Source organism: Abiotrophia sp., assembly GCF_057275535.1.
The window spans coordinates 115,344-173,014 of the sequence record NZ_DBHIRJ010000001.1 but is presented as its reverse complement, the minus strand read 5'-3'; the positions used below and the strand labels follow the sequence as shown (position 1 = coordinate 173,014).

Here is a 57,671-nt window from a genome sequence, read left to right as displayed (position 1 = left end):
GCCCGAGTCTTGGTACTAGACCTAGAGGCCAGCTACCAAGGCCTAGTGGACCAAGAAAGCACTAGTCTGGATGCCAGCCAGCTCTTTGTAGAGCTTAAGGCCTTACTAGATCAAGGCCAGGAGGAAGCTCAGTTAGAGTCCTGCCTAGCCACTAGCTATGACCTGCTAGAAAGTATGCGGGCAGAGTTTGAAGCTAGTGATTTAGGTAATGCTAGTAATGATTGGTGGACAGCCTGCCTAGTCAAGGGCAGCCCCCGCTATTTGACCGTCATGGCCCAAGTGGCGACTTTAGGCCAGCAGCTAGAGGACTGGCTGAAAACCGCCAAACTAACCGCCAAACAAAAACGGATCTACCGCCATCTGGCAACGACCTGTCGACTACTAGCCAAGCAGTCAGAGGGGAGCTATGTCCGACTTCAAGGCCAGGTCAGCAATGGCCAAATCTACCAATTAGCCCTTAGCCGGGTGCCTTTAATTATGAGAAACAAGCACTTGCCTCAGCTAAGCCAGTACCAGCAGATTGCTTTCTTGTCGGACGGACAGTATGACCAGCCTTTAGGCTATGGCCTGGCACGCTTCTGGCAAGTGGGGGCCACTTATTTAAGCCTACCTGAGCAAAGTCAAGCCAGCAGTCTGACCCTCCAGGTGCCATTAGCTTATGCCCAGTCAGGTCAGGGTTATGAAGAAGCCGAGCAATTGCTGGCCTTTATCAAGGATCAGCTGGCCGAGAAGGGTGCTAGCCATGTCCTTATTCTTGCCAATAACAAGGCCCAAGCCCAGACATACTACCGTCTCCTATGGGAAAGTTCCCTGCTGGAAGAGGGCTACCTGATTTATAGTCAGGGACAAAATGGCAGCCTTAAGAAGATTAAGCGCCGGGCCGAAGCCGATGACAAGGCCATTGTCATTGTGCCAAGACGCCTCTTCCTAGAGGAGTCCTTCAGTCTGTCAGTCGATCAGCTCTTAGTGGTCTTAGACCGTCTACCATTTGACTCCTTGACCAATGAGCGGACCTTAGGCCAAGGCCAGGTGCTTGGCTTATCAGATAACCAGGCCTTTGATCAACTGACCCTACCGCAAATGATTTTCCGTCTTAAGAAATTGTTGGCTCAAGTCGCTAGCTCTAATTGCAAGGCGGACTACTATCTCCTAGATGAACGCGTTTGGACTCGTTATTATAGCCCTAAGGTTGAGGAATACTTGGCGCCCGCCATTGACCTGGTTCCCATCTTACCCAGTCACTAATCCAGCCTAGTCAGCTAGCCAAAAATTCATGCAATTTTGGAGAAATTATGGTATGATAGTACAGATAAGTGGCGACAGGAGGAGTCAAGTATGTTAAACCGTAAAGTGGTCTCAGGACTGACGCTCTTTTTCCTCATCATCTTTCTCATCTTTGCTTGGGTTTTCTATTCAAGCCAAGCCAAATCGCATCAAGCTCAACAGGAAGCCGTGCGACTGATTGAGACGGACTACACTGTCAAAGACGTCAAAAAGTTCTACTGGACGACCATCTCTGAGGCTTACTTTGCCTTGGATTTTGTGGATGACAGTGGCCAAGAACGTTATGCGATTGTGAAACGTGAGGGTGGGACCGTTAATTACTACACGCCAAGTCAAATTATCTCAGAAGAGGATGCCAAGGCCATTGCCTTAGCAGACAATGAGAATTATAAGATTATGCAGGCGCGTTTGGGCATGATTAAAGACACGCCCGTCTGGGAAATCACCATCAAGAATGATAATAATACCTTGACCTATTACTACCTCAATGCGCAGGATGGGTCCTGGTTACAAAAAATCGAAAATATTTAAGACAAGACTATGGAGGCAGGCAGAATGCAGACAATTACCATGCGTCAAGCAGCAGATTATATCGATCAAACGGTCATCATCAAGGCATGGGTGACTAACAAACGGAGCAGTGGGAAGATTGCCTTCTTACAATTGCGTGATGGCTCCGCTTATTTCCAAGCCATTGTGGTCAAGGCCGATGTCAGCGAAGAAACCTTCGCTTTGGCTAAGGGGCTTAACCAAGAAACCAGTGTGAAGGTAGTCGGTAAGATTCAAGCAGACACTCGTTCAGCTTTAGGCTATGAGCTTTTGGTTCAAGACATTGAAGTCATTGGTGAAAGTCATGACTACCCAATCACACCAAAAGAACACGGGACTGACTTCTTGATGGACCACCGCCACCTCTGGCTTCGTTCATCTAAGCAACATGCCATTATGCAAATCCGTAACGAAATTATCCGGGCAACCTACGAGTTCATGAACCAAGAAGGCTTGATTAAGGTGGACCCACCAATCTTGACGGGTTCTGCGCCAGAAGGGACTACTGAGCTCTTCCACACCAAGTACTTTGATGAAGATGCCTTCCTTTCCCAGTCTGGTCAGCTCTATTTAGAAGCAGCGGCTATGGCTTTCGGTAAGGTCTTCTCCTTCGGGCCAACCTTCCGGGCTGAAAAATCTAAGACCCGTCGTCACTTGATCGAATTCTGGATGATGGAAGTAGAATTGGCCTTCGTTGAACACGAGGAAAACTTGCAATTCCAAGAACGTTATGTGGCTCACCTGGTTCGCAATGTCATTGACCACTGTGGTCTGGCACTTAAGACCTTGAACCGTGATGTGGCAGTCTTGGAACAATACACCAAATTACCTTATCCACGTATTAGCTATACGGATGCCATCAAGCTCTTGAACGACAATGGCTTTGATGATATCCAATGGGGCGATGACTTTGGTTCACCACATGAAACCTTCATTGCCAGCCAATATGATCGTCCAATCTTCATCGTCAACTATCCTAAGGCCATTAAGCCATTCTACATGCGCCTTAATGAAGAAGACCCACGCACTGTTCTATGTGCGGATATGATTGCACCAGAAGGTTATGGTGAAATCATTGGGGGTTCTGAACGGATTGTGGACTTTGAGACCTTAGATGAAAATATTAAGGCCTACAACTTAGATCCATCTGCATATGCTTGGTACCTTGACCTTCGTAAGTATGGCGCTGTGCCACACTCTGGTTTTGGTCTTGGTTTGGAGCGGGCAGTGGCTTGGTTATCAGGGATTGAACATATCCGTGAAACCTCACCATTCCCACGTTTGCTCAACCGTATTTACCCATAAGCAAAAATTCCCATTATATCATATATGATATAATGGGAATTTTTTTCTGCTTAGAAAAACCACCTAGCACTACTTACTTGGCTAGGTGGTTAGAGGAGGACGAAAGCTTTAGAAGCTTAAGGGTTGAAGGAAACATGGACGTGGTCGTAGTGGTTGGCTGTGTCTCCACCGCGGTCTGGCATTAGGTTCCAGGTATTAGCTGGCCCATAGTAACTATCGTAGTTAGCGTAGAAACGTTGTTTCCAGATAACGTAGTTGATGTCATTGCTTTCCATGTCGGACGTAGCGTAGTTGGCGATTTGGTCACCTAGCTCGGTATTGTCGTTGACTACGAAGTCAACGGCTAAGCCCTTACCGTGGTCATCGTTAGAGCCTGGACGGTAGAGGCTGAAGTTGGTAACACCAAACCTGTCTGCTACTTCTTCCTTATATTCAGCTGCTTTTGGCTGCAAGCCTTGGTTGGCTGGGTTGGCAGCCGCCCGGGCAGCATAGTCAGTTGCAGCTGGCTGCTCTTGAGTCGTTTGGTCTTGGACAGGTTGGGTCTGAGCTGGTTGCTCTTGACTTGTCTGGTCTTGAGCTGCTTGCTCCTGACTAGTTTGCTCTTGAACTGTTGGGTTTGCCTCAGCTTGCTGACTAGGACTTTGTGAGCTTTCTTGGCCATCTGTTGGAGTATTGGTTTGATTTACTTCTGTAGGATTTGCAGGCGCAGCGTCAGTCGCGTCTTTTTCTGGCTGGTTAGCCTGAGTAGGTGTTTGAGAACGCGCTTCTTCTTGAACAGTTGGTAAACCTGATTCCTTGACATCGTCGCCGATGACAGGGGCTTGATCGGCATTAGCTTTATTTTGAGGCTGAGCCGGACTTTCTGGTTTAGCAGGTGTTTGAGGTGTCGCCGGTTTGTCAAGATTGGTTGGCTTGACTTGGTTATTTGGCGTTTGAGGGCTAGTAGCTGTCGGTTGAGCTGGCCTAACAGCCTCTGGCTGGCCAGGAATTTGGGTGACCGGAGACAAGTCTTGGCTGGCAGCTTCCTGATTTTGGACAGGACTTTCATCAACAAGAGCTTGTACTTGCGGGTTAGTTGGGGCAGTCGCCTGGTTTTGTTTAAAATCTACTTGGCTAGTTTGGCCATCAATTGTGATGGTATTTTGAGTCAAGTCAGCCCGAACACTAGGACTTTCCTGACCTTGGTCTGGGGCTTGGATTTCTAGACTGGTTACTTTGCGGTTACCATCTAAGTTAGCCGTTAAGACAGTACCTGGGAAAATCAAATCAGCGTCTGCGATTTCATTAATAGAAACCAAAACTTGAAGGTCAATTTCAAGGGCTTCTGCGATGGCTGAGAGGGTGTCGCCATATTGAACTGTATAGCTGAGCTTGTCAGCTTGTTTGGAAATATCTTCTTTAATTTGGCTGACCGTCCGAGGCGTCCATTGGGAGGCTTCTTGGGCCTGAGCTGGAGTCAAGGGGAGTGCGAGTAAAGCCGCTGCTGATGTTAAGAGCAGTGTTCTTTTAAGTGTTAATTTCATAATCACGCTTCCTTTGCTTGTTGATGAGACCATCATAGCATAGAAGTTAGACTAAAAGGCCCATTTTATGGAGACTTAACTCAATCATAGGACATCTGTAATCTCTTTTTTCACATGGGACTGTGCTAGGACAAAGCTGTAATATATGAAATAGCAAAGTTCTCAAACTAGCTTAGTCAAGGGCTTAAATTTTAGTCTATTTTCCTGGCTTAGGGCTTGATTTTTCCTAGCTTTTATCGTATATTTAGAGACGTGGTCGTTTGTTGCTTTATCGATGTTCGGCTACTTATAACACCCCGGCTCAGTTTAACGAATCACCAACGTTTTACTTAGCTTGTGGGATACTATATCGGAAAGAGGTGAAACTGAGATGGCATTATCAAAAGAGCGTAAAAATGAAATCATTAAAGCTTATGCTACTCACGAAGGGGACACTGGTTCTCCAGAAGTACAAGTTGCGGTTTTAACTGAAGATATCAATATCTTAACTGACCACATCCGTACTCATAAGAAAGACTATCATTCCTACCGCGGTTTGATGAAGAAAGTTGGGCGTCGTCGCCACTTGCTTTCTTACCTGCGTGAGAAAGATATTCAACGTTACCGTGAATTAATCCAACGTTTAGGTTTACGTCGTTAATTTTGGTAGCAGGGCGGCTACGGCCGCCTTCTTTTTTTAGAGCTTTACCATGGAATATGTGCTAACCAAATAAGAGCCGGGCAGGGTGGCTTGGCCAGTTCTTATTTGATTAGTCATGTTCCATATCAAGGGAGCAATCCCAATTTATAAGGAGGACATTCCATGTCAAACAAACATGTATTTTCTACAACTTTAGCGGGCCGTCCGCTATCTGTGGAAATTGGCGAATTAGCCAAACAAGCTAACGGCGCTGTCTTGGTTCGCTACGGCGACACCGTGGTTTTATCTGCAGCCGTTGCTTCTAAGAAAGCCGGGACCGGTGACTTCTTCCCGCTAACTGTTCACTACATCGAGAAGATGTATGCAGTCGGTAAAGTCCCAGGGGGCTTCATCAAACGTGAAGGCCGTCCATCTGAAGCGGCAACTTTGACTAGCCGTTTGATCGACCGACCATTACGTCCAATGTTCCCAGAAGGCGTTCGTAATGAAATTCAAATTACCAACACCGTTTTATCAGTTGACCAAGACTGTACCCCAGAAATGGCCGCTATGTTAGGGGCTTCCCTGGCCTTGGCTGTGTCAGATATTCCTTTTGACGGGCCTGTTGCCGGTGTTAACGTAGGGCGCGTCAATGGGGAGATTGTCATCAACCCAACGGTTGCCCAAGCAGAATTATCTGACATCGAATTAACGGTTGCCGGTACGGCGACTGCCATCAACATGGTGGAATCTTCTGCCAAAGAAGTATCAGAAGCCGATATGTTAGAAGCCTTACTCAAAGGTCATGCGGCTATCAAGGAATTGGTAGCCTTCCAAAATGAAATCGTCGCTCAAATCGGTAAAGAGAAATTCGAGTTTACCTTGGCAGAAGTGGCGCCAGAAGTGGCGGCTCAAGTAGGGGAACGCTACAAGTCTCGCATGATTCAAGCCATCCAAACCCAAGAGAAGAAAGCGCGTGAAGCAACGGTTGACGCCGTTATGGAAGAAGCAACTGAATTCTTTGCAGCAGTTTACGCTGACCGTGATGACTACGATCAACTTATGAAAGACGTATCCACTGCCTTACACGACTTAGAGAAGGACGAAGTTCGTCGTCTCATCACCAAGGAACGTGTTCGTCCAGACGGTCGTCGTATCGATGAAATCCGTCCATTGAGCTCTTCTGTGGCCCTCTTGCCACGCGTTCATGGTTCAGGTCTCTTCACTCGCGGTCAAACCCAAGTCTTGACTGCTGCTACCTTGGCACCGCTCGGTGAGCACCAAGTAATCGACGGTTTAGGTATTGAAGAAGGCAAACGTTTCATCCACCATTACAACTTCCCTAACTTCTCTGTCGGCGAAACAGGTCGTGTGGGCAGCCCAGGCCGTCGTGAAATTGGTCACGGTGCCTTAGGTGAACGCGCCCTCAAACAAGTGATTCCTGCGCCAGAAGATTTCCCATACACCATTCGTTTGGTATCTGAAGTCTTGGAATCTAACGGTTCTTCTTCGCAAGCAAGTATCTGTGCCGGCACTTTGGCCCTCATGGATGCAGGTGTGCCAATTAAGGCGCCAGTTGCAGGGATTGCCATGGGCTTGGTCATGGAAGGGGAAGACTACACAGTCTTAACTGATATTCAAGGTCTTGAAGACCACCTAGGCGATATGGACTTCAAGGTAGCCGGGACAGCTGCCGGGATTACGGCCTTGCAAATGGATATCAAGATTCAAGGGATTACTGAAGCTATCTTAACCGAAGCTTTGACGCAAGCTAAGAAGGCCCGTTTGGAAATCTTGGATGAATTGGTCTCTACCTTACCAGAAGCGCGTAAGGAATTGAGCCCATACGCACCTAAGATTGATATCATCCAAATCAACCCAGATAAAATTAAGGTGGTCATCGGTCGTGGTGGGGAAACCATTAACGGCATTATTGACGCAACTGGCGTTAAGATTGATATCGACCAAACGGGTAATGTCTCCATTGCGTCTAGCGACCAAGTTATGATTAACAAGGCGCGTCAAATGATTGAAGACTTAGTTCGAGAAGTTGAAGTAGGCCAAGTCTACACTGGTAAAGTTAAGCGCATTGAGAAATTCGGTGCCTTCGTAGAAGTCTTACCAGGCAAAGACGGTTTGGTTCATATTTCTGAATTGGAACACCGCCGTGTGGCACAAGTCGAAGACGTGCTCAAGATTGGCGATCTTGTAGAAGTCAAAGTCATCGAAATCGACAACCAAGGCCGAATTAACTTGTCCCGTAAGGTTCTCTTACCTAAAGACTAATTCACTATCATCACTCAGGCTAGGAAGATTTTCCTAGCCTTTTTTGTATGCTTATCACTTTGCTGCAAGCAAACACGAACGTTAAGTTGACAAATGATAACAAAGTTCGAATAGGACTTTTATTTGCTAGCTAGGAATCCTATAATAAGGGTAGATAGGACTTAAGAAGCTTTGCCTAGAGAAAGGGTGTTAGTGTGGTAAAAGTAGCAGTCATTATGGGGTCCAAGTCAGATTACGCCACCATGGTCGAAACCTGTCAACTATTGGATCAATTCGGGATTCCTTATGATAAGAAGGTCGTAAGTGCCCATCGGACACCAGATTTGCTGGTTAGCTTTGCTAAAGGAGCAAGACAAGCTGGCTATTCATTGATTATCGCTGCAGCAGGAGGTGCTGCCCACTTACCGGGAATGGTTGCGTCTATGACAACCTTGCCGGTTATTGGTGTACCGATTAAGTCCTCGACTCTAAGCGGCCTTGATTCCCTCTATTCCATCGTCCAAATGCCCTATGGCGTGCCCGTCAACACCATGGCCATTGGGGTGGCCGGGGCAAAAAATGCTGCCGTCAGTGCCTTGGCTATGTTAGGCATGACGGATCCAAGCTATGCCCAAGTTTATCAAGATTTTAAGTTAGAACAAGAACGCCTAGTATTGGAAGAGATGACACTATGAAGATAATTTTACCCGGCCAAACCATTGGCATTATTGGAGGCGGTCAGCTAGGTCGCATGCTGGCTATGAGCGCTAAGGAAATGGGCTATAAGATCGCCATTCTGGACCCAAGCAAAGATGCTTGTGCCCGTCACTTTGCTGACACCTTCATCCATGCAGATTTTGATAACCGTAATGGATTAGAGCGCCTCTGCCATATCTCGGATGTCGTGACTTTTGAGTTTGAGAATATTGACAGTGACCTCCTGGCTGAACTAGAAAAAGACTACCATATTGTGCAGAGCGCTAGCCTACTCAAGACTGCGCAACATCGCTTGCTAGAGAAGGAATTTGCCCGTTCCTTGGGCATCGAAACAGTTGATTACCAGTATGTGGATCAAGATACGACTGGTGTTCAAGTAGACGGCACCTACCTCATGAAGACGGTGCGTTTTGGTTATGATGGCAAGGGCCAAAGTCAGATTACAGAGGCCAGTCAGGTCCAACCCTACACCTTGCTAGAACGTCTGGTGCCACTGGATAAGGAAATTTCTGTGGTGGCCTACAAGGATCGGACGGGCATTGGTATCGTGGCGGTCGTTGAAAATGAGCATCGCCATAACATTCTCTACCGGTCCATTGTACCGACAACGGCAAGTTCAGAACAAGAAGCGCAAGCCATTGATTACACCCGTCGCATTCTAGAAGCCGCTGATTATTATGGCGTCTTAACAGTTGAATTCTTCATTTCCCAGGGGCGCGTTATCTTTAATGAAATGGCGCCACGGGTCCATAATTCGGGCCATATCACCATGCAGTCTGCCAATAAGTCCCAGTTTAGAGTCCATATTGAAGCTATTTGTGGACTAGAAGTTGGGCCAATTCAGAACCAAGCGACTACCCTCTATAACATCCTTGGCCAAGACCTGGATTACTTCCTCAAGCTGATTCAGCAAGGGCCAGCCCACCTACATCTCTATGAGAAGGAACCGCGTCAGGACCGCAAGATTGGCCATATTAATTTCCCAGGACATATTAGATTGGAGGAACCCTTCATTGGATAAGCGAATTTTTGTTGAAAAACGTGAGCAGTATAGACAGGAAGCTAGCCAACTCATGGATAAGCTGAATAGTGAGTACGGCTTAGGCTTAGAGGACTTACATGTCTATGTCATTTATGATATTTATGGCATCGACTCCGTCACTTATGAGCAAGCCAAGTCTTCCGTCTTCTCCGAAGTCATGATTGACCAAGTCTATGAAGATATAGACCTAGTGCCAGGCCACTACTTAGCTTATGAAGTCTTACCAGCCCAATATGATCAACGTGCAGACTCTGCCATGCAGGCGATTGCCCTCCTTAATCAAGAAGCCAAAGTCTTGGTTCGTAGCGGTAAACTGGTTACCTTTGACAAGGCTTTGAGTCCTCAAGCCTTAGCTCAAGTAGAGAAGTATTTGGTTAACCCAATTGAAGCGCGCGTTAAGGATTTGTCAGTATTGGAATTCTCGCTTGACTCTGAACCTAAACCACTTAAGGATTTAAGCGGCTTTGGCAACTTTGGCGACCAAGAGCTATTGGCACTTAAGGCTGACTTGTCTTTGGCCATGAACTTAGAGGATTTACGCTTTATTCAGGACTATTTTGTCAGTGAAAAACGGGATCCAACTGAGACGGAAATTTATGTCTTGGACTGCTACTGGAGCGACCACTGCCGTCACACCACCTTTGAAACAGTCTTAGATCAAGTCATCATTAATTCTGATAAGTTCCAAGTACAAATGCAGGAAGCCTTTGATTACTATGTAAAAATTCGCGGCGAGCTAGGGATCACCAAGCCTATGACCTTAATGGATATGGCTAGCATCATGGGCAAGTACCATGTTCGAGTTCTGAAAGACCAAGCCATTGAAGTCAGTGAAGAAATCAATGCCTGCTCCTTCTTCGTGACCGTCAATAATCAAGGGGAGGAAGAAGAATGGCTGGTTCAATTTAAGAACGAAACCCACAACCATCCGTCTGAAATTGAGCCTTTCGGGGGCGCTTCAACCTGTATTGGGGGGGCCATCCGCGATCCTCTATCAGGTCGTTCCTATGTCTATCAAGCCATGCGGGTCTCCGGTAGTGGCAATATCTTGCAAAAACGGGAAGAAACCCTAGAAGGTAAGCTGCCTCAGGTGACCATTTCGACTGGAACAGCCCACGGTAATTCCTCCTATGGTAACCAAATCGGACTGGCTACTACCTTTGTCCGCGAGCTCTATGATGATTCTTATGTAGCCAAACATATGGAAGTAGGGGCTGTGGTCGGGGCGGTCAAGGTGGGGAACTACCAACGCCAAAGCCTAGTTCCTGGCGATATTGTGGTCATGATTGGGGGCCGCACGGGGCGCGATGGTATCCAAGGGGCTAGCGGCTCTTCCGTCGAACATACCAGTGATTCCCTAGAGACCGCAGCTAGCCAAGTACAAAAAGGGAATGCTCCTGAAGAACGTAAATTACAACGCCTCTTCCGCCGTCCAGAGTTAACCCGATTAATTAAGAAATGTAACGACTTTGGTGCCGGTGGGGTCTGTGTAGCCATTGGTGAATTGGCCGAAGGGATTGAAATTCATTTGGATAAGGTTCTGACCAAGTATCAAGGGCTAAATCCAACTGAATTAGCCATTAGTGAGTCCCAAGAACGTATGGCAGTAGCCATTGACCCAGCAGACTATCAAGCCTTTGTTGACATGTGTCGTGCTGAAAATATTGAATATGCCCATGTTGCCACTATAACAGACCGTCGTCGCCTGGAAATGTTCTATGGCCAAGAGAAGGTCGTAGACATGGGAGCTGATTTCCTGGCAACGGCTGGGGTTCGCCAACATACCAAGGCACGCCTAGTCGATAATGCGGGCGCTAATCCCTTCCTAGCTAAGCAAGTGAGCAAGGAAGCCATCTTAGCTGAATTAGCTAGTTTGAATGTGACTTGTCAAAAGGGCTTGGCCCAACAATTTGATGCTTCGATTGGTAATAGCACGGTCTTGATGCCATTTGCCGGTAAGCACCAACTAACGCCTGTTCAAGCCAGTGTCCAAGCACTGCCAACTCTACATTCAACTAGCGACACAGCCACCATCCTCACCTATGGTTTCATCCCTAAAATTTCTCACTACTCCCCATTCTTATCGGCTATCTATGCCGTACTAGAATCAGTTGCCAAGGTCTATGCCGTCGGTGGGACCAAGGAATCTCTCTACTTCTCCTTCCAGGAATACTTTGAAAAATTAGGCCAAGACCCGGCTAAGTGGGGCAAGGTGACGCAAGCTCTATTAGGTTCTTTAGTAGCCCAAGAAGCTATCGGACGCCCAAGTATTGGGGGTAAGGACTCCATGTCGGGGACCTTCCATGACTTGAATGTCGTGGAAACCTTGATTTCCTTTGCTTGTGCACCGGTCAAAATTGCCGACGTCATCACGCCAGAACTCAAGTCAGTGGGTAACAAACTTTATCATGTGCCAGTCATTCGTGATGACCAGGGTTATCCAGACTTGGTAGCCACGATGGCAAACTATGAGAAAGTTCACGCCCTCATTCAAGAGGGAAGCGTGGTCTCCGCCTATGTCCAAGAAGAGGGTAGTCTAACTGCTTCCCTGGTTAAGATGGCCTTGGGAGCTGGCTTGGGCTTTGAGATTGAGTCTGCCAATGCGCTTAACTTTGATGTAGCTTCCCTAGTTATTGAGAGCACGCGAGAACTGGAAGACTTCACCTACCTAGGCCAGGTTCAAGCAGAGGGTCACTACCAAGTAAATGGTTTGGCCTTCAGCCAGGATCAACTTTACCAAGCCTACACTCAAACACTAGAAGACATCTATCCTCTCTACCAAAACCAAGAGGCAGGCGCGACCGAGAACTTGACGCAAGAGGCAGACCAAGTCTATGCCTATCCAGAATATGTGGAACAGGTCCAAGTGGTTATTCCAGTCTTTCCGGGTACCAACTGTGAATACGATAGTGAGCGGGCCTTCATAGAAGTGGGGGCCAATGCCCAGTCAGTGGTTATTCGTAACCAAAGACCTGGCGATATTGAAGCCTCTGTCAAAGACTTTGTCGCAGCTGTCAAAGCTAGCCACATTATTTTCTTCCCAGGTGGATTCTCAAGTGGGGACGAGCCAGATGGTTCAGCTAAATTTATTGTTAACTTCCTCAAACATCCTGAAGTAACAGCTGCCATCCATGCTCATCTGGCTGACAAGAAGTTAATCCTGGGTATCTGTAATGGATTCCAAGCCCTTATTAAGTCAGGTCTCTTGCCATATGGTCAAATCAAAGACCTAACACCTAGCGACTTGACCCTCTATCGCAACGATTCCTACCGTCATATTTCAACTACAGCCGTGACCCGTGTGGCCTCTACTCGTTCGCCTTGGACCCAAGGCTTCCAAGTAGGCCAATTGCACGAAGTGGCCTTTAGTCATGGGGAAGGGAAACTGGTTGGCGAGTCCTTAGAAGCCTTCAAAGATTTGGTAGCCTTCCAATATTGTGACTATGAAGGTCAAGCAACGCTCAACGGACGCTTTAACCCTAATGGGTCTCAGCTAGCCGTCGAAGGCCTAGTCAGCCCTGATGGTCTGATTCTGGGTAAGATGGGTCACAGCGAACGTTATCATCAAGGACTTTATAAGACCAACACAATTCCAGGTCAGCAATCCATCTTTGCAAATGGGGTTCGCTACTTTAAGGGAGGAAAATAAACCATGAAACTCTTATACGAAGGTAAAGCTAAACAACTCTTTGATACCGGTAATCCTGAAGAAGTCTATGTTCACTATAAGAATAGTGCCACTGCCTTTAACGGGGTTAAGAAGGAAGAATTTGATGACAAGGGTAAACTCAACAATGCCATTACCAGCTTGATTTTTACCTATCTAGCAGAGCAAGGCATCCCAACTCATTTTATTAAGCAAGTCAATGAAACCGACCAAGTCTGCCGCCATGTGACCATTATTCCCTTAGAAGTGATTACCCGTAATATCGTGGCGGGCTCCATGGCTAAGAAATATGGGTTAGAAGAAGGGCGCCAATTAGCTAAACCAGTCTTTGAATTGAGTTATAAGAATGATGCGCTAGGCGACCCCCTTATCAATGATGACCATGCAGTGGCTTTGGAACTAGTGACGGAAGCGGAACTAGCGCAAATCAAGGACTTAACCGCTCGTATTAACCGGGCCCTACAAGACTTGTTCCTAGCTGCCAACTTAATTTTGGTGGACTTCAAGATTGAGTTTGGTAAGACGAGCGACGGACAGATTATACTAGCCGATGAGATTTCACCTGATACTTGTCGACTCTGGGACAAGGACACCCGAGACAAGTTAGATAAGGACCGCTTTAGACGCGATCTAGGTGATGTCATGGCAGCCTACAAGGAAGTATTAGGGAGATTAGAAAATGCGCGGAATTAATGAAGAATGTGGGGTGTTCGGGATTTGGAACCATCCCGAAGCTAGCCATGTGACCTACTTTGGTCTCCATAGTCTCCAACACCGTGGCCAGGAAGGGGCTGGGATTGTAGCCGGATCTAGTAAGGGTTTGGATAATCATCGGGGCCATGGTTTAGTCAGTGAGGTCTTTCGTGATGACAGCATTTTGGATCGCTTGTCAGGTGATCGGGCCATTGGCCATGTCCGTTATTCTACTTCTGGTACCAATCATATTGAAAATGTGCAACCCTTTCTCTTTCATTTCTATGATATGGATTTGGGGATTTGCCATAATGGGAACTTGGTCAATGCCCGTGCATTACGCAAGCGCCTTGAAGAGCGAGGAGCCATTTTCCATTCTTCCTCTGATACGGAAGTCTTGGTTCACCTCATTCGCCACAGCCAAGCGGAGACCTTCGAAGGTAAACTTCAAGAGGGGCTCAATCAACTCCGTGGTGGTTTTACCTATCTAATTGTCACCAAGGATGCCCTCTATGGAGCGGTGGACCAACATGCCTTGCGTCCTCTAGTAATCGGAAAGATGAAAAATGGGGCCTATGTTGCCGCCAGTGAAACCTGCGCCATTGATGTGGTCGGGGCAGAGTTCGTCTGCAATATTATGGCGGGCCAATATGTTGTCATCAACGACCAGGGCATTCGGATTGAAGCCTATGCGGCACCTCAATCGCCTGCTGTTACGGCCATGGAATATGTCTATTTTGCTCGTCCTGACTCAGTCATTGCCGGCCAGAATGTCCATGCCACTCGGAAACGTGCCGGCCGCCGCCTAGCTCAAGAAGCCCCAGCCCAAGCCGACATGGTCATTGGGGTGCCTAATTCATCACTCTCAGCCGCTACCGGCTATGCTGAAGTATCCGGACTGCCTTATGAAATGGGCTTGATTAAGAACCAATATGTAGCCCGGACCTTTATTCAACCTACTCAAGAATTGCGGGAGCAAGGGGTTCGTATGAAACTTTCTGCCGTCAAATCCATTGTGGGTGGCAAGCGAGTCGTCATGGTAGATGATTCCATCGTGCGGGGAACCACCTCGCGACGGATTGTCCAATTACTTAAGGAGGCCGGTGCCAAAGAAGTTCATGTGCGGATTGCGGCACCACCTATTCTCTTCCCATCCTTCTACGGCATCGACATGTCGACTTCTGGGGAATTGATTTGTGCCAACCATAGTTTGGAGGAAGTGTGCCAGCTCATTAATGCAGATAGCTTGGCCTTTCTCAGTGAAGAAGGGCTCAAAGATGCTATTGGCCTAGAGGCTGAAGGTCCTAACAAGGGCCTCTGCATGGACTGCTTCTCTGCCGACTATGTAGCCGGTCTACACGATTATGAGCAGCAATTTTATGACTCACTGACCCCTATCCAACAAGCCTATTTAGCCAAAAAGGAGGCCCAACATGAGTAAACACTATGCAGCCAGTGGCGTGAGCCTTGAAGCCGGTTATGAATCTGTCGAACGTATTAAGAAACATGTGGCTAGAACCAAAAATTTGGGCATGCTAGCCTCTATCGGGAGTTTTGGCGGCTGCTTTGATTTGAGCGCCTATCAGTTCAAAAATCCCGTCTTAGTAAGTGGGACCGATGGCGTGGGGACCAAGCTCAAGCTGGCCTTTGAGCTGGATATCCATAATACCATTGGGATTGATGTGGTGGCTATGTGTGTTAACGATATCTTGGCCCAAGGTGCTAAGCCACTCTTCTTCTTAGATTATCTTGCGGTAGGTAAGAACTATCCGGAGCAAATTGAAGCCATTGTCAGTGGCGTAGCTGATGGCTGTGTTCAAGCTGGCTGTGCCATTGTAGGTGGCGAGACAGCAGAGATGGCGGGCTTCTATGAAGACGGCGAGTATGACATTGCGGGTTTCTGTGTGGGGGCCCAAGAGAAGGAACTCTTGCTTTCTCCTGACAATACTCGAGCTGGTCAAGTTGTGGTTGGTCTTCCTTCAAGTGGTGTCCATTCAAATGGTTTTTCACTTGTTCGTAAGATTATTAGCGATCATGATTTAGACCTCAAGTCAGCCTTTGGCAACTCGACCTTAGGTGAGATCCTCCTGACGCCTACGCGCATCTATGCCAAGGAAGTGGAAGCCGTTATGGCCCAAGTCAAAGTGGCCGGTATCGCTCATATTACGGGAGGTGGTTTCCATGAGAATCTACCTCGTTGCTTGGCAGCCGGACTGGGTATGAGCCTTGATAGCAAGGCCTATCAAGTGCCAGAAATCTTCCACTATTTGAGTCAAGTAGGACAGGTAGACTGGGAGGAAATGTACCATGTATTTAATATGGGGGTTGGTCTAGCCTTTGTAGTAGAGCCTGAAGATGTTAAAACCGTCTTGGACCTCCTGCCGGATGCCTTTGTTTTAGGCCAAGTAACTGACCAAGAAGGGATTGTTATCTCATGACCCAAGCCAAAAAACGCGTTGCGATCTTTGCCTCAGGGACCGGGTCTAATTTTCAAGCGCTAGCCGACGACGACCGATTGAAAGAAATCATGACTATCAGCAAATTAGTCTGTGATAAGCCTGGCGCGCCAGTTGTGGCCAAGGCCCAAAGCCGTGGCATCGACTGCTTTGTCTTTAGTCCTAAGGATTATGCCAACAAGGCTCAGTTTGAAGCAGCCATTCTAGAGGCTATTGAGCCAGTTGACTTGATTATTTTGGCAGGTTATATGCGGATTGTCTCTCCTTACCTATTAGAGCATTACAAGGGGCCCATGATTAACTTACATCCTTCCTTGTTGCCAAAATACAAGGGAGTAGACGCCATTGGCCAGGCCTATCGGGCAGGCGATAGTGAAATTGGTATTAGTGTCCACTATGTCAATGAAGAGTTAGACAGTGGCCAGGTCATCGCCCAAGCCAGTCTCCAACATCCAGCGGATGAATCCCTGGAGGATTTGACGCAACGTATTCACGACTTAGAGCATGAACTGCTACCTCAGGTCGTCTATCAATTACTAACCCAAGAATGAGAAGGAGGGCAATATGAGTAAAAAGCGTGCCTTATTAAGTGTTAGCGACAAGACGGGCTTACTAGACTTCGCCAAGGGCCTTGTGGCTGCTGGCTATGAGTTAATTAGTACGGGTGGGACGGCCACCTATCTGAAAGAAGCCGGGCTGGAAGTCTTGGATGTAGCCTCTGTCACTGGTTTTCCCGAAATTTTGGAAGGCCGTGTTAAAACGCTGCATCCGGCTATCCATGGTGGGCTCTTAGCCAAACGTGACTCTGATTTACATCGTGAGCAAGTCAGTCAAAATCAAATTGATTATATTGACTTAGTCTGTGTCAATCTCTATCCTTTCGAAGAAACAGTCAAGAAACCAGGCGTGACGGAAGCAGAAGTGATTGAAAACATCGATATTGGCGGCCCAAGCATGTTGCGCTCAGCAGCCAAAAACCATCAAGATGTGACGGTTGTCTGTGACGTGGCAGACTACCCGGCTGTCTTGGCAGAATTAGCTGAGAACGGGCAGGTGTCTGCCGCCACTCGTCGACGCCTAGCCATCAAGGTTTACCATAGAACGGCAGCCTATGATGCAGCCATTGCCCGTTACTTTGATCAAGCCGATCACTTAGTGCCAGATACTTTGACCTTGTCTTACAAGCTTCAAGATAGCTTACGCTATGGTGAGAACCCGCACCAAAAGGCTTGGCACTATGTCAGCGATCAAGCCGAAAGCTACACCCTGCAGTCAGCCACTCAACTGCACGGCAAGCAGATGTCCTACAATAACCTTCAGGACGCCAGCGCTGCCTTGGATATCCTTAATGAGTTTCAAGGTCAGACAGCCTGTGTGGTGGTGAAACATATGAATCCTTGCGGGGTAGCTCTAGGAGCTAGTGTCAAGGAAGCCTTTGATAAGGCTTATGAGGCGGATCCAATCTCTATCTTTGGTGGGATAGTGGCCATTAATGGAGTAGTAGATTTGGCGACCGCAGAGCGATTACATGCCATTTTCCTAGAAATTATTCTAGCTGAAGGCTATGAGGCAGAAGCTTTAGACTTGCTTAAGAAAAAGAAAAATCTGCGTCTCTACCAAATTCCACAAGGTGGCAACTTGGCTCAGCCTCAAATTAAGAGTGTGCGTGGTGGTCTCTTGATTCAAGATGCCAACCAAGCCCTAGCAGAAGACTGGCGTCAAGTAACCCATCTTGCCCCAAGTGAGGACCAAAAAGCTGATTTAGAATTTGGCCTTAAAATTGTCAAGCATGTCAAGTCCAATGCCATTGTAGTGGCTAAGAATGGCCAGACACTAGGTATTGGCGCCGGGCAAATGAACCGGGTTGGGGCGGCTAAGCTAGCCCTAGAACAGGCTGGCGACAAGGCTAAGGGAGCAGTACTAGCTTCAGATGCCTTCTTCCCAATGCCTGATAGCCTTGAAATTGCAGCTGACTATGGCATCAGCGCAGTAGTGCAACCTGGTGGATCCATCAAGGACCAAGCTTCCATTGATGTAGCCAATGAGAAAGGTGTGGCCATGGTCTTCTCGACCACACGCCACTTTAAACACTAAGATGGCTAAGGTACTTGTAGTAGGTGCCGGTGGACGTGAGCATGCCATAGCTTACAAGTTCCACCAAGAAGGTCATCAAGTTTTTCTCCTGGGTGATAACCCAGCCGTGGCGGAGTTTGGAACCTGTTTATCTCTGACCGAACCCGAGCTTATTGCTTTTTGTCAGACGGAGCCCATTGATTTGGTCTTCATAGGGCCGGAAGTATATCTAGTCGACGGTCTCGTAGACCGCCTTCAAGCAGCCGGTATTCGGGCCTTTGGTCCCTCTGCTCAGGCGGCTCAGCTAGAAGGCAGCAAAGTCTTCTCCAAGCAGATGATGGCCAAATACCAGATTCCCACAGCCAAGCATGAGAGTTTTAGCGATTATGAGGCAGCCAAACAATATCTCGCTCAGCAGGCAACCCCTATTGTCCTCAAGGCCGATGGCCTAGCAGCGGGCAAGGGGGTCATTATCGCCCAGACTCAAGAAGAAGCGCAAGAAGCCCTCAAGGCCATGATGCAGGAAGCTAAATTTGCTGACGCAGGTGGCTCCGTCGTTATTGAAGAATTCTTAGAAGGGGAAGAATTTTCCCTCATGTGTTTTGTATCAGACCGCAAGGTCGTGCCTATGAAGGTTGCCCAAGACCATAAACGGGCCCTAGACGGTGACCGTGGCCTCAACACTGGAGGCATGGGAGCCTATCTGCCTATTTCTCATATCAGGGACCAGGATGTTGCTCAAGGCCTAGAACAAGTCGTTCAACCCATGGTAGATGCCATGTCTCAAGAAGGCATGCCTTTCTATGGCATCCTCTATGCGGGTCTGATGAAATGTGCCGACGGTGTCAAAACAATTGAATTCAATGTTCGTTTTGGAGATCCAGAATGCGAAGTGCTCCTTCTACAACTCAAATCTAGCCTTTATCAGGTGGCCAATGCCGTCATTGATGGCCAGGACTTCCACTTGGAATGGGATCAAGATGCGGTTATTGGTGTGGTTTTAGCCGCCAAAGGTTATCCCGAAGCAAGTGTTAAAGGTAGCGTTATTAAGGGCTTGGATCAGCTAAGTGTGCCGGTCTTCCATATGGGGACCCGCAAGGTAGAGAATGAACTGACCATAAATGGTGGGCGTGTCCTCATTGTCTGTGCCAAGGGGACCACACTTGCCAGTGCTAGACAGAAGGTTTATGATGAGATTAAGAAGATTGATTGTCCTGATTTATTCTACCGTCAGGACATCGGCTATCGCTCATTATAAGCACAGGCTCAAGTAAAGGAGTTACAAGATGTTAGAACGTTACAGTCGCGAACCCATGCGCAGTATTTTTAGTGATGAAAATCGTTGGCGGGCAGCCCTCCAAGTTGAACTATATGCCGCTAAGGCTTGGTCAACCTTGGGGGTGGTCCCTGAGGAAGATGTCCAGGCTCTCTTTGAAAAGGCCGACTTTGACCTAGCGGGCATTCTGGAATTAGAAAAGGAAACCAAACACGATGTCGTGGCTTTCACCCGCAATGTCTCCAGCTACTTAGGTCCTGAGAAGAAGTGGATCCACTATGGCTTGACCTCAACCGACGTTGTAGACACGGCCTATGGTCTCCTCTATAAAGAAGCCAATGATATTCTCTATCAAGACCTCTTAGATTTCCAAGCTGCCCTCAAGGAAAAAGCGCTCAAGTATAAATTCACGCCATGTATTGGTCGGACCCATGGGGTACATGCCGATATCTCTAGCTTCGGGCTCAAATTCGCCCTCTACTATGATGAATTTAATCGCCATATCGAACGCTTTAAGGCTGCCCGTAAAATGGTAGAAGTTGGTAAAATTTCAGGGGCTGTGGGGACTTTCTCCAACACGCCACCAGAAGTTCAAGACTATGTCTGCCAAAGCCTGGGCATTGAGTCTAGCCATGTGTCTACTCAGACCCTCCAACGGGACCGGCATGCTGATTATTATGCCACCTTGGCCTTAATCGCGAGTTCGATTGAGAAAATTGGTGTGGAGATTCGGCATCTCCAACGGACCGAGGTGCGAGAAGCAGAAGAGTTCTTCTCCAAAAATCAAAAAGGGTCCAGTGCCATGCCACATAAGCGCAATCCAATCTCAAGTGAGAACATGGCCGGCTGTGCCCGTATTATGCGGGGCTATATGCTAGCGGCCTACGAAAATATTCCGCTCTGGCATGAACGAGATATTTCCCACTCTAGTGCGGAACGTATCTTATCTATGGATGCAACCAGCCTCTTAGATTACATGTTGGCACGCTTCACTAAGGTAATCCAAAACTTGACTATTTTTGAAGATAACATGATTAAGAATATCTATGCCACTCATGGTGTCATCTTCGCTCAGCGGACCATGTCGACCTTGATTGAGAAATACGGTTTTGCTCGTGAGCAGGCCTATGACTTGGTACAACCGCTGGCTATGAAGTCTTGGTTTGAGGCCATTCCTTTCAAGCAACTCTTGCAAGAAGACCCAACCATTCAAGCGACTATGGATGCCGCAACACTTGACTCCTGCTTCGAATTAGAAGTTCATTTAATCAATATTGATAAGATTTTCCACCGGATTCCTGGTTTGGAAGACTAGTTTAATTTGTAAGCTCAGACACATTTTCTGAGAAAGGGGTAGGCTAATGGCTAAAGTTGCCGTAATTTTTGCACCTGGCTTTGAAGAAATCGAAGCCTTGACCGCAGTGGATGTCTTAAGACGTGCTCAGATTCAAGTTCATATGGTAGGATGGGCCAAGTATGTAAGAGGCTCCCATGCCATCACGGTGGAAATGGATCAGGTCTGGCCACTTAGCTTAGCCCCTTATGATGCGGTGGTGCTACCTGGTGGCATGCCAGGTGCCGCCACCTTGCGAGACCAAGAAGATTTAGTGCGTGCGCTCAAGAACCACCATCAAGAAGGTAAGCTGGTGGCGGCCATCTGTGCGGCGCCAATTGCCTTGGCTCAAGCAGGGCTTCTAGCAGACAAAACCTATACCTGCTATGATGGTTTTGAAGAGCAGATTACAGATGGACACTATGTCAAAGAATTGGTAGTGGTAGATGATAGAGTGATTACCAGTCGAGGGCCAGCCTCCGCCTTGGCCTTTGCCTATGAGTTGGTGGACCAACTAGGTGGCGACGCCCAAGCTCTACGTCAAGCCATGCTCTATCAGGACATATTTGGTGAATAGCATTAGGAAAAGAGGCCGATAGGCCTCTTTTACATTTCATAGATTAGGAGTGCTCTAGGAGCCAGCTTATAGACGCTTTTGCCTCGATTGGGCCTTTGCAAAATCAGGCAAAACAGTATATAATAAGGAGAACATCTACAACAGTTGTGATAATTGCTGGACCGGTTATCGACAGCACTTATCGACTTTATGAAATGAATTTTTGAGGTGAATTATGAGCAATATTAAAATTATTCCCCTAGGTGGGGTCCGCGAAGCAGGGAAGAACCTGTATGTGGTAGAAGTCAACGAGTCTATTTTTGTAATGGACTGTGGCTTAGTCTTCCCAGAGGAGGGTTTGCTAGGGATTGACGCCGTTATCCCAGACTTCTCCTACTTAGAAGAAAATGCGGACCGCGTCGTGGGGATTTTCCTCACTCACGGGCATGCCGATGCTGTGGGGGCCTTACCCTATCTCCTAGAAGTAATTGAAGCACCTGTCTTTGGGACGGAATTGACCATTGAATTAGCTTCACTTCTAGCCAAGGAGCGGGGCCTGGCGGACCGTTTAGAGAACTTCTTCAAAATCGATGAGGAAGTAGAAATTGAATTCGAAGATGCCAATGTTTCCTTCTTCCGTACGACTCACACCATTCCAGACTCTGTGGGGATTGTCATCCAAACCAAGGAAGGCTCCATTGTCTATACGGGTGATTTCCGTATTGACCCAAGTGCTAAGCCTCTTTACAAGACTCACTTTGGGCGTTTGACGGATATTGGGGAGAGTGGCGTTCTAGCCCTCTTGGCCGATTCTTCAGAAGCTGAAAGCCATGTGGAAAACGTCAGTGACCAACAGGCGGCGGATGAAATCTTAGAGACTTTCCGTAATGCCCATGGTCGGGTTATTGTGGCCTGCGTTGGTAGCAACATCGCGCGTCTTCAGCAAGTCATGGATGCTGCCCACACTTCTAAACGGACCATTTTCGTTCCAGGTGGGGAGCTCATGGATATCGTGGATACGGCTATCAAGTTAGACAAACTAATCATGCCAAGTAAGCGTACCTTCGGCCAAATGAAGAATATTGGCAAGTTCAAGGACCATGAAATTATTATCTTAGAAACCGGCATGTCAGGTGAACCTATTCAAGCCTTGCAACTCATGGCTCAAGGTCGTCATCGACAAGTTAAGATGCAAGAAGGGGATTTGGTCCTCTTTGCCTCAACGCCTTCAATTGCCATTGAGACAGCTATGGCGCGGACCCAAGATATGATCTACCGAGCAGGCGCTCAAGTTAAGGTCTTGACCGACAGCTTCAAGGCATCTGGTCACGCGACCCCTAATGAGCTCAAACTCATGATTAATTTCTTACAACCAAAAATCATCATCCCTGTAAACGGTGAATACCGTCAACAAGCTGCTTTGGCTGACATTGCCAATCAGTTGGGTTATGAAGATGATCAAATCTTCATTCCAAGTGCCGGAGATGTGATTGAATACCGTAAGGGCCAATTCCTGATGACTCAAGAAGTGCCAGCAGGGGACATCTTAGTCGATGGGAATGGGGTCGGCGATATCGGGAGTGTCGTCTTACGCGACCGTCGTATCCTCAGTGAAGATGGGATTTGTGTCATCGTCGCGACAATTTCCCGCCGTCTCAAGAAGGTATTGGTAGGGCCACAAATCGTAACCCGTGGCTTCATCTATGTTAAGTCCAGCATCGATTTGATTGAATCTGCTTCGGACATGACCTTAGACATCTTGGATAAACATTTGGCCAGCGAAGAGTTCGACTGGGCTGAATTGAAGAGTGATTTGCGGGAACAAGTTAGCAAGTACTTCTTCAAGGAAACCAAGCGTCGTCCGGTTGTGCTTCCAATCATTATGGAAGCGTCGCAATACCAACCTAATAAGAACTAAGGAGGGACGCCCTAATGAATAAACATACAGTACGTCGTTTGCGAGATGTTCTGCTAGCCATTGTGCTCAGCTTGGCAATTTCCATTCTCTGGCTGAAACTGGGTGAACTACCTCTCCATACTGCACTTGTTGTCTTGCCTCTCATTTGGGTAGGACTCCGTCACGGTGGTGCCAATGCCGTTGTGAGTGGCGTGGTGGTTGGCTTAATTACGGGCGCTGTAGCGGGGCATTTTGGCGATATTGTCTCAACTGCCTTGATTGATGTCTTGCCCTACACAGCAGCTGGCTTGGCAGGTTTCTTCGCCAAATATACCCAAAAGACCCTCAACAACCGCCGTTATTCCTCAACTTACTTGAATATGGGGACTGCCAGTCTCTTAGTGGTAGCTAGCTTCCTAGCTATCAAGGTCGGCATGCTTTGGCTCATGCAACAAGAAATTCCCTTTACTTGGGGTACTGCCGCTCTAGCAGGTCTAGAGGCTTGGGCGCTAGCCTTCATTATTCTAGTGATTCTGGCTCGCACCAATGTTGACGCCATCATTCCAAAACGCAGTCGTTATCTGACTCGTCGGGAAGTTTCACGCCTTTTAAATGACTAATTAGCCTTAAAAGGAAACGCGCTTGCTAATGGCAGGGGCGTTTTTTTTATCATTTGTTAACAAGTTGCCTAAAAGACGCCAAAGTCTTAGTAAATTCATAGGCGTTTTCACAAGAATGGGGTATAATAGAACTAGTAGTTTTAGGAGGTGGGAGCTTGAATTCTCAACAATTATCGCGGCGTTTAGCCACAGTGGCAGACTTGATTTGCCAGTATGGGGCAAGTGACATCCGTTTGGCGGATATTGGCAGTGATCATGCTTATTTGCCATGCCATTTAGCCCTCAATCAAAAAATTCAAGCAGCAGTAGCAGGGGAGGTCGTAAAGGGGCCTTATCAATCTGCCCAAGCCGAGGTTCAAAGTCAGGGCTTAGATTCAATGATTCAAGTAAGACTGGGGGACGGCTTAGCCGTCATCCAAGCTGACGATGCCATTAATGTTATCAGTATTTGTGGCATGGGAGGCAGTCTCATTCGGTCTATATTGGACGAGGGGCAAGATAAGTTAAGTCATGGCCCATTGCTAGTGCTTCAGCCAAATATCGGGGAAGCGACTTTAAGAACCTGGCTCAGTCAACACGACTACCAGATTGTCCACGAGACCATTGTGGAAGACAGTCAACGACTCTATGAAATTATCGTTGCCCAGCATCAACCAGGTGCCTCTGATTTAAGTCCACGCCAGGCCTATCTTGGTCCAATCTTAAGCCAAAAGAGAGGGCCTTTATATAAACAAAAATGGGCTCGAGAGCAAGCCAATCTCAAGGCCATTAAAGCCCAAATTCAAGCAGCAGCTCAACCAGATTATGCTAAACTAGCTGAGATTGCTGAAAAATTAGGCTGGATTGCGGATAGCTTAAGCCAATGTCAAGAAGAGGAGTAATGATAAGATGACAAATTTTCGCCAATTAATGACCGCTCTTGAGGCCCTCTATCCGCCTCAAATGGCCGAATCCTGGGACCAAGTCGGCAACCACTTTGGTCGGCCTGAGGCTCCTGTTAAGCGTCTCATGGCGGTTTTAGATTTAGATGACGCCAGTCTAGCCGAAGCCATTGAGAAGGGTGTAGATACTCTAATCGTTCACCATCCAGTCCTCTTCAGTCCAATTAGACGGTTTGACTTTTCCAGTCCTGAACAAGCTCGCTATGAAGCCTTAATTAAACATGACATCAAAGTATTTGCCATGCATACTAACTTTGACATTGCCCACAATGGCATGAATGACTGGCTAGCAGAGCAACTGGGATTAGAAGAAGTGACGTCCTTAACACCGGGCGCTCAAGAAGGCCAGCCTGGCTTAGGGCGAGTGGGGAATCTGCCTCAAGCGCTCAATCGGCAGGCCCTATTGGCTCTCTTGAAGTCAAGCTATGGCCGGACTGAATTGCCAGTGGTAGAAGCCAAGCCTAAGGATAGCTATCAACGAATTGCCTTGATCGGCGGTAGCGGGACCCAGCCAGAATATATTCAAGCGGCGGCGCAAAGCCAGGCTGACGTCTTTTTAACCGGAGACATTTCCTACCATCGGGCGCAATTATGCTATCAAGAAGACATGATGACGGTCGATGTGGGTCACTATGTTGAGAGCATCTTCAAAGAAAAAATGCCAGCCTTCCTGACCCAATTAGCTCAAGAACAAGGCTTTGATTATCAAGTCATCCCATCTCAAGTATCAACTAACCCCTTCCGTTATGAATAGGAGAGACATCTAATGACAGAACAATTTTTCCAAGAAACCCAAGAACGTTTAATCCGTTACGCTAAAATTAACACCCGCTCTGATGAAGCTAGCACCAGTGTACCTTCAACCGCTTGTCAGTTGGACTTACTGCATCTCTTAGTGGATGAATTGAAGGCCATTGGCCTCCAAGAAGTAGAGTTCAACCCAGAAAATGCCTTTGTAACGGCAACCCTCCCAGCAACTAGCGACAAGTCAGTCCCAACCATCGGTTTTATCGCACACGTGGATACGGCAGATTTTAATTCTGAAAATGTTCAACCTCGCCTTATTCCAGACTATGATGGTCAAGACATCGTCCTCAATCAGGCTCAAGACATTGTCATGAAGGTAGCGGACTTCCCAGCCTTAAGCAGTTACCAAGGTCAAACTTTGATTGTAACGGATGGGACAACCCTCTTAGGGGCAGACGACAAGTCTGGTATTGCTGAAATCATGACGGCTATGGCTTATTTGGCGGCTCATCCTGAGATTGAACATGGTAAGGTACGAGTTGCCTTTGGTCCAGATGAAGAAATTGGTCGTGGGGCCGACCGCTTTGACGTGGCGCACTTTGGCTGTGATTTTGCCTATACCATGGATGGTGGGCCGGTCGGTGAGCTCCAATATGAGAGCTTCAATGCGGCAGGGGCACGTTTGCATTTCCACGGCAAAAATATCCACCCAGGGACTGCCAAGGGTAAGATGATTAATGCAGTACAATTGCTTAAGGACTTCCTCTCTGCTTTGCCAGAGGATCAAGTGCCTGAGAAGACAGATGGCCGTCAAGGCTTTATCCATCCAATGGAGGCCCAAGTGACCGTGGATCAAGGCCAGTTGGACTTAATTATTCGTGATCACGACCGCCAAGCCTTTCAAGCTAAGAAGGATCTGGTCCAAAGTATTGTTGATAAGATGAATGCGGCCTATCCAGTCCCAGTTCTTAGCCTTGAAATGAAGGACCAATACTACAACATGGCCGAAGTCATTGAGCAAGACATGAAGTCTGTTGAACTGGCCAAGTCTGCCATGGAAGCCATTGGGATTAAGCCAATTATTGAACCCATTCGTGGTGGGACCGATGGATCTAAGATTTCCTTCATGGGCTTACCAACACCTAATATTTTTGCCGGGGGCGAGAACATGCATGGACGCTATGAATTTGTCGCAGTTGAATCCATGGTTAAAGCAACCCAAGTCATCGTCGGTATTATCCAAGCAAACGCTCAGGCCTAAGGTCTGAGCTTCTTGCCCTATCAAATAGACCTTACCATCGATAGAGAAAGGAGGGCCCCGCATGCTACAATTTGTCCTAGGGGGACTGGATCGTGCTAAGAAAAAAATCTTGGTAGATAAATTATTGGACATCAAAGCCAAGGAGCCTGAGGCCCAGCTATTTTATTTAGTACCTGAACACTTAAAATTTGATATGGAGTCCTATTTGCTAGCAGCTGTCCAAGACAAATATGGCTCCAATGAGGCGGCTCTAGTCGACATTCAGGTAGTTTCCTTCAAACGCCTGGCCTGGTTCCTCATGCCCAACAGCCTAGCGGATGAAAAGCCAATTTCTAGTATTGGCCAGATTATGATTATTAAACGCCTGCTGGCTCGCTATCAGGATCAATTACAGGTCTTTCGTGGTCAGGTTAAGCATCAGGGCTTTGCCGAGAAATTAGCCCAGCTCTTCGATGAACTCTATCTAGGGCAAATTCAGCCAGGGAATCTGAGTCAAGTGCCTGATTTGAACCAGCAGGAAGCCAAGCGCTTAGCTGAGTTGGCCCTGCTTTATCAAGGCTTCATCCAAGAAATTGAGGGGCAAGTCATAGGGCATTATCATGACTTACAGCGTTTGGATAGCTATATTAAGGCTCATCCCTTAAGCCGGCCGACCTATTTGGTCGTGGATCACCACTATTTCTTCAATGGTCAGCAGCTACAATTATTGACCACCTTGATTCAACAATGTCAGGCTGTCTGGATTACCTTGCCTTTATCCCAGCAAGCGGCTCGTTCTAAAGCCTATGATCCACTCATCGAAGTAGCTCGTCATACCTATGGGCAAATGCAATTGCTAGCCCAGTCACTCCATTTGCCTGTGGCAGAGGATTGGACCATTGACCAGGTGCAGGAGGGCTACCAAGATAATATTTTAACGTTAGCCCAGGCCTTTGAAAATCACTTGCGGCTAGCCCCTCAAGAACTGAGTCAGCCGCTCAATCAAGTTAAGACTCATGTGATTTGGGAGCACGATGCCATTCAGACGGAAGTCCGACATACTAGCAACAAGATTCACCAGTTGGTGAGTCAGGAGGGCTACCGTTACCGCGATATCTTAGTCCTCACGCGGGATATGGACCGTTATCGTCCCTTGGTGACAGCCCTCTTTGAACAGAATGATATTCCTTATTTCTATGACCATGCCGTAAGTATGGGCCAGCATCCCCTGGTCCTGTGGCTGGAAGCGGGGCTAAAGCTCTATCGCTATCGCTACCAGTTAGCCGACATCTTCGGCATTCTCAAATCAGGCCTCTGGTTACCGGCTGACCTGAGAGCGGCTATAGTCCAAAATCCCCAGGATGGGCCAGCCCTAGAAGAGGAATTTAAGGCTCAAGTTGACTTACTTGAAAATGTGGTGCTGGCTAATGGCTACGTGGGTTATCGCTTTGCCCAATTGTCTTTTGACTGGCGTTTTGACCAAGCAGACCGTCCCTATGTCAATGCCGCTGGGCAAGTGACCGACCAGACTTATGGTCAAGTAGTCCAAGCCTTGCGGGAGTCCTTCTTGGCTGATTTTGCCCCTTACCAAGACTTAGCGCAGGCGACTAGCTTTAATGGCCAAAAAGCTGCTGAATGGCTCTATCAGTGGTTGGAAGAAGTAGGTATAAAGGATCGTCTGATTGCCCGGCGCGACCAAGCCATCCAAAAAGGTGACCTGGCCCTGTCTCGCCAGTATGAACAAGTTTGGCAGACCTTGACCGCCAGTCTAGATGAATTCTATCAACTTTATGGAGAGGCCGAGCTGACCTATAGTGAGTTCCAAGAACTCCTGCTAACGGGTTTGAATGAAGCCACCTTCCATATTATTCCACCAGCCCTAGACCAAGTCATGGTTACTAGCATGGAAAGTCCTCAGGTTCAAGCTTATAAGGTTTGTTTTGTGCTAGGGGCAGACGAGCTAACGCTACCTAAGCATCATCAAGAAGATTCGCTACTGAGTGTGGCCAACCGCCAATCTCTGGGGGAAAGTCTTTTGCCTTACCAGCAACTGCGCCAGTCTAGCCAGCACAATTATAGTTTAGAACTGCTCATGACCCAGCAGGTCTTGCTCAGCGCCAGCGACCGACTCTATCTCTCTTATGTGGCTATGAAGGGGCAACAGACCGTTAAGCTATCGCCATATTTGCAGCAATTGGCTAAGCAATTCCATCTACCTATTAAGACCTATACCCATACCTTGATTCATCAGAATCAAGTCAAATTAAGCCGACTTGAGTTTGGTCGTTATCCGGTTCAAATGAGTCCGCTCTTGCAGCTAGTTCATCACTATTCGCAACAAAAGGACCGACCAAGTGCTGCCTTTCTAGACTTTTTGACCTTAATGGCCAGCCAAAATCCTCATACTTGGGTACTCTTGGCTCAACTCTTCCAATTTAACCAACTGCCTCAGAATCTGACACCAGAGACAGCCTTGGCCCTCTTCGGTCAGAAGATGACGGCATCAGTTTCTAAGTTAGAACAGTATTACCAGGATCCTTATAGTCATTTCTTGCTTTATGGGCTAAAAATTCGTCCCCGTCAGCAGCTAGAGTTAAATGCCGCAGGGGCAGGGGATTATTATCATGATTTCCTAGATAAATTTACCCAAGCACAAGCGGCTAGGCCTGATTTTGAAACTAACTTTGCTAGCATTCAGACCCTTATGGCGGAAGACATACGCTTTAATATCTTTGGCACCAATCCTCGCATGTACTTGATTAAGCGCAAGCTGGATCAGCATTTGCGGCAATTTTTAAGTGTCAGTCTGGCGCAAAGTCAAGCCTTAACGGTTCAACCCGTTGCGACCGAGCTGGTCTTTGGTAGCCAGCAAGAAGCTGGCTTAATCCTGCCTTTGGATAAGGGCAGCCTAACCTTACGAGGTAAGATTGACCGCATTGATGCGGATCCAAGCCAAAGTTACTACCAGGTCGTGGACTACAAATCCGGTAAGAAGACTTTCAACCTAGTAGACTTCTACTATGGTTTGGATTTGCAGGTCTTGACCTATCTGAAAGTTGCCAGTCAACGTTATCCTCATGCCAAAGCAGTAGGCGCCTTCTATCAATCCTTAGCAGGTGGCTTCGTCAAGGTTGATGGTAAGCAATTGGCTCGACTGAGCCAGGATGGGCTAGATTCGGCTAAGAACCAACTTCATCCATACAGGGGGCTAATGACCATTTCGGGCTCTGAATTAGTGACCATTGAGCCTGGCTTAGCCAATCAGTCGAAGAGTCAGATCTACCCGGTTCAACTTAAAAAAGATGGTAGCTACTATCAGCATGTTCCGGCTGTCAATCAAGCGGAATTAAGCCTGATTAATCGGCATCTGCTCCATTTGATGACCCAGGCAGGGAATGCCATTCAAAGAGGGGATATCAGCTTGGCGCCCTTTAAGGATGAGCGCTTTACACCTAGCCTGCAAGCCGACTATCGGGTTATTACAGGCTTTGATGCAACCGTGCATTATGGTGCTTACCGTCATAAACGCCTGGCTAAGGATCAAGTCTTAGCCCAAATCGAAAAAGAAGCAAGTAAGACAGAAAACACGGAAACGAGTGAGAAAGGAGGCCAGCTATGACCTTGGAAAATTTACCGGCTAAACCTTTGAATTCGCGATTTAATGATAGCCAGTGGGAAGCCATCCACCAACGGGGTAGCAATATTCTGGTCTCCGCTTCAGCCGGGTCAGGTAAGACCACGGTCTTGATTGAACGGATTCTCAATCATTTGTTGACTCATTATGCCAACATGGATCAATTGCTGGTTTCTACCTTCACGGAGGCCGCTGCTAGTGAGATGAAGGCGCGTATGGAGAACCGGCTCAAACAAGCCGTCAACCAGACGGCCGATAGAGTCGAGCAAGCCCATTTGGTCAGCCAACTTCAATTGTTGCCAGCTTCTCATATCCGAACCTTGCATAGTTTCTGCTTGCAGGTTATCCAACAGTATTTCTATATTATTGATTTTGACCCAAGTTTCCGACTCTTAACAGATGAGACGCAGAAATCCTTGCTCTATCAAGAAGTTTGGCAGGAGCTGATGATTGACCTGGCCCAAAATCCCGACTGGCAGGAAAAACTTTTCCATCTGCTAGCTCAATTCAGTCCAGGGCCTAGCGACCAAGGGCTCTATCAATTGATTTTAGACCTTTATCAATTTGCTTCGTCTCATCCTGAGCCCCAAGTCTGGCTATCTCAGCTAGCAGACCAGGCCTTACATTTTGAGGACTTTGCTCAGACCGGGCTCTATCAGGCAGTCCTTTTGCCTGAATGGCTGGCTAGTCTGTCACATGCTCAGCATCTGCTAGACCAGGCTTTAGCTGGCCTAGAAAGTCTGACAGATGCAATGATAAGTAAATTACAGCCCCTCTTAGAAGCTGAGCGAAGCCAGGTGCAAGCCTTGCAGTCAGTCCTGACAGGTCAAGATTTAGCCCAAGTTTTTGCTCTCTTCCAACAAGTCTCTTTCGATAGATGGCCAAGCGGCAAGAAGGCGGAAGAAGACAAGGAGCTTTTGGAGCAAGTAAAGGCCTTACGAGATCAAGCCAAGGAGCAGATTGAGCGAGTGCGACAATTGATGGTTCTAGATTACGATACGACGGTCTATGTAGAAGGGCAGGCGGGGGCTAGCATCCAAGACTTGGCCCACTTGACGCTTGAATTCCGTCAGGCTCTCTGGCAAGCCAAAGTTGCACAAAACTGCATTGACTATAATGACTTAGAGCATCTGACTCTGGATATTCTGGCCCCTTATGATGCGGACTTAGGGCAGCGGCAACCTTCCGAGGCGGCCCTCTATTATCAGGATCTCTTCCGCGAAGTCTTAGTGGACGAGTATCAGGATATTAACGACATTCAAGCGACTATCTTAAGTTTTCTGTCGCGTGAACGCCGCCAAGACTTAAGTGGTAATCTCTTCATGGTAGGGGACGTCAAGCAGTCCATCTATGGCTTCCGTATGGCAGAGCCTAGCCTCTTCTTAGCCAAATATCAGGCCTATCAAGAAGGCAAAGGCGGTCATCTGATTGTCTTAGATGCCAACTATCGTTCTCGTGACGAAATCTTACAATTTACTAACTTTGTCTTTCAGCGTCTGATGGACCCAGGTTTTGGGGAAATGCAGTACGGTGCCATGGAGTCGCTCAAGACAGGCAATCATAGTTTTTTACCTGCGCCTCCTGATCCGGAATTCGATATTGAATTCTTACTCTATGAGTCCTCAGCAGCAGATGAAGGGGAGCCTGAAGACCAGGACTTAGACTTGGATCAAGGTGTGGAGACTAGCCTTGAAGCGGAAGCTTGGCTTATTGGCCGGGATATTCAAGCGCGCGTCCAAGCAGGGTGGCAGATTTATGACAAGGAACTAGGTCAGCAAAGGCCGGTAACCTATCAGGACTTTGTTATTCTGAGTTCGACCCGCCATCCCTTCCAACCGGTTAAACAAGTCTTTGAACAGCTAGGAATTCCACTCCTAAGTCAAAATGTTGAGAATTATTTCCAACGCCAAGAAATTCGGCTCATGCTAGCCCTGCTTAAATTGATTGATAACCCTCATCAAGACATTCCCCTAGTGGCCATTTTACGGTCACATTTTGTGGGCTTAAGTGATGAGCAACTCAGTCAGATTCGCATTCGGGTGCCTAGTAGCGGCAGTTTCTATGAAGCCTGCCAGCAAGTGTTACTCTTAGAAGAAGCGAGTCTAATAGCCCTACAAGAAAGCTTGACTACCTTCATGGACAAACTCAAAGAATGGCGTCAGCTAGCCCAAAGAGTGGACCTGGTCACCTTAATTTGGACCCTCTATCAAGAAACCTACTTCCTAGATTATGTGGCAGGTTTGGATCAAGGGGATCAACGCCAGGCTAACCTCCATGCTTTCTATGAACGGGTAGTGGAATTTGAAGCGGGTAACTATAAGGGCTTGACGGCTTTTGTTGGCTTTATTGAACAAATCATGGCCCACGACCAAGATTTGGCTGAGCCCCTCTTACTGAGTGAGGACCAGAATTTTGTGCGTGTCATGACCGTTCATGCCAGCAAGGGGCTAGAGTTTCCTTTTGTTTATCTAATGCAGACGGGCAAACGTTTCAACATTCAGGATACGCAGAAGGTTTATGTACCTTCTAAACGCTATGGCTTGGGATTGGATTATCTGGATATTAAACATCAATTGCAGTATCCTTCCTTCATTAAGGAAGCTATTAAATTAGAGCGTCGTGGCCAGTTGAAATCAGAAGAAATGCGTAAGCTCTATGTGGCTTTGACCCGTTGTGAGCAAAAACTGGTGATTGTGGGCAGTGTCAAATCCCAAGACCAAGTCCAGACTAAACAGGAGCAAATTGTGACTGCAAGTGGCCAAGAATTGGTCATGAATCGCGCCCTCCGCCAGGGAGCAGGAAGTTGGCTGGATTGGTTGCTCATGGCGACAGCCTTTAGTGGACGTCACCCTCAATCTACGACTGACTTTACCAATGAACAAGTGCGTCTGACTTATGTGGCGGAAGCAGAGCTTTTGCCACTTCTCAAGGTATCTGCGTCTAGACCTTGGCTTCAGGATGACCAAAACTGGTTGGCAGATTTGAAATTAACAGTCGATCAGCATGAGGTGACAAGTGAGGTAGGGGCCTTTATACAAAGTCTCCTAGAGAGTCAGTACGACTACGGTCTGGCTAGTAAGACCTCTAGCTACCAATCTGTGTCGGAGCTCAAGCGTCTCTATGAAGAACCTCATAATGAAAAACTATCTCACTTCACCGACCGGCGGCCAGGGCAAATCAGTTGGGATTGGCTTAGTCAAGAAGATGAGGAAAGGGCGGAAGAGGCCGAGACTGGCCAAAAGGCTGGTATTCAGAGTATTCGATTTACTGGCGATACCTTCCAAGCGCCGCGCTTTGTCCGAGAGCGCCAAGCCTATACAGCTGCCCAGATTGGGACTTTTACCCACTATGTTATGCAGCAACTGGACTTTAGTGCGCTAGAAGGGCTGGATGTGTCGGACTATCCGGTTGCCATTCAAGAGCAGGCGCAAGCTTGGCTAGCCGCTGGCTTTATGGAAGCTAGTCAGTGGGAGGCCGTTAAGTTAGCCAGCATTTGCCAATTTTTAGCTAGTGACTTGGGCCAAGTCCTGATTAAACAGGCTAAATCCCTACATCGCGAGCAGGCCTTCTCCTATCGTCTGCCAGCTGCCAAGTTGTTTGCTCGTCAGCTAAGTGCTGACCAGCTTCAAGAACTAGGTGATAGTCAGCTTTTGGTCCACGGGGTCGTTGATAATTATCTTAATTTGCCTGATGGTCGGCTCATCTTAATTGACTATAAGACCGACCGCTATCGACCTTGGGTAAGCATGACTAAGTCAGCCCAGATTGACCAGATTGTCGATAAGTATCGCTTCCAAATGAGCCTCTACGCTCGAGCCTTAAGCCTGGCAAAAGGCAAGCAAGTGACGGATGTTTACTTAGTTTTATTGGATTTCGACCAGGTGGTGTCAGTCACCGACCTTTATGACTTTGATTAATAGTCCTTGAAAGGCTGGGACAAGGAAACTGAAGCTTGTCAAAAGTTGTCTTCTCTTAACAACTTTTGAAGGCAGTTGACCTTGCTCCCAGCTTTTTTGCTTATGCGGGAAGGGTTCCGATACTTGGTAAAAAGGGGTACAGGGGGTTAGAATGTTCATTAATAGGCATAAATTGATATAAAAATTTATTTACATGTCTAGAAGAATATTTGAGAATTACTATTAGCTATTGCATTTATGTAAACGTTATACTATACTAGAAGTTGAAATTATATATTTCAATTTTTATTTAGGAGGTAGAATCATGGTTGGTATTATTATCGCAAGTCATGGTGAGTTTGCTGATGGTATCAAGCAATCCGGTTCAATGATTTTTGGTGAACAAGCCAACGTTGAATCCGTGACCTTTATGCCAAGTGAAGGTCCAGATGATTTGCAGCGTAAATTACGTGAAGCCGTAGACCGTATTGAGAGCGAAGAGATTCTGTTCTTGGTAGACTTATGGGGAGGCAGTCCCTTCAACCAAGCCAATATTCTCTTTGAAGAAGCGCCAGAGACACGTGCCATTGTAGCCGGTCTTAGCTTGCCTATGTTGATTGAATCATATGCAAGTCGCTTCTCTATGGACAAGGCTCACGATATCGCAAAAGCCATTATTCCAACGGCCAAAGACGGTGTCAAAGTTCGCCCTGAAGCTTTACAACCTGAAGAAGCGCCAGCAGTGGCTCAAACAGCACCAGCTGCGCCACAAGGTGCGATTCCAGAAGGAACAGTCCTAGGCGACGGCAAAATCAAATTTGTCTTGGCTCGTATCGATACACGGCTCTTACACGGCCAAGTTGCAACAGGTTGGACTAAAGCCACTCAACCTAACCGAATTATCGTGGTGTCCGATACCGTTGCCCAAGATGACTTACGTAAGAAGCTGATTGAGCAAGCAGCTCCCCCAGGTGTGCGTGCTCACGTAGTACCCCTTGACAAGTTTGTTGCAGTATCTAAAGACCCTCGCTTCGGTGAGACCAAGGCTTTGGTACTCTTCGAAAATCCACAGGATGCGCTCAAGGTCATCAAGGCTGGAGTAGAGATTAAAGAACTTAACGTAGGTTCTATGGCTCACTCCGTAGGTAAGGTATTAGTAACTACCGTTTTATCAATGGATCAAGACGATGTGGATACCTTCAAGGAGCTTCGTGATCTCGGCGTTAAGTTCGATGTCCGCAAGGTGCCAAATGACAAGCCATCTGACTTGTTCAAGAGCATCCAAGCTAAGGCCAGCGAAGGCCTCAAAGTCTAAAAGGAGGTATCATAATGGACTTTAATATTCTGTCAATTCTTGCTGTCATTGTGGTAGCATTTCTCGCAGGGATGGAAGGGGTTCTGGACCAGTTCCAATTCCACCAACCAATTATTGCTTGTTCTCTGGTAGGGCTAGCAACTGGCCATCTCAGCGAATGTATTATCTTGGGTGGAGCCTTGCAATTAATTGCGATGGGCTGGGCTAACATCGGGGCAGCGATTGCGCCTGACGCGGCTTTAGCTTCTGTGGCTTCTGCCATCATTTATGTTAAAACTGGTACCTTCACAGATGAAGGTCGGAACTTGGCCATTGTAGCAGCGATTACCCTAGGGACTGTTGGTTTGGCTTTGACCATGGTGGTACGTACCTTATCTGTGGCCATCGTTCACCGTGCTGACGCTGCCGCTGAAAAGGGTGATTTCCGTGGCGTGGAATTCTGGCATATGGTAGCTCTTGCTTGTCAAGGTTTGCGTATTGCCATTCCGGCTACTTTCTTGCTCTTCTTGCCAACCGAAACTGTGCAAGGTGCTCTAGCGTCCTTACCTGATTGGTTCACTAAAGGGATGGCTATCGGTGGTGGTTTCGTCGTAGCGGTCGGTTATGCCATGGTTATTAACATGATGGCAACACCTGAAGTATGGCCATTCTTCTTCCTAGGCTTTGCCTTGGCACCACTTAACCAATTAACCTTGATTGCAACCGGGATTATCGGGGTAGTCTTGGCGGTTGTATATATTCGTCTTAGCCAAAACACTGGTGGTTCTGGTGGAGGTGGGGGCCAAGCTAGTTCCGGCGATCCACTAGGCGACATTCTCAATGACTACTAAGGAGGGAATTGACGATGACTGAACAAAAGAAACACTTAACGAAATCCGATCGTTTTAAGGTAATGTTGCGTTCCCAATTCCTCCAAGGGTCTTGGAACTATGAACGGATGCAAAACGGTGGTTGGGCATATTCTTTGATTCCAGCCCTCAAAAAATTGTATCCACAACGTGATGAGGCTTCTGCAGCCCTCAAACGTCACCTTGAATTCTTCAACACTCACCCATACATTGCGGCTCCAATCTTAGGGGTAACCTTGGCTCTGGAAGAAGAAAGAGCTAATGGTGTGCCAATTGATGACGCAGCTATTCAAGGGGTTAAAGTTGGGATGATGGGGCCTTTGGCCGGGATTGGTGACCCAGTCTTCTGGTTCACCGTTCGCCCAATCCTTGGGGCAATTGCTGCCTCTTTGGCAACTGGTGGCTCTATCTTAGCACCACTTTTCTTCTTCGTAGTATGGAATGCCATTCGTGTAGGATTCCTCTGGTATACGCAAGAATTTGGTTATGCTAAAGGTTCTGAAATCACTAACGACTTGTCAGGTGGTATCTTACAGACTTTAACCAAGGGGGCATCTATTTTAGGGATGTTCGTTATGGGGATTCTGGTTCCACGATGGACAACTATTAAGTTTGCACCTGTGGTGTCGAACGTACCATTGGCTGAGGATGCCTATATTCACTTCCCTAAAGGGGCAGTGGATGGTGGAACCCTACAAAACATCTTGGGACAATTGAGCAACCGATCACTGACTCCAAATAAAGTGACGACCTTACAAGACAACTTCAACATGTTAGTACCAGGTTTGGCGGCTGTCCTCTTGACCTTCCTCTGCATGTGGTTACTCAAGAAGAAAGTTAGCCCAATCCTCATTATCTTCGGTCTCTTTGCTGCCGGGATTATTGGTTATGTTTTAGGTATCTTTGCTCCTTAATGCTAGCCTAGGAGCTTGATAAAGCAGACGGACTCTAAAATAGAGTCCGTCTCTTTTTGTATATAGCAAAAGAGAGTCAGGAAGTGAAGCTTCCTGACTCTCTCATTGTACCTAGCGTTGACCAGGTGTATTGTTTTGGTTATTGTTCTGGTTATTATTGTTGTTACCACCTGGGTTTTCGTTGCCGTTACCCGGGTTTTCGTTAGCTGCTGAAGAACTTGATGAGCTTGAAGAACTTGACGATTCTTGTTGACGTCGTTGATCTTCTTGGCGTCGTTGTTCTTCTAGTTGCGCACGGTAGGTGGACCAGAAGTTAGCCAATTCTTCATCCGTTGCACCGAATAAGAACTTGTAGTTCAATTCTGGAGCTGGATGGCTGACCTTGAAGAGATCCTTGTAGGTTGGACCGGTGATGGAAATAGTCCCGCCATTATCTAGACGCATGGTCCCTGGCTTAGTACCAGTTTGTTGTAAGACGTCCGTTTCTTGGACACTAGATGGACGGTTGAATTTCCGGTCTACCCCGAAGATATCTGGACGGGCAGCATAGAGTTCATTGACTACATTGGCCCAATAGCGTTGGCTCCGTTCACTTTCACGACCGTAGCCGTCGTTGATATTGATGGTATAGTTTTGGAAACGGCTGTCATAGCCAATCCAAGAACCGATAGTGATACTTGGTGTAGAAGCAATGAACCAGACGTCCTTAGAGTTCTCACTAATCCCGGACTTAGCAATCCAGTCACCACCCATGGTCATGTAGCCCTTGGCAATCCGGCCCGTACCTTCCGTCATGGTATTACGTAGCATATCAATCATAAGGTAGTTGGAATCTTCACTGAAGACTTGGGTAGGGTTGCTTTGGTGCTGGAAGACGACATTACCAGCCGCATCTTCAATCCGGTCGATGAAGTAGCCGTCATGGTAGTTACCATTGTTGGCAAAGGTTGCGAAGGCCCGAGTTTCTTCTAGGACAGTTGGACCACTTGAAACCCCACCAATTGCAAAGGCTAAGTTCTTGATGTCTTCTGGCGTATAGGAGGCAGCAGGGTTAAAGCCCATTTTTTCCAAATAGCCCATGACATCAACTGAGCGTTTTTGCATTTCTTGGTAGACACGGACAGCAGGCAAGTTGTCTGATTTATAGAGGGCAACCCGAGCTGTTTCGGCGCCACCACTGACTACGTTACCATAGTTAGTAGGGGACCAAGTCGTACCATCTTCGAAAGTCTGAGTAAATTCTGTATCTGGAATAACCGTCGATGGATTAATCAAGTTCTCCTGAATAGCAGGGCCGTATACAGCTAACGGCTTAATGGTCGAACCTGGGGAACGGCGAATACCAAAAGCGTGGTCGATTTGGTTATTCTCAAAATCTGTCCCTGCGATAAAGCCTAAGACTTTACCGGAGTTGTTATCCATGACCACCATTCCATTTTGAACCTTCTCAACATAGGAGGTTTCTTGGCCAGTTTCAGGGTCAGTATAGACGCCTTCATAGGCCATCCCTAGGTCATTAATGTGTTTCTTAGCGGATTCCTGCAAGAGGTCGTAGATTTGTTGGTCAATGGTTGTGTAAACCTTATAACCACCAGTCTTAAGTTGCTCTTCGGCTTCCTTATAGTATTGGTTGTACCAGTTGTCATCTTGATAAACTTGAGTCCAAGTTAATTTATCACGCTCAATATTGAGACGCATGATTTGCTCGATAGCGCCTCGCTCCATTGCTCGGTAGAGGTAGGATTGGCGTGTGACACTTGGGCTGCCGGCTGGCAAGAAGTCAGCCTTAATATCATAGTTGAGAGCGGCTTGGTAGTCGGCCTCACTAATTTTATGGTTACGGTACATGAAGTAGAGGACGTCCTTCATCCGGCCAATCCCGGCTGATAAGTCAGTCTTAAGCTCTCCGTTTTGTTGGTAAGGGGTGTAATTGTAAGGGTCTTGCGGTAAGCCGACCAAGAAAGCTGCTTGAGCTAGGTTGACTTCGCTAGGCTTCTTACCAAAAATCCCTTCTGAAGCTTTCTCAATCCCGGCTACGTTATCCCCGTTATGGTCACGACCAAATGGTGACACGTTGAGGTAGGCAGTCAGGATTTCATCCTTGCTGAAGAATTGCTCCAGACGGAGGGCCAAGAGAATTTCATTGGCTTTCCGGAAGAAGGTGACATCGTTGGTTAAGAGACGTTGCTTGACCAATTGCTGGGTCAAAGTAGAACCACCGGTCCCGCTACCTGGTGACAAGACTTCCTGCAGGGTAGCCCGCAGAATGGCTTTAGGCACAACCCCCTTATGTTCATAGAAGGAGGAGTCCTCAGTCGATACCAGACCATTGACGATGTTAGGCGAGATATCTGACAGGCTAGTCACAGACCGAATAACATCGGCTTGGACGTTGGCAATCGGTGTCCCGTTAGCATAGTAAATGGTAGATTGCTGTTCCAATTTGTTAATCTTGGCAGCCATTTCTTCACGGTTAGGCACCTTGGTGTCAGAGACTAGGTGGGCAAAGTAACCAGCCCCAGCCCCAGCAGCTAAGGAGCCTAAGAGAAGACCAATTAAGACGATATAAAGGGCAATACGGCGAACCACATTGACTGCTACATTGAGGCCTAAGAAGATTTTCTCTCTAGCAGTGTAGTTAGACAGGTCAATGACCTTAGCCTTGGATTTACCTTTTCCTTTGGTTTTACGACGTTTGCGTTCTGAATCTTGGCTAGCACCTAGTCCGGCAGCAGCCAAATCTAGGGCAGCTGGCGCTTGGTCATCAGATTCAGTTTCTGAATCCTGACTTTGAACACCTTCTTCTACATCATGGCTTTGTTTGGGCTCAAGCTCGCTAGCTTGAGTTTGGTCAAAGTAATCTGGGTCTAAGCTAGTTAGCTTGCTAGTCTTAGCCGTCCAAGCCAAGTCATAGTCGTCTAAACTTGAGTCTGAATCAGAATAGTCTGATTCATGTTGCTCTGAGTTCTCCTCAGCTAAGCTTGGCTCTTGATCTGATGGTTCAGATGCTTGAGGAATCAAGTTTTCTTGACTAGCAACGAGTGACGTCGCTTCATAATCTGATTGCTGATCATGAGATTTTTCTTGATCAAGGTTAGCTTCATCCTCAACTTCCGCTTGGGAATTTGTTGACTCAAGCGATAGGTCGTCCACTTCTTGATCCAAGTGATTTGGCTCATCTGGATGGTTTGATAAAACAAGCGTTTGTTCAGATTCTGACTTAAATTCAAGTCTATCCTGAGATACTGTTTTAGGTTCTTGATGGCTTGAGCTTGTAGCACTTTGCTCTAAGTGCCCAGCTTCTCGGCCCTGGCTTGAGTCATCTGCAGCAGAGGCCTGGTTTGGCACCTTAATTGGTGTGATGTTATCGAAAATGGACAAGAGCGAACTGAGTCGGGCACGTCCTCGTGATGAAAGGCGAGGGGCTTCTTCCTGGCCTTCAGAGCTTCCTAGTGAATCTGCTGGATGTGACCAAGTGTTTGACTCCGGTTCTGTGCTGTGGTCATTTGAGCTAGTGACTGGCTCAGTAGGAGACGGACTTTTAGGTTCAGCCACTTGGTCTTCTTTAGCTTGGTCTCTACTTGGTGTTAACAAGTCAGCGTCTAAAGGTTGATAGACACGAGACACTTCCTTCTTGTCTGAGCTTGCAACTGGCCCGCTTCCTTCCTGGAGCTCATTACTTGTTTCCTGCTCAAGGTCAAGACCACGACGTCGTTCGCGTTCTTTTTGGATTTCTGCAGGACTTGGCAGGGGCTGGCTAGCCCTACTGTCTTGGTCGAGCTCAATGCGAGGTTGGTAAACGCGACTAGCAGGCTTGGAACCCGCAGTAGATTCTGCAGATAAGCCTGGCATATCAACAGGTCCTGCTAGGCCTAGGTCTGTGCTAGCTTCTTCTTCTGAATCTTGGACTTGATTATCTCGACTGGCCATGCCGGCAAAGAGCCGACGAGGACCTTTGTCAACAGACTCGGATGATCCCGAAGTCTCTGGGCCTGATTCACTCGGCTGCGCTAGTTCTGGCTTAGCCTTAGGCTCTGAAGGTTTAACAACTTTCTTCTTCTTGGCTTTTTCCTTGGCAGGACTAGCAGGGTCTTTCTCTGTTTCCTCTTGGAAAAGATGAGATTGGAAGTCTTGGTCGGACACTTGGTTAGTCTGCTTATAAGGGTTGGCTTCATCAATACTTGGATTGAAGTTAGAGAAGAAGTCACGGACGCGTTTGACAGAGCGATCGATGAACTCGGAAGATTGAGCCATGACGGTCTTTTCATCCGACTTAGGCTGGTAATGCCAACTATCTTGATCCTGCTGACCTTGACTAGAGCTTGACTCAGTTGTCTGACTAGTCTCGGACTGGCCTTTGTTAGTTGAAGTAGATGCTTGATCATTACTTTCAGCGCTCTCTTGTCGAGCCTGTGCTTGTTTACGGGAATAGTCTTCATAGAAATTATCCCAGCGTGATGGCTTAGAAGTTGCCTCGTTCGAAGGCGGGGTAGAATGACCCCTTGAATCCTCTTTATCAGGCGCGATGTCAAAAGAGACATCATAGTAATGCTGGTCCGATTGCTCGGACACTTTCTTCTTGTCATCGTCTAGTGTCATTCATTCACCTACTTTCCTTATGGGGTATGGCTCTTAAGCCGTTACTTGATCATTTAGGGATTCGCCTAAGACATTGAGACGAGCTTCCCATTCTTGATTAGTCAATTTGTTTTCCGCAATGTAGCGGTTGCGTGGGTGGCGACGGCATTCTGGGCAGCAACCACGAACGTATTTGTCTTCATTTTCGACGCTAGTCAGGATACGACGGTTACATTCTGGGTTCCCACAGTTAACATAGCGTTCGCATGGAGTGCCATCGAACCAGTCTTTCCCGATTACAACAGGGTCTACGTGGTTAATGTCAACAGCAATCCGTTCGTCAAAGACGTACATCTTACCATCCCACAATTCGCCTTTTACTTCAGGGTCTTTACCATAGGTAGCAATCCCACCGTGGAGTTGGCCGACATCTTTATAACCTTCACGTACCATCCAACCGGAGAATTTCTCACAGCGGACACCACCTGTACAGTAGACAACGACACGCTTGTCCATGAATTTTTCCTTGTTGTCGCGTACCCATTGTGGTAATTCGCGGAAATTACGAATGTCAGGACGGATGGCACCACGGAAGTGACCTAAGTCAAACTCATAGTCGTTACGTGTATCAAGGACAACGGTGTTTTCATCTAACAAGGCTTCCTTGAATTCTTGTGGTGACAAGTAAGCACCAGTAGTTTCTAATGGGTTGATGTCGTTGTCGAAGTCGTTATCTTCTAAGCCTAAGTGGACGATTTCTTTTTTGTGACGAACGAACATCTTCTTGAAGGCTTGTTCTTCTTCTTCGTCAATCTTGAACCAGAGGTCTTCCATACCTGGTAGGGAGTGGACATAGTCCATATATTTTTGAGTGGTTTCGTAGTCACCTGAGACAGTCCCGTTAATCCCTTCGCTCGAAACGAGGATCCGGCCCTTAAGGCCAATAGACTTACAGAAGGCCAAGTGGTCAGCTGTAAACTTATCTGGGTTCTCGATGTTAACGTACTTGTAGTAAAGAAGCACGCGAATTGGTTTGGTCATAATTTACCTCCTTGTAGTTGCAAACTACATAAATTTATGGATAGTATCATTATACGGCAAAAAAGGCTTGAGGACAACTTTTGAGCCGGTTTTTGCGCTATCTGTAAGAAACTTGTAACCTCCCTACACGATCCCCGTCTAAGTGGCTCAAGCATGCCAAAAAAGCTGGCCAGATTAATTCTGGGCCAGCTTTTGGTTGAAGCGTTCTTGCAGATGGTTTTTGTGATGATGATAGGCTGTTAACAAGGGAATGCAAGCGCCCAACCAGGCCAGGGGGCTGGCAATGGCGGGACCTACAAAACCTAAATATTGACTAAGAATCAGAGCGGCACTCATACGCATGGCTAGCTCCATGATACCAGCAATAGTCGGAATTAGGCTATCTCCCAATCCCTGCAAGGTATAACGGTAAATGAAGAGCAGAGCTAACAACCAGTAGGCAGGCGCCGAACAGTAGAAGAAGACTTGACCGTAGTGAGTCATTTCCAGTCCTTGGCTACCTTCTGCGAAGAAGGTGACGACTTGGGCACCTGTCAGAGCTAGGATGACGCCAGACACCAGCGCGACACCTACAGACAAGAAGGTCATTTGGCGGACTCCTTGGCGGATTCGGTCAAATTGGGCGGCACCAAAGTTTTGGCCTACATAAGTTGCCATGGCAATCCCAAAGGACATGAGGACTAAAATCACAATCTGTTCAATCTTAGAAGCCGCTCCGTAACTGGCAATGGCTAGAGGGCCTAATTGGTTGAGAGCCACTGTGACCGAAATGGAGCCAATGGCAATAATAGAGGACTGGAAGGCCATTGGGAAGCCCATGTTGAGGTGATAGCGGACTTCTTCAGCTACCAGCATGGCCTTCTGCCAGGAAACCTGCAGTAGTGGCCAACGACGGTGAATGGCCCAGAGGCAAAGGAGGACAGAGACAGTTTGTGATAAGATGGTCGCAAAGCCAGCACCCGCAACGCCCATGCCGACATGAACGATGAAGACATAGTCTAAGACGATATTGGTTAAGGCCGCAATAATGAGAAAGTAGAGGGGCGTTCGACTGTCTCCCAAGGCCCGCATCATGTTGCTCAATAAATTGTAGAGCATGGTGACGGTACAAGCGCTAAAGATGACAATGAGATAATCGTAAGTATATTGAATGATTTCAGGCGGCGTCATCATGACTTCTAGAATTTGGCGGAGGAAGAAGGTAGACAGGAATGTCAAGACCATGGAAACGCAGAGGGCGATAGTCCAGGCAATGGTGACAGAACGTCTTACCTTGTGGAAATCCCTAGCACCAAAGGCTTGAGCCAAAGGAATACTTAAACCTGCCGTTAGCCCTTGAGCGAAGCCAAGAATCAGAAACATGACGCTGGATGAAGCGGAAATTCCTGCTAGGGCATCACGTCCCATAGTGCGTCCAACGATAAAGGTGTCGACCATATTGTAGACAAGCTGGAAGATATTGCCAATTAGAAGTGGGATGGAGAAGTTAATAATGCGTTTGAGGGGGGACCCAGTGGTCATATTATGCATAAGTGACTCCTTTATAGTCAGAATGAATACTCTGAGTATAAAGGAGTCACTTAGCAAAATCAAGTAGGTTTAGAGCTCTCTATCCTAGTAAGTTAGTCATCCCACTGAACGGTATAGTAGTCAGCATCTTTGGCTTGAATCAGGGGATAATTGGTCCGGTAAATAGAGCCATCTTGGTCTTGCTCCAGGTACATAACAAAACCATTAGGGTAGAGAGACAGAATCTTGGAATAAACATGGTCTTGGTCAATAATAACGGTCTTGATTTCTTGGTCGCTGGCGAACCAGTCAGTGACCAGGTGGAAATAAGAACCGATGGAGACTTTGGTTTCATAAACAAGGGTCGTAATAATGGATTGATTCATGGCTAACGCTCCTTTTTTTATAAGCTAGTTCCATTATAACAAGGAATTGAGGGCGGTTTCAAACAAAAATTCGAAACAAACTTACAAATTCTTGTCAGAATGGGAAATTTTTAAGCGATAAGCTATAAAAAGCCCGCCAAAAGTGCTATAATAGGAATTAGAAACGGTTTCATTCAGAAAGGGTGGGTCGTATGAGAGTCAAAGTCACTAAGTCAGAGCGTGAGCTCATTGAACGTGAGCTGAGACGGGGGACCACTAAGTCTCGGATAGCCTCCCTCTTACATGTCAATTTCGAGACGGGTTGCCAAATGATTCAGAGAGTCCGTGAACAGATTCGACCTGAAATTGGTGACCAAATACGCTTTACCTTCCGGCAGGTCCATATGCGGGGGACCATCCGTAAACTTCTGACCAACAGCGCTGTCGTCGACATCGATTGGCTCCGGTCAGATCCGACTATGAAGGATATTTGTACTAGCCGCACCATCGTCAATTTTAAGGATATTGTCGCCTACATCAACTGTGAGCATCTCATTCAAGATGATGAGGAAGGGGAAGAGCCCCTAAGTCCCGCTGCTCAACAAGGGATCTAAGCTCACAGCGTCTAGAATAAGAGCCTCCTATCGCGTGTTTGCGATAGGAGGCTCTTGGTCTGAAGACTATTGTTCTTGGTAGATTAATTGATAGAGTTCAGCTGCGACAGTTTGATAGGTCTGGCGATGCTTAGCTTCTGGTACTAGGTCGTAGGGAGTCGGTAGGTCATTCTCTGTAAGGAAGAGTTGGAACCACTCCTTGGCTGATCCATAGGCCTCTTCAAAGTAGGGGTAAACGGTTAAGGCTTGAAGAACGAACTGCTGAGAAAATTCAATTAAGAGATGTGGATTGAATTGCTCGCAATAGTCTTCGATGACTTGAAGGCCGGCCACATAAGAAGACTGGTGACGGTAATCTTGGAGTTTGGCTACTGTCAATTCATGGACTTGGCCAAACCAGTTATAGGTTACTTTACCTGGATAGTTCTGGTAGAGTAGGTAATGCAAGACATCGCTCTTAATATACTGAGGTAGGTTGGGATGAGCTAGAATAGCCTTGAAGAAAGGCAGGGATTTTTCCAAAGGTCGGTCATAGGTGAATTTAAGGAAGCTGAGCAAGTCAAAGCCTTGCCCACCATAGACTTGATTAATGAAAGACTCAATGGCTTCTTGTCCTTGGTCCAGCGCTTGATCCAAACGACGAGCTAGCTGTTGGGTATGATTGAGCTGGTGGATGATAGGCATGAGGTCTTCACTGTCCCAACCAGCTGCTTGGAAGCGAGCTTGAAGCTGATAAAGCTTCAAGAGAGCAGCATCCAAGTCGTAGAGGAAGGGTAGGCTAGCTCCGTAGAGGAGGAGCACACTCGGATCACTAACAAGCTCTATGTCTGGGAAATAGGTCTGCCAACAGTTTAGGAGGTCAGCTTTTTGCCCCCGACCAATATATAATTTAATCAGTTCCTCGAAGACATGAACCTGAGGATTCGTCTCATAACTCTTGATTAGTAATTCTTGTGCACGGCCAAAGTCATGGACCTTGAGGGCACTGAGTGCTTTGCGATAATATTGGTCCGCATTAGTTGGAAATTCAATTACATCACTCATTTTGCCACCTCTTTCTTGTCAATGATTAAATCCGTGCTATACTAGTTATATTATAGCACAATACATTAATAGTTTGTAGACAAATAACTGATAAGGAGCGAAAAAATGCTGAAGGTTTATACGGACGCTGCCTTTGCCTATAAAAATCAATCGGCCGGCCTAGCCATTCGGATTCTGGCGCCTGATCAACTCTATGAACAAGTTGTTTTCCTCGATCAGGTAGTAGACAATCATCAGGCGGAATTTTTAGCTATCTTGCGCGCCCTGGACTGGTTGATAGAATTGGGATTGACCCAGGACTTTATTTGGTTACATGCAGATAGTCAAGTGGCTATTCGAGCCATTGAAAAGTCCTATATTAAGGATTCACGTTATGCTCCTATTTTAGATCATATCCTAAGTCGACTGGACCACTTTCCAAATCTCTATGTCAAATGGATAGCTGAGAAGGAGAATCAGGCGACTGACCAGTTAGCGAAATCGAGCCTAAATAAGGCAGTTAGCTGGACGCGGACATCGCCTCGCTAGCCAATCTAGCTTTTGCATGGCATAATAGAAATAGACAAGCGAAGTTTTAATATAGATCTATCAGGCTTGATCATGTGACTAAGAGTGCACAATTTGCTAAAGTACGAACGTATATTCGCTAGCATTCTTAGGCATTTCGTGGCATAATAAATTGAATAGACTTCTCTATTTAAGATAGAATCATAAATTCTTCTGAAAAAGAAGTGATCATTGATGGAGGTAGAAGAGCGATATGGCAGAAAAAAATTTAACCGCTAAAGATATTTTACAAAAAGAATTTACCCGCGATTTTCGTGGTTATAAAGCATCTGAAGTAGATGAGTATTTGGATAGTATTATCCGTGACTACGATTCTTACCAAAAAGATGTGGCGACTTTGAAGAATGAAAATGAGCGCCTAATCAGCAAAATTGACGAATTGACCAAGCAACTTGCTTTGGCTAAGAAGAACAATGTGCCAACCTCACCAGGCTCTGGTGTCACCAACTTTGATATCCTCAAGCGTCTCTCTAACCTAGAGAAGCATGTCTTCGGATCTAAGATTGGTAGCACAGACAATACCATGTCTTATTCAGACGTGACACGTTTCCAATAAAAGAACCTCAAGTAGATTTTAGGTAATCGCGGCTAGTAATAGTTGAGGAAAGTCCATGCTCGCACAGGCTGAGATGCCTGTAGTGTTCGTGCTTAGCGAAACCATAAGCTAAGGTAGTGCCTAGCGCTAACGGCAGGCAAAAGGTCTAAGGCTTCGGCTATGACTGAGTAACCTCTAAGGTGCCACAGAGACGAGGCTAGTTGGAAACAACTAGCGTGGAACGCGGTAAACCCCTCGAGCGAGCAACCCAAATAGTGACCTAGTTTCTAGGTAGACTGGTCGGGGCACTTTTCCTAGGGAAATGAACCGATGGAAGAGGCGGGTCACTGAGTGACCGGCAGACAGATGATTACCCCACTTAAGGTGCATAGCCTATTTCCCTTAAGTGACAGAACATGGCTTATCGAAATTTACTTAATAGGCTTTTGCTTAATACAACAAAGGCGCTTCTCCCTCTCTGGTGAGGAGGGCCTTTTTTTCTAAGGGCAGGAATCTACTGCCCACAAGGACAAGATAAAGATGAGGAGCCTCTTATGACAAACTATAACCTATTGGCTACCGTTGCCGCCGGCATTGAGTCCGTGACGGCCCAAGAATTGAAGCAGCTAGGCTATCAAGTGCAGACCGAGAATGGTCGCGTGCGATTCTCTGGGAATGTGCAGGATATTGCTAAGACTAACCTCTGGCTGAGAACGGCTGACCGTATCAAAATAGAATTTGGGGCTTTTCAGGCTAAAACCTTTGAAGCCCTCTATGATTTGACCTATGCCTTGCCATGGGAAGACATTCTGCCTTTGGATGCCAATTTCCCTGTGTCCGGCAAATCCGTCAAGTCCCAGTTGCATAGTGTGCCTAACTGCCAGAAAATCGTTAAAAAAGCTATTGCTAGCCGACTCATGTCCTACTACCATCGTCGGACCAATTTGCCTGAGACTGGAGCAGTCTATCCCATCGAAGTTTCTCTAGTCAAAGACCAAGTCAGCCTAACTTTGGATACTTCTGGCACCTCCTTATTCAAGCGTGGCTACCGGGTAGAAAAAGGGGCAGCCCCACTAAAGGAAAATATGGCGGCGGCCTTGGTTATGTTGACGACTTGGTATCCTGACCGGCCTCTCTACGACCCTTGCTGTGGTTCGGGCACCATCGCCATTGAAGCAGCCTTGATTGGTCGCAATATTGCGCCAGGCCTTAAGCGAGAATTTGCGGCAGAGCATTGGACTAGTTTAGATCCAAGTGGCCAAGTGTGGCAGAAGGCGCGTCAGGAAGCGCAAGCTCAGGCCAAACCAGACCTTATGATGGACATTGAAGCCTGCGACATTGACCACCGTATGGTTGAAATTGCTAAGGCCAATGCCGAGCAAGCCGGTGTAGCAGACACGATTTCCTTTAAGCAAATGCAACTTAAAGACTACCGGCCCAAGGTGGATTACGGTATATTAATTGCTAACCCACCTTATGGTGACCGTATGTTGACGGAAGAGCAGGTTCACACCCTCTATACAGACATGGGCAAGCTCTATAGCCAAATGCCAACCTGGAGTAAGTATATTTTAACCAGTGACGAAGCTTTCGAGACCTACTATGGGGCCAAGGCAACCAAAAAACGTAAGCTCTATAACGGTGCCCTCAAGGTAGATTATTACCAATATTGGGGTGAGCGGAAACCCCGTCAAACAAGCGATAATAAGTAGATAGACTAGTTGTCTAATGAATAGCAAAAAATCCCTCAGCAGATTCTGCTGAGGGATTTAGTCTGTTATGGAGATGAGGGGAATCGAACCCCTGTCCAAATATCTCGCCACAATCAAGTCTACGCCAATAGTCTAGCTATTTGGTTTAGCGCAGAGACCGCCACTAGACAGGCTGTCATCCTTGCGAGTCTGATCATCTCTTCGTGATTTAACAGACGGATAAATCACGCGTATCCCACTTAAATAAAACCAGCTACTAGCACATGGGCGATGTTAGGCTGATTTTCCGCTGCAGGTTATTAAGCTGCTAAAGCGAAAGAGTTGTTTTGGTTGTTTGCAGTTATATTTAACTGTAGCGTTTTAAGGCGGACGCAACCCTCCTGACGCGTCAAAAGCTCGAACAATACCTGTCGAAACCGTGACATCCCCTAAAGGATAGCTAGATTCTATCAATAAAGGACTAAATTGTCAATTAATCAGCTTGGGAGACAGGCTTAAGGGATTGACTTTTGCCCCTATAATCTTTAAGCTAATAGGGTAAATAATTTTTTAGGAGGTCACCCCATGACTAAGAAATATCATGTGGCCATCTGCGGTGCGTCTGGTGTTGTAGGGCGTAAAATGCTGCAAGTATTACACGAACGAAACTTTCCATTTGAGACTTTAACCTTGTTCGCTTCCAAGCGTTCAGCTGGTAAAACTATTAGCTACGCCGGCAAGGATTATGTCATTCAAGAATTAACGGAAGAGGCTCTTCAAGCGCCGATTGAGATTGCCTTGTTCTCAGCAGGAGGAGAGACCTCTAAGCATTTTGGGCCAATCGCCGCTAGTCGAGGCATCTATGTGATTGACAACTCCAGTGCTTGGCGCATGGATCCTAAGATTCCTTTGGTAGTACCTGAAGTCAATGGCGATGTCTTGAAGGCTGAAGACCATCTGATTGCCAATCCTAACTGCTCGACTATTCAGTCAGTCGTGCCATTAGCTGTTCTACAACCATACGGCTTGAAGCGCGTCATCTACAATACCTATCAAGCAGTATCAGGAGCAGGCCAAGCCGGCATTAATGACTTGGTCAACCATACGACTGAAAAATTCCCATATTCGATTAATGATAATGTCTTGCCGCACATTGATGTCTTCACCGAGTCTGGTTACACCAAAGAAGAAATCAAGATGATTGAGGAAACGCGAAAAATTCTACGCATGCCAGACTTACGTGTAACAGCTACTACAGTTCGGGTTCCAATCAAGCACTCTCATGCTGTATCGATTAACGTTGAATTGGAACGAGACTTTGACTTAGCAGAAATTCGCCAAGCCTTCCAAGAAGCAGAGGGGATTATCCTCTTAGATGATCCAGCTAACCTCAAGTATCCACTTCAGTCACAAGTCGAAGACCATGATGAAGTGTATGTTGGGAGGATTCGTCGTGACGAGTCAGTTCCTTACGGTCTCAACATTTGGGTGGTAGCCGACAACATCCGTAAAGGGGCAGCCACTAACACCATTCAAATCGCAGAACAACTTATCAAAGACGGTATTCTCTAAGAAGAGGATAGGGCGCCCTCCGGGGCGCTTTTTATATTATTGGTAGAGAAAATGGGCGTTGATGCTAATTAAGATAAGTGTATTGAACAAACTTGTTGTCTTAATTAGTGAAGCTAACTAATTAAGACAAATGCGTTTCTGGTGTGTTCTTTTTAATGAAATGTTTTCACTATAAATTGATTAAGAATGTCTAAAGGCTTTCATAATAGGGATTGCAGGCAATTTGTTAGGTCTATCTGGCCATGCCTAGGGATTGACAGACGGCCCATAAAACCGTATGATAGAGGGTGTGGTTGACACATTATTTATTTTGAAATCATCTAAAAATTTGAAATGAATAACGATAATGAATAGATTAATAGGAGGTGATACGATGGACCTATTGCAGCTCACCTTCGCAGTAATCGTTGCTTTAATTATCGGGGTAGTGATCGGCTATATTTTCAAGAAGAAAAGCGATGAAAAGCACATCGGAAATGCTAAGGCTAATGCAGAATCCATTGTTGATGCGGCTATTGCACAGGCTAAGACCCTCAAGCGGGAGGCCTTGTTCGAAGCCAAAGAAGAAAATCTCAAGTACCGTAATGAATTAGAACAAGAATTGAAGGAACGTCGGACCGAAGTAACAGGAATGGAAAAACGGCTCCTTCAACGGGAAGAGACCTTGGACCAAAAGAGTCTGATCTTAGACAAACGTGAACTCAATCTTGAGAGCAAGGAACAAGACTATCAAAAACGTCAAAAGGCCTTGACTCAACAAGAAGAGAAGGTTCAAGAATTGGTCGTTGCCCAACAAAGTGAATTAGAACGGGTGGCAACCCTATCGCGTCAAGAGGCGCAAAACATCATTATGACTGAGACAGAGCAAGCTTTGTCCCAAGAAATTGCAGTCATGATTCGGAATGCAGAGCAAAAAGCCAAAGATGAAGCAGATCGCAATGCCAAAAACATTATCTTACAAGCCATTCAACGGAGTGCTCCGGACATTGTGTCTGAGAATACAGTGACCGTAGTACACTTACCAAGTGATGACATGAAAGGTCGGATTATCGGGCGAGAAGGCCGCAACATCCGTACTTTGGAAAGCTTAACCGGGATTGATTTAATTATCGATGACACGCCAGAAGCAGTCGTATTAAGCGGTTTTGACCCAATTCGCCGTCAAATTGCTAAGTTGGCGCTAGAGAAACTGATTCAAGACGGCCGGATTCATCCAGCACGTATTGAGGAAATGGTGGATCGGGCGCGTCGCGAGATTGACGAGAAAATCCGTGAAATCGGGGAGCAAGCGACCTTTGATGTGGGGATTCATTCTCTCCATCCAGATTTAATTAAGATTATTGGTCGTCTATCCTTTAGAACCAGTTATGGGCAGAACGTCTTGAACCACAGTATTGAAGTTGCCAAACTTGCTGGTGTAATGGCTGGTGAGTTAGGTGAAGATGTGGCCTTAGCCAAACGTGCAGGTCTTCTGCATGATATTGGTAAGGCGCTTGACCATGAGATTGAAGGCTCACACGTTGAAATCGGGGCAGAGATTGCCAAGAAATATAACGAGCCAGAAGTAGTAGTGAATGCTATTGCTTCCCACCATGGTGATACTGACCCAACTTCGACTATTGCTATCTTGGTAGCTGCCGCTGATGCCTTATCAGCAGCGCGTCCAGGTGCCCGCAGTGAATCCTTGGAGAGCTACATCCGCCGTCTGGAAAAATTAGAAGAAATCTCTAATAGTTTCCCAGGCGTGGCTAATAGTTTTGCTATTCAAGCTGGGCGCGAAGTCCGTGTCATGGTTCGTCCAAATGAAGTCAATGACGCTGCCGCCTCACGAATCGCTCGTGATATCCGCAACCGGATTGAAGCAGAAATGAACTACCCAGGCAATATTAAAGTAACCGTTATTCGCGAAACGCGCGCGGTTGAATACGCCAAATAATTAATGGAGAGGTTGGAACTTGTTCCAGCCTCTCTTTTTATACATGCTTAGGAGGTAATAGCCAAGCAATTTATGATGGCGCTTACTATTAAGCGGGATTTTTAGACTCCCCTTAAGACACTAAGGCTTGGCTTTGGTCGGATAGCTTGGACTTTCCTTTATATTTTGACCTTTTTGTGTTAAAATATAGAAGAAAAAAAGGAGGCGATGAGGTGGTTCGTTACGGACAAATAGTCGAGGCCCGCATCAGTGACAAAAATGAGCGTCACTTTTTCGCACAATATGAAGGTGAGACCTTCACCGTTCTGCCGGGGCAGATAGATATACAAAATTACCAAGTTGGTGACCAAGTCGAAGGCCTTATCTATGAGACCAAGGCCCGTAAGAAAGTCATTCAAGTTGACTTACCCGCTATTCGACCTGAAGTCTATGGTTGGGGTAGCGTGGTTAGCACTCGTAAGGATTTAGGCGTCTTTGTGGACATTGGTCTGCATGATAAGGAAGTGGTCGTGTCATTGGATGACCTCCCCCTTAATACAGCCCTCTGGCCTAAGAAGGGCGATCGATTGTTCTTGACCTATCAAGTGGATGCTAAGAATCGTTTCTGGGGTAAGTTGATTGAACCTGAAGCTATGCAGGCTTATTTTAAGCGGGCAGCTCGTGCTATGAAGAATCTCAATGTCACCGCTACCGTTTATAAGGTTAAGTTAGCGGGTTCACTTTGTATTACAGACGGTGGACACTCGGCTTTCTTACATGAAAGTGAGACTCTTGATTCTCCACGTCTTGGTCAAGTCTTGCAAGCTCGCATTATTGGCGTTCGTGAGGACGGCGGCCTTAATTTATCGGTCAAGCCACGGGCTTATGAGGCCTTGGATGATGATGCCGGTATGATTCAAGCTATCTTAAGAAAATCGCCAGGGCATTATTTGCCACTTCATGATAAATCAGATCCAGCGACTATCCAGACTCAGCTTGGTATTTCTAAGGCCCAATTTAAACGTGCCGTCGGTAACTTAATGAAACAAGGCCTCATTCGCCAAGTCAAGGGGGACGGGCTTTATTTGACGGAAGACCCAAGTCCTGAGACTGATTCAGTAGGCAGTGGCCATGAGATTTAAGCAAGCCGTCCAGGACTTTGAACGTTATCTTCTCTTAGATATGAACCGGTCCGCTAATACCATTCAGAGTTATCGGCGCGATTTGGCTAAGTTCCAGGCCTATCTGACGGAGCAGGGGATTGACAATGTAGAGGCGATTGATGAGCTAACGGTGCGAGCCTTTCTAGCAAAACTCAGCCAAGCCTCCTATGCAGCTTCCTCGACCAGTCGTATGCTATCCAGCTTAAAACAGTTCTTCCTCTTCTTACGCAAAGAGGGCATTCTAGAGATAAATCCTATGTCCTTGGTCCATCGGCCTAAACAAGGTAGACATCTACCTAAAGTCCTAACTGCTAAGGAGATTGAAGCCTTGCTTCAAGCGCCCGACACCAGTAGCCCGCATGGTTTGCGTGATCGGGCTATCTTTGAACTCATGTATGCCACTGGTTTGCGGGTAACAGAGTTGGTGCAACTTAAATTAGAAGATTTGCACTTAGAATTAGGTTTTATTCAGACTCTAGGGAAAGGGGACAAGGAGCGACTAGTCCCCCTAATTGATGAAGCCATTGAATGGCTAGAGGCCTATCTAGAGCAGGTCCGTCCTAGTTTCCTAAGATTAGCTAGCTCTGCCAGTCCGCAAGAAGTCTTTTTGACAGAACGGGGCAAGGCCTTCACCCGTCAAGGAATCTGGAAAAATCTCAATAAGTATGTGGCCTTGGCTGGTATTAAACAAACCGTCTCACCTCATATGTTGCGTCATTCTTTCGCAACTCATCTGCTGGAAAATGGTGCTGATTTGCGTATGGTTCAGGAACTACTGGGCCATGCGGATATTTCAACGACACAGATTTATACCCATATCAGTACCCAACGTTTGCAGGAAGTCTATCGTAAGTACTTCCCGCGCGCGTAACTTGTCATCCTCCGGCTGGAGAGGTGGCCTAATAATTAAAACGGTCACTTACTGACCGTCTAGGGAAAGAGGAAAAAGTATGAAATTCAAACGTATTCATTTAATCGTCTTAGATTCTGTTGGGATTGGTGAAGCTCCAGATGCTGCAGACTTCAACGATTTAGGGAGCCATACTCTAGGCCATATTGCTGAAGTTGCAGGGCTAAAGGTCCCTCATATGGTAGAGCTAGGTTTGGCGAATATTGAGCACCTAGCTGGCTTGACACCTGTGGCATCCTCCAAGGGTTACTGGACTAAGTTAGAAGAAGTTTCAGCTGGTAAGGACACTATGACCGGTCACTGGGAAATCATGGGTCTTAAAATTGAAACACCATTCCGCGTCTTCCCTGATGGTTTTCCTGATGAACTAATCGAGCGTATTGAAGCCTTTTCTGGTCGTAAGGTGGTCTGCAATGCCCCGGCTTCTGGTACTGAAGTGCTTGACCAATATGGGGAACATCAAATGAAGACAGGGGACCTAATTGTTTATACCTCTGCAGACTCTGTCTTGCAAATTGCCGCCCATGAAGACATTATTCCATTAGAAGAACTTTATCGCATTTGTGAGTATGCTCGTGAGATTACCTTAGAAGATCCTTACATGTTGGGACGCATTATTGCGCGCCCATACATTGGGACTCCTGGCAACTGGACTCGTACTGCCAACCGTCATGACTATGCTTTAAGTCCTTTTGCGGATACAACGCTGGACTTCCTGAAGGCAGGCGGATATGATGTGATTTCCATCGGGAAAATCAACGACATCTTCAATACTAAGGGGATTACGGATGCCGTTCGGACCAAGTCTAACATGGACGGGGTGGATCAACTACTTAAGATTATGGACCGTGACTTTACCGGTTTGTCCTTCACTAACTTAGTGGACTTCGATGCCATTTATGGTCACCGTCGAAACACAGAAGGCTATGCTCAAGCCTTAGAAGATTTCGACAACCGTTTGCCAGAAATCTATAGCAAGTTACGCCAAGATGATTTACTCTTGATTACTGCCGACCACGGTAACGATCCAACCTATAGTGGTACCGACCATACACGTGAATATGTGCCAATTCTGGCCTACAGCCCATCCTTCTCGCAAGCAGGTGAGCTTAAGGCGCGTTACTTTAGTGATATCGCGGCCACCATTTCCGATAACTTTGGCGTTGCTAAAACTGAGCAAGGCACGTCATTCTTAAGTCAATTAAACTAAGTCAAATTCAGCAAGGAGGAAAATAATTTGTTTATAGAAACTATTCAATACTTAAAAGACCAGGGTTTGACTCAGCCACAAGTAGGTTTAATCCTAGGTAGTGGCCTTGGCGAGCTTGCTGAAGATGTGGAAAATGCTATCCGCATTCCTTACGAAAATATCCCTAATTTTCCAGTCTCAACAGTTGCTGGCCACGCTGGGCAATTAGTTTATGGGGACTTAGCTGGTAAAAAAGTCTTGATTTTACAAGGGCGTTTCCATTATTATGAAGGTTATGATTTGAATACTGTGACTTACCCAGTTCGTATCTTCAAGGAACTTGGGGTAGAAACAGTGATTGTAACCAATGCAGCAGGTGGGATCAACACTTCTTTCCAACCTGGTGACTTAATGATTATCACGGACCACATTAACCTAGCGGGTAACAACCCACTGATTGGGGCTAACTTAGATGCTCATGGCCCACGTTTTGTGGACTTAACGGAGACTTATAGCTTGCGTGGCCAAGCCATCTTACGTCAAGCCGCTGCTCAAGATGGACTTCATCTCCAACAAGGGGTTTACACTTGGGTAACAGGTCCATCTTATGAGACGCCTGCAGAAATTCGCTACATGCGGACCATTGGTGGCGATGCTGTTGGGATGTCAACTGTGCCAGAAGCTATTGTGGCCAAACATTGTGGCATGGAAGTCTTAGGGATTTCTTGTATTACCAACTTAGCAAGTGGCATGCAGTCTAGCCTCAACCACGAGGAAGTAATGGAAATCTCTGCTAAGGTAAAACCACGCTTCAAGAACTTAATTAAAAATACCCTAGCTTTACTTTAAGCGACTTGCCAGATTGCTAGGGAAGAAAGGAGTACGCCGTGCTCATTCAATCTAAAAATAAAAATGAAAAGATTATTCTCGGCTTACTGTCCTATACTTTAGAAGAAGGGCAGCACCAAACCGACCTCTTGCAGTCGATTTTGGAAACCTACCGGCAATCTGATAGCAAGGAAATCTATCTCTATCGAGAGCAAGACCAAGATAATTTCATTGGCTTGGTGGGGGTTGAAACCTTTCAATCGCCTGGCAACGAGTCAGAACATCCAGAGTCAGTCGTTATTGACCGTATTGCCCTCTTACCATCATTCCGCAATGAGTCTGTAGGCTATCAGATTTTCTGTGAACTTAAGGAACGCTATCCTAATAGCGCCTTCTTAGGGTCTCGTCTGACCTCAGAACTTCTTGTTAAATGGAGCAGTCGTTATGCCCAAGAACACCAAGAATCTTAAAGGTCATCAGGGGCAAGATAGCTCCGTGACCAAGGACAAGCAGCAGCTCAAGCTCCAATTGGCCTCTTTTCAGGGGCCCTTTGACTTGTTATTGCACTTAATTAAACAGATGAAAGTGGATATTAATGATATCCCTATGGCTGAAATTACCAGTCAGTACTTGGCTTATCTTCACTCCATGCAAGAGTTAGAGTTAGACCAAGCCGGCGATTACTTAGTGATGGCTGCCACGCTCTTGGAAATTAAGAGTCGTCTGCTCCTACCTATCGA

General features: G+C 46.8%; 44 protein-coding genes and 2 other RNA genes (2 of these 46 cut by a window edge). 39 read left to right on the top strand and 7 right to left on the bottom strand.

Going from position 1 to position 57,671, the window contains the following annotated elements; genetic code table 11:
* The 3 genes from ACO53F_RS00795 to asnS form a co-directional block, all read left to right on the top strand.
* Positions 1-1,245, top strand: partial view of an exonuclease domain-containing protein gene (locus ACO53F_RS00795; protein ID WP_485136940.1) — the 3' portion only. Its footprint begins 1,242 nt before the window's first position; only the last 1,245 of its 2,487 coding nucleotides appear in the window; its start codon lies off the left edge, out of view; its stop codon occupies positions 1,243-1,245.
* Between the two features lie 90 nt (positions 1,246-1,335).
* Positions 1,336-1,815, top strand: a complete 480-nt coding sequence (locus ACO53F_RS00790; RefSeq protein ID WP_035363848.1) for a PepSY domain-containing protein — start codon at positions 1,336-1,338, stop codon at positions 1,813-1,815.
* Positions 1,816-1,839: 24 nt separating this feature from the next.
* The gene (gene asnS / locus ACO53F_RS00785) at positions 1,840-3,138 is read left to right on the top strand and encodes an asparagine--tRNA ligase (RefSeq protein ID WP_070755378.1); all 1,299 of its coding nucleotides are present in this window, start codon (positions 1,840-1,842) and stop codon (positions 3,136-3,138) included.
* Between the two features lie 116 nt (positions 3,139-3,254).
* Here asnS and ACO53F_RS00780 read toward each other — a convergent pair whose 3' ends face one another.
* Positions 3,255-4,661, bottom strand: a complete 1,407-nt coding sequence (locus ACO53F_RS00780) for a LysM peptidoglycan-binding domain-containing protein (RefSeq protein WP_485136939.1) — start codon at positions 4,659-4,661, stop codon at positions 3,255-3,257.
* Between the two features lie 370 nt (positions 4,662-5,031).
* Here ACO53F_RS00780 and rpsO point away from each other — a divergent pair, with 370 nt between their 5' ends.
* The 23 genes from rpsO to ACO53F_RS00665 all read left to right on the top strand — a co-directional run bounded on the left by rpsO (position 5,032) and on the right by ACO53F_RS00665 (position 37,410).
* A complete protein-coding gene (rpsO, locus tag ACO53F_RS00775; RefSeq protein WP_023390881.1) occupies positions 5,032-5,301 on the top strand; it encodes a 30S ribosomal protein S15 in 270 nt (89 codons plus the stop codon).
* Between the two features lie 162 nt (positions 5,302-5,463).
* The gene (gene pnp / locus ACO53F_RS00770; RefSeq protein ID WP_485136938.1) at positions 5,464-7,566 is read left to right on the top strand and encodes a polyribonucleotide nucleotidyltransferase; all 2,103 of its coding nucleotides are present in this window, start codon (positions 5,464-5,466) and stop codon (positions 7,564-7,566) included.
* A gap of 194 nt (positions 7,567-7,760) precedes the next feature.
* Complete coding sequence (gene purE, locus ACO53F_RS00765; protein WP_257244464.1) at positions 7,761-8,240, top strand: 5-(carboxyamino)imidazole ribonucleotide mutase; 480 nt, start codon at positions 7,761-7,763, stop codon at positions 8,238-8,240.
* A complete protein-coding gene (locus tag ACO53F_RS00760; RefSeq protein WP_485136937.1) occupies positions 8,237-9,283 on the top strand; it encodes a 5-(carboxyamino)imidazole ribonucleotide synthase in 1,047 nt (348 codons plus the stop codon). The genes purE and ACO53F_RS00760 overlap by 4 nt, the downstream gene beginning before the upstream one ends.
* Entirely contained in the window at positions 9,276-12,953 is a 3,678-nt protein-coding gene (locus ACO53F_RS00755) for a phosphoribosylformylglycinamidine synthase (RefSeq protein ID WP_485136936.1), read from the top strand. Before ACO53F_RS00760 ends, ACO53F_RS00755 begins: the two co-directional genes overlap by 8 nt.
* Positions 12,954-12,956: 3 nt before the next feature.
* A complete protein-coding gene (gene purC, locus ACO53F_RS00750) occupies positions 12,957-13,664 on the top strand; it encodes a phosphoribosylaminoimidazolesuccinocarboxamide synthase (RefSeq protein ID WP_303765034.1) in 708 nt (235 codons plus the stop codon).
* Complete coding sequence (gene purF / locus ACO53F_RS00745) at positions 13,651-15,105, top strand: amidophosphoribosyltransferase (protein ID WP_485136935.1); 1,455 nt, start codon at positions 13,651-13,653, stop codon at positions 15,103-15,105. Before purC ends, purF begins: the two co-directional genes overlap by 14 nt.
* On the top strand, positions 15,098-16,102 hold the full coding sequence (purM, locus tag ACO53F_RS00740) for a phosphoribosylformylglycinamidine cyclo-ligase (protein ID WP_485136934.1): 1,005 nt from the start codon (positions 15,098-15,100) through the stop codon (positions 16,100-16,102). The genes purF and purM overlap by 8 nt, the downstream gene beginning before the upstream one ends.
* A complete protein-coding gene (gene purN / locus ACO53F_RS00735; RefSeq protein WP_485136933.1) occupies positions 16,099-16,671 on the top strand; it encodes a phosphoribosylglycinamide formyltransferase in 573 nt (190 codons plus the stop codon). The genes purM and purN overlap by 4 nt, the downstream gene beginning before the upstream one ends.
* Before the next feature lie 13 nt (positions 16,672-16,684).
* Positions 16,685-18,214, top strand: coding sequence for a bifunctional phosphoribosylaminoimidazolecarboxamide formyltransferase/IMP cyclohydrolase (gene purH / locus ACO53F_RS00730; RefSeq protein ID WP_485136932.1), 1,530 nt, complete (start codon positions 16,685-16,687; stop codon positions 18,212-18,214).
* A 1-nt stretch (position 18,215) separates the two neighbouring features.
* Complete coding sequence (gene purD, locus ACO53F_RS00725; RefSeq protein ID WP_485136931.1) at positions 18,216-19,451, top strand: phosphoribosylamine--glycine ligase; 1,236 nt, start codon at positions 18,216-18,218, stop codon at positions 19,449-19,451.
* 28 nt (positions 19,452-19,479) lie between these two features.
* On the top strand, positions 19,480-20,784 hold the full coding sequence (gene purB, locus ACO53F_RS00720) for an adenylosuccinate lyase (protein WP_485136930.1): 1,305 nt from the start codon (positions 19,480-19,482) through the stop codon (positions 20,782-20,784).
* 46 nt (positions 20,785-20,830) lie between these two features.
* Positions 20,831-21,379 carry a DJ-1 family glyoxalase III gene (locus ACO53F_RS00715; protein WP_485136929.1) on the top strand — a complete coding sequence of 183 codons (549 nt, stop codon included), beginning with the start codon at positions 20,831-20,833 and terminating at the stop codon, positions 21,377-21,379.
* 214 nt (positions 21,380-21,593) lie between these two features.
* Positions 21,594-23,276, top strand: coding sequence for a ribonuclease J (locus ACO53F_RS00710; protein WP_023390867.1), 1,683 nt, complete (start codon positions 21,594-21,596; stop codon positions 23,274-23,276).
* 14 nt (positions 23,277-23,290) lie between these two features.
* On the top strand, positions 23,291-23,875 hold the full coding sequence (locus ACO53F_RS00705; protein WP_298078264.1) for an energy-coupled thiamine transporter ThiT: 585 nt from the start codon (positions 23,291-23,293) through the stop codon (positions 23,873-23,875).
* A 155-nt stretch (positions 23,876-24,030) separates the two neighbouring features.
* Positions 24,031-24,756 carry a tRNA (adenine(22)-N(1))-methyltransferase gene (locus tag ACO53F_RS00700; RefSeq protein ID WP_485136928.1) on the top strand — a complete coding sequence of 242 codons (726 nt, stop codon included), beginning with the start codon at positions 24,031-24,033 and terminating at the stop codon, positions 24,754-24,756.
* A 7-nt stretch (positions 24,757-24,763) separates the two neighbouring features.
* Positions 24,764-25,570 carry a Nif3-like dinuclear metal center hexameric protein gene (locus tag ACO53F_RS00695; protein WP_485136927.1) on the top strand — a complete coding sequence of 269 codons (807 nt, stop codon included), beginning with the start codon at positions 24,764-24,766 and terminating at the stop codon, positions 25,568-25,570.
* Positions 25,571-25,582: 12 nt separating this feature from the next.
* Positions 25,583-26,824: a peptidase T gene (gene pepT, locus ACO53F_RS00690; RefSeq protein ID WP_485136926.1), complete on the top strand. Its 1,242-nt coding sequence runs from the start codon at positions 25,583-25,585 to the stop codon at positions 26,822-26,824.
* 61 nt (positions 26,825-26,885) lie between these two features.
* A complete protein-coding gene (locus tag ACO53F_RS00685) occupies positions 26,886-30,422 on the top strand; it encodes a PD-(D/E)XK nuclease family protein (RefSeq protein ID WP_485136925.1) in 3,537 nt (1,178 codons plus the stop codon).
* A complete protein-coding gene (gene addA, locus ACO53F_RS00680) occupies positions 30,419-34,354 on the top strand; it encodes a helicase-exonuclease AddAB subunit AddA (protein WP_485136924.1) in 3,936 nt (1,311 codons plus the stop codon). The genes ACO53F_RS00685 and addA overlap by 4 nt, the downstream gene beginning before the upstream one ends.
* 304 nt (positions 34,355-34,658) lie before the next feature.
* Entirely contained in the window at positions 34,659-35,648 is a 990-nt protein-coding gene (locus ACO53F_RS00675; protein ID WP_485136923.1) for a mannose/fructose/sorbose PTS transporter subunit IIA, read from the top strand.
* A 14-nt stretch (positions 35,649-35,662) separates the two neighbouring features.
* The gene (locus tag ACO53F_RS00670) at positions 35,663-36,478 is read left to right on the top strand and encodes a PTS mannose/fructose/sorbose transporter subunit IIC (protein ID WP_298078272.1); all 816 of its coding nucleotides are present in this window, start codon (positions 35,663-35,665) and stop codon (positions 36,476-36,478) included.
* 14 nt (positions 36,479-36,492) lie between these two features.
* Complete coding sequence (locus ACO53F_RS00665; protein WP_023390858.1) at positions 36,493-37,410, top strand: PTS system mannose/fructose/sorbose family transporter subunit IID; 918 nt, start codon at positions 36,493-36,495, stop codon at positions 37,408-37,410.
* A gap of 111 nt (positions 37,411-37,521) precedes the next feature.
* On the opposite strand, the gene ACO53F_RS00660 is transcribed toward ACO53F_RS00665, so the two are convergent.
* From ACO53F_RS00660 to ACO53F_RS00645, 4 genes are all read right to left on the bottom strand, one after another.
* The gene (locus ACO53F_RS00660; RefSeq protein WP_485136922.1) at positions 37,522-42,009 is read right to left on the bottom strand and encodes a transglycosylase domain-containing protein; all 4,488 of its coding nucleotides are present in this window, start codon (positions 42,007-42,009) and stop codon (positions 37,522-37,524) included.
* Between the two features lie 33 nt (positions 42,010-42,042).
* On the bottom strand, positions 42,043-43,029 hold the full coding sequence (gene trhO / locus ACO53F_RS00655) for an oxygen-dependent tRNA uridine(34) hydroxylase TrhO (protein WP_298078276.1): 987 nt from the start codon (positions 43,027-43,029) through the stop codon (positions 42,043-42,045).
* Between the two features lie 174 nt (positions 43,030-43,203).
* A complete protein-coding gene (locus ACO53F_RS00650; protein ID WP_485136921.1) occupies positions 43,204-44,559 on the bottom strand; it encodes an MATE family efflux transporter in 1,356 nt (451 codons plus the stop codon).
* Between the two features lie 92 nt (positions 44,560-44,651).
* The gene (locus ACO53F_RS00645) at positions 44,652-44,924 is read right to left on the bottom strand and encodes a hypothetical protein (protein ID WP_291427242.1); all 273 of its coding nucleotides are present in this window, start codon (positions 44,922-44,924) and stop codon (positions 44,652-44,654) included.
* Positions 44,925-45,115: 191 nt separating this feature from the next.
* On the opposite strand from ACO53F_RS00645, the gene ACO53F_RS00640 reads away from it, so the two are divergent.
* On the top strand, positions 45,116-45,517 hold the full coding sequence (locus tag ACO53F_RS00640) for a DUF2187 domain-containing protein (protein WP_023390852.1): 402 nt from the start codon (positions 45,116-45,118) through the stop codon (positions 45,515-45,517).
* A 66-nt stretch (positions 45,518-45,583) separates the two neighbouring features.
* Here the strand turns inward: ACO53F_RS00640 and ACO53F_RS00635 are convergent, their stop codons facing one another.
* A complete protein-coding gene (locus ACO53F_RS00635; RefSeq protein WP_485136920.1) occupies positions 45,584-46,561 on the bottom strand; it encodes a hypothetical protein in 978 nt (325 codons plus the stop codon).
* Positions 46,562-46,666: 105 nt separating this feature from the next.
* Here ACO53F_RS00635 and ACO53F_RS00630 point away from each other — a divergent pair, with 105 nt between their 5' ends.
* The 4 genes from ACO53F_RS00630 to ACO53F_RS00615 all read left to right on the top strand — a co-directional run bounded on the left by ACO53F_RS00630 (position 46,667) and on the right by ACO53F_RS00615 (position 49,375).
* Positions 46,667-47,089 carry a ribonuclease HI family protein gene (locus ACO53F_RS00630; protein WP_485136919.1) on the top strand — a complete coding sequence of 141 codons (423 nt, stop codon included), beginning with the start codon at positions 46,667-46,669 and terminating at the stop codon, positions 47,087-47,089.
* Between the two features lie 232 nt (positions 47,090-47,321).
* Complete coding sequence (gpsB, locus tag ACO53F_RS00625; protein ID WP_070755408.1) at positions 47,322-47,684, top strand: cell division regulator GpsB; 363 nt, start codon at positions 47,322-47,324, stop codon at positions 47,682-47,684.
* 14 nt (positions 47,685-47,698) lie between these two features.
* An RNA gene (rnpB, locus tag ACO53F_RS00620) (RNase P RNA component class B) lies at positions 47,699-48,092 on the top strand.
* A 125-nt stretch (positions 48,093-48,217) separates the two neighbouring features.
* Positions 48,218-49,375 (top strand): THUMP domain-containing class I SAM-dependent RNA methyltransferase, encoded by a 1,158-nt coding sequence (locus ACO53F_RS00615; protein ID WP_485136918.1) that lies wholly within the window; start codon positions 48,218-48,220, stop codon positions 49,373-49,375.
* 65 nt (positions 49,376-49,440) lie between these two features.
* Here ACO53F_RS00615 and ssrA read toward each other — a convergent pair.
* Positions 49,441-49,804, bottom strand: a transfer-messenger RNA (tmRNA) gene (gene ssrA / locus ACO53F_RS00610).
* Between the two features lie 135 nt (positions 49,805-49,939).
* Here ssrA and ACO53F_RS00605 point away from each other — a divergent pair.
* The 8 genes from ACO53F_RS00605 to ACO53F_RS00570 form a co-directional block, all read left to right on the top strand.
* Positions 49,940-50,926 carry an aspartate-semialdehyde dehydrogenase gene (locus ACO53F_RS00605; protein WP_291431542.1) on the top strand — a complete coding sequence of 329 codons (987 nt, stop codon included), beginning with the start codon at positions 49,940-49,942 and terminating at the stop codon, positions 50,924-50,926.
* A gap of 373 nt (positions 50,927-51,299) precedes the next feature.
* Positions 51,300-52,862, top strand: a complete 1,563-nt coding sequence (gene rny, locus ACO53F_RS00600; protein WP_485136917.1) for a ribonuclease Y — start codon at positions 51,300-51,302, stop codon at positions 52,860-52,862.
* A 212-nt stretch (positions 52,863-53,074) separates the two neighbouring features.
* A complete protein-coding gene (locus ACO53F_RS00595) occupies positions 53,075-53,983 on the top strand; it encodes a S1 RNA-binding domain-containing protein (protein ID WP_485136916.1) in 909 nt (302 codons plus the stop codon).
* A complete protein-coding gene (gene xerD / locus ACO53F_RS00590; RefSeq protein ID WP_485136915.1) occupies positions 53,973-54,875 on the top strand; it encodes a site-specific tyrosine recombinase XerD in 903 nt (300 codons plus the stop codon). Before ACO53F_RS00595 ends, xerD begins: the two co-directional genes overlap by 11 nt.
* Positions 54,876-54,954: 79 nt before the next feature.
* Entirely contained in the window at positions 54,955-56,124 is a 1,170-nt protein-coding gene (gene deoB, locus ACO53F_RS00585; protein WP_485136914.1) for a phosphopentomutase, read from the top strand.
* A 27-nt stretch (positions 56,125-56,151) separates the two neighbouring features.
* A complete protein-coding gene (locus ACO53F_RS00580; protein WP_314760799.1) occupies positions 56,152-56,952 on the top strand; it encodes a purine-nucleoside phosphorylase in 801 nt (266 codons plus the stop codon).
* 38 nt (positions 56,953-56,990) lie between these two features.
* Positions 56,991-57,401, top strand: a complete 411-nt coding sequence (locus ACO53F_RS00575) for a hypothetical protein (RefSeq protein WP_291427251.1) — start codon at positions 56,991-56,993, stop codon at positions 57,399-57,401.
* Positions 57,376-57,671 carry the beginning of a segregation and condensation protein A gene (locus ACO53F_RS00570; protein ID WP_485136913.1) on the top strand. The gene runs 514 nt beyond the window's last position, so 296 of the gene's 810 nt are visible here — the first part of the coding sequence; its start codon is at positions 57,376-57,378; the stop codon falls past the right edge of the window. The genes ACO53F_RS00575 and ACO53F_RS00570 overlap by 26 nt, the downstream gene beginning before the upstream one ends.

What these genes read in the sequence shown, in the direction of transcription:
- purN (WP_485136933.1), top strand. Translation starts at nt 16,099, where the DNA reads ATGACCCAAGCCAAAAAACGCGTTGCGATCTTTGCCTCAGGGACCGGG.
- xerD (WP_485136915.1), top strand. Translation starts at nt 53,973, where the DNA reads ATGAGATTTAAGCAAGCCGTCCAGGACTTTGAACGTTATCTTCTCTTA.
- rpsO (WP_023390881.1), top strand. Translation starts at nt 5,032, where the DNA reads ATGGCATTATCAAAAGAGCGTAAAAATGAAATCATTAAAGCTTATGCT.
- ACO53F_RS00780 (WP_485136939.1), bottom strand. Translation starts at nt 4,661, where the DNA reads ATGAAATTAACACTTAAAAGAACACTGCTCTTAACATCAGCAGCGGCT.
- ACO53F_RS00685 (WP_485136925.1), top strand. Translation starts at nt 26,886, where the DNA reads ATGCTACAATTTGTCCTAGGGGGACTGGATCGTGCTAAGAAAAAAATC.
- ACO53F_RS00715 (WP_485136929.1), top strand. Translation starts at nt 20,831, where the DNA reads ATGGCTAAAGTTGCCGTAATTTTTGCACCTGGCTTTGAAGAAATCGAA.
- ACO53F_RS00695 (WP_485136927.1), top strand. Translation starts at nt 24,764, where the DNA reads ATGACAAATTTTCGCCAATTAATGACCGCTCTTGAGGCCCTCTATCCG.
- pnp (WP_485136938.1), top strand. Translation starts at nt 5,464, where the DNA reads ATGTCAAACAAACATGTATTTTCTACAACTTTAGCGGGCCGTCCGCTA.
- ACO53F_RS00670 (WP_298078272.1), top strand. Translation starts at nt 35,663, where the DNA reads ATGGACTTTAATATTCTGTCAATTCTTGCTGTCATTGTGGTAGCATTT.
- ACO53F_RS00635 (WP_485136920.1), bottom strand. Translation starts at nt 46,561, where the DNA reads ATGAGTGATGTAATTGAATTTCCAACTAATGCGGACCAATATTATCGC.
- ACO53F_RS00660 (WP_485136922.1), bottom strand. Translation starts at nt 42,009, where the DNA reads ATGACACTAGACGATGACAAGAAGAAAGTGTCCGAGCAATCGGACCAG.
- ACO53F_RS00790 (WP_035363848.1), top strand. Translation starts at nt 1,336, where the DNA reads ATGTTAAACCGTAAAGTGGTCTCAGGACTGACGCTCTTTTTCCTCATC.
- pepT (WP_485136926.1), top strand. Translation starts at nt 25,583, where the DNA reads ATGACAGAACAATTTTTCCAAGAAACCCAAGAACGTTTAATCCGTTAC.
- ACO53F_RS00630 (WP_485136919.1), top strand. Translation starts at nt 46,667, where the DNA reads ATGCTGAAGGTTTATACGGACGCTGCCTTTGCCTATAAAAATCAATCG.
- ACO53F_RS00675 (WP_485136923.1), top strand. Translation starts at nt 34,659, where the DNA reads ATGGTTGGTATTATTATCGCAAGTCATGGTGAGTTTGCTGATGGTATC.
- ACO53F_RS00710 (WP_023390867.1), top strand. Translation starts at nt 21,594, where the DNA reads ATGAGCAATATTAAAATTATTCCCCTAGGTGGGGTCCGCGAAGCAGGG.
- asnS (WP_070755378.1), top strand. Translation starts at nt 1,840, where the DNA reads ATGCAGACAATTACCATGCGTCAAGCAGCAGATTATATCGATCAAACG.
- ACO53F_RS00605 (WP_291431542.1), top strand. Translation starts at nt 49,940, where the DNA reads ATGACTAAGAAATATCATGTGGCCATCTGCGGTGCGTCTGGTGTTGTA.
- trhO (WP_298078276.1), bottom strand. Translation starts at nt 43,029, where the DNA reads ATGACCAAACCAATTCGCGTGCTTCTTTACTACAAGTACGTTAACATC.
- ACO53F_RS00760 (WP_485136937.1), top strand. Translation starts at nt 8,237, where the DNA reads ATGAAGATAATTTTACCCGGCCAAACCATTGGCATTATTGGAGGCGGT.
- ACO53F_RS00645 (WP_291427242.1), bottom strand. Translation starts at nt 44,924, where the DNA reads ATGAATCAATCCATTATTACGACCCTTGTTTATGAAACCAAAGTCTCC.
- ACO53F_RS00705 (WP_298078264.1), top strand. Translation starts at nt 23,291, where the DNA reads ATGAATAAACATACAGTACGTCGTTTGCGAGATGTTCTGCTAGCCATT.
- purF (WP_485136935.1), top strand. Translation starts at nt 13,651, where the DNA reads ATGCGCGGAATTAATGAAGAATGTGGGGTGTTCGGGATTTGGAACCAT.
- ACO53F_RS00640 (WP_023390852.1), top strand. Translation starts at nt 45,116, where the DNA reads ATGAGAGTCAAAGTCACTAAGTCAGAGCGTGAGCTCATTGAACGTGAG.
- ACO53F_RS00665 (WP_023390858.1), top strand. Translation starts at nt 36,493, where the DNA reads ATGACTGAACAAAAGAAACACTTAACGAAATCCGATCGTTTTAAGGTA.
- ACO53F_RS00650 (WP_485136921.1), bottom strand. Translation starts at nt 44,559, where the DNA reads ATGCATAATATGACCACTGGGTCCCCCCTCAAACGCATTATTAACTTC.
- purM (WP_485136934.1), top strand. Translation starts at nt 15,098, where the DNA reads ATGAGTAAACACTATGCAGCCAGTGGCGTGAGCCTTGAAGCCGGTTAT.
- rny (WP_485136917.1), top strand. Translation starts at nt 51,300, where the DNA reads ATGGACCTATTGCAGCTCACCTTCGCAGTAATCGTTGCTTTAATTATC.
- deoB (WP_485136914.1), top strand. Translation starts at nt 54,955, where the DNA reads ATGAAATTCAAACGTATTCATTTAATCGTCTTAGATTCTGTTGGGATT.
- gpsB (WP_070755408.1), top strand. Translation starts at nt 47,322, where the DNA reads ATGGCAGAAAAAAATTTAACCGCTAAAGATATTTTACAAAAAGAATTT.
- purH (WP_485136932.1), top strand. Translation starts at nt 16,685, where the DNA reads ATGAGTAAAAAGCGTGCCTTATTAAGTGTTAGCGACAAGACGGGCTTA.
- purB (WP_485136930.1), top strand. Translation starts at nt 19,480, where the DNA reads ATGTTAGAACGTTACAGTCGCGAACCCATGCGCAGTATTTTTAGTGAT.
- addA (WP_485136924.1), top strand. Translation starts at nt 30,419, where the DNA reads ATGACCTTGGAAAATTTACCGGCTAAACCTTTGAATTCGCGATTTAAT.
- purC (WP_303765034.1), top strand. Translation starts at nt 12,957, where the DNA reads ATGAAACTCTTATACGAAGGTAAAGCTAAACAACTCTTTGATACCGGT.
- ACO53F_RS00615 (WP_485136918.1), top strand. Translation starts at nt 48,218, where the DNA reads ATGACAAACTATAACCTATTGGCTACCGTTGCCGCCGGCATTGAGTCC.
- purD (WP_485136931.1), top strand. Translation starts at nt 18,216, where the DNA reads ATGGCTAAGGTACTTGTAGTAGGTGCCGGTGGACGTGAGCATGCCATA.